Source organism: Schleiferilactobacillus harbinensis DSM 16991, assembly GCF_000425885.1.
Classification (GTDB): Bacteria; Bacillota; Bacilli; order Lactobacillales; family Lactobacillaceae; genus Schleiferilactobacillus; species Schleiferilactobacillus harbinensis.
In genome coordinates this window covers 1-57,671 of the sequence record NZ_AUEH01000016.1, presented here as the reverse complement: position 1 = coordinate 57,671, position 57,671 = coordinate 1, and the positions used below count along the sequence as shown (strand labels likewise).

At 54.8% G+C, this 57,671-nt stretch carries 47 protein-coding genes (1 of these 47 running past the window's edge); 35 read left to right on the top strand and 12 right to left on the bottom strand.

All coding sequences use genetic code 11. The features are described from left to right. The 3 genes in view from H627_RS0106555 to H627_RS0106545 are tightly spaced (each overlapping or abutting the next) and all read left to right on the top strand, a layout consistent with a single transcriptional unit that may run on beyond the window. On the top strand, positions 1-691 hold the 3' portion of the coding sequence (locus H627_RS0106555; protein ID WP_027828299.1) for a 3-phosphoshikimate 1-carboxyvinyltransferase. It extends 590 nt beyond the left edge of the window; only the last 691 of its 1,281 coding nucleotides appear in the window; its start codon lies beyond the left edge, outside the window; its stop codon occupies positions 689-691. Next, positions 688-1,203 (top strand): shikimate kinase, encoded by a 516-nt coding sequence (locus tag H627_RS0106550; RefSeq protein ID WP_027828298.1) that lies wholly within the window; start codon positions 688-690, stop codon positions 1,201-1,203. The genes H627_RS0106555 and H627_RS0106550 overlap by 4 nt, the downstream gene beginning before the upstream one ends. Further along, positions 1,196-1,660: a GNAT family N-acetyltransferase gene (locus H627_RS0106545; RefSeq protein WP_051225238.1), complete on the top strand. Its 465-nt coding sequence runs from the start codon at positions 1,196-1,198 to the stop codon at positions 1,658-1,660. The genes H627_RS0106550 and H627_RS0106545 overlap by 8 nt, the downstream gene beginning before the upstream one ends. A 34-nt stretch (positions 1,661-1,694) precedes the next feature. Here H627_RS0106545 and H627_RS0106540 read toward each other — a convergent pair whose 3' ends face one another. Further along, complete coding sequence (locus H627_RS0106540) at positions 1,695-2,474, bottom strand: PHP domain-containing protein (RefSeq protein ID WP_027828296.1); 780 nt, start codon at positions 2,472-2,474, stop codon at positions 1,695-1,697. A gap of 317 nt (positions 2,475-2,791) precedes the next feature. Here H627_RS0106540 and H627_RS17305 point away from each other — a divergent pair, with 317 nt between their 5' ends. Then, positions 2,792-3,589, top strand: coding sequence for a DUF1003 domain-containing protein (locus tag H627_RS17305; protein WP_051225237.1), 798 nt, complete (start codon positions 2,792-2,794; stop codon positions 3,587-3,589). Between the two features lie 285 nt (positions 3,590-3,874). Here H627_RS17305 and H627_RS0106530 read toward each other — a convergent pair whose 3' ends face one another. After that, on the bottom strand, positions 3,875-5,287 hold the full coding sequence (locus H627_RS0106530) for a C69 family dipeptidase (protein ID WP_027828295.1): 1,413 nt from the start codon (positions 5,285-5,287) through the stop codon (positions 3,875-3,877). Positions 5,288-5,309: 22 nt separating this feature from the next. On the opposite strand from H627_RS0106530, the gene thmT reads away from it, so the two are divergent. Beyond that, positions 5,310-5,552 carry a 2-hydroxymuconate tautomerase gene (gene thmT / locus H627_RS0106525; protein ID WP_146995198.1) on the top strand — a complete coding sequence of 81 codons (243 nt, stop codon included), beginning with the start codon at positions 5,310-5,312 and terminating at the stop codon, positions 5,550-5,552. A 44-nt stretch (positions 5,553-5,596) separates the two neighbouring features. Here the strand turns inward: thmT and H627_RS17300 are convergent, their stop codons facing one another. Beyond that, positions 5,597-6,448: a Cof-type HAD-IIB family hydrolase gene (locus H627_RS17300; protein ID WP_051225236.1), complete on the bottom strand. Its 852-nt coding sequence runs from the start codon at positions 6,446-6,448 to the stop codon at positions 5,597-5,599. 179 nt (positions 6,449-6,627) lie between these two features. On the opposite strand from H627_RS17300, the gene H627_RS0106515 reads away from it, so the two are divergent. From H627_RS0106515 to H627_RS0106495, 5 genes are all read left to right on the top strand, one after another. Then, positions 6,628-7,482: a MurR/RpiR family transcriptional regulator gene (locus H627_RS0106515; protein ID WP_035440112.1), complete on the top strand. Its 855-nt coding sequence runs from the start codon at positions 6,628-6,630 to the stop codon at positions 7,480-7,482. 24 nt (positions 7,483-7,506) lie between these two features. Beyond that, positions 7,507-8,529: a MupG family TIM beta-alpha barrel fold protein gene (locus tag H627_RS0106510; RefSeq protein WP_027828292.1), complete on the top strand. Its 1,023-nt coding sequence runs from the start codon at positions 7,507-7,509 to the stop codon at positions 8,527-8,529. Positions 8,530-8,604: 75 nt separating this feature from the next. Further along, positions 8,605-8,943 carry a metal-sulfur cluster assembly factor gene (locus H627_RS0106505; protein ID WP_027828291.1) on the top strand — a complete coding sequence of 113 codons (339 nt, stop codon included), beginning with the start codon at positions 8,605-8,607 and terminating at the stop codon, positions 8,941-8,943. Positions 8,944-9,169: 226 nt separating this feature from the next. Further along, the gene (locus H627_RS0106500) at positions 9,170-10,801 is read left to right on the top strand and encodes a peptide ABC transporter substrate-binding protein (RefSeq protein ID WP_027828290.1); all 1,632 of its coding nucleotides are present in this window, start codon (positions 9,170-9,172) and stop codon (positions 10,799-10,801) included. Positions 10,802-10,904: 103 nt separating this feature from the next. Beyond that, entirely contained in the window at positions 10,905-11,441 is a 537-nt protein-coding gene (locus H627_RS0106495; protein ID WP_027828289.1) for a hypothetical protein, read from the top strand. A 90-nt stretch (positions 11,442-11,531) separates the two neighbouring features. Here the strand turns inward: H627_RS0106495 and H627_RS0106490 are convergent, their stop codons facing one another. After that, positions 11,532-12,701 carry an aminotransferase class I/II-fold pyridoxal phosphate-dependent enzyme gene (locus H627_RS0106490; protein WP_027828288.1) on the bottom strand — a complete coding sequence of 390 codons (1,170 nt, stop codon included), beginning with the start codon at positions 12,699-12,701 and terminating at the stop codon, positions 11,532-11,534. 174 nt (positions 12,702-12,875) lie between these two features. Between H627_RS0106490 and H627_RS0106485 the strand changes: the two genes are divergently transcribed. Genes H627_RS0106485 through H627_RS0106465 form a run of 5 tightly spaced genes read left to right on the top strand, consistent with a single transcriptional unit; the run spans position 12,876 to position 17,109 of the window. Continuing rightward, entirely contained in the window at positions 12,876-13,205 is a 330-nt protein-coding gene (locus H627_RS0106485) for a PadR family transcriptional regulator (protein ID WP_027828287.1), read from the top strand. Beyond that, the gene (locus tag H627_RS17295; protein WP_051225235.1) at positions 13,202-13,828 is read left to right on the top strand and encodes a DUF1700 domain-containing protein; all 627 of its coding nucleotides are present in this window, start codon (positions 13,202-13,204) and stop codon (positions 13,826-13,828) included. Before H627_RS0106485 ends, H627_RS17295 begins: the two co-directional genes overlap by 4 nt. Positions 13,829-13,830: 2 nt before the next feature. Then, positions 13,831-14,706, top strand: a complete 876-nt coding sequence (locus tag H627_RS0106475) for a DUF4097 family beta strand repeat-containing protein (RefSeq protein WP_027828286.1) — start codon at positions 13,831-13,833, stop codon at positions 14,704-14,706. A gap of 23 nt (positions 14,707-14,729) precedes the next feature. Then, entirely contained in the window at positions 14,730-15,590 is an 861-nt protein-coding gene (locus tag H627_RS0106470; RefSeq protein WP_027828285.1) for an ATP-binding cassette domain-containing protein, read from the top strand. Positions 15,591-15,594: 4 nt separating this feature from the next. Further along, the gene (locus H627_RS0106465) at positions 15,595-17,109 is read left to right on the top strand and encodes a hypothetical protein (protein ID WP_027828284.1); all 1,515 of its coding nucleotides are present in this window, start codon (positions 15,595-15,597) and stop codon (positions 17,107-17,109) included. Here the strand turns inward: H627_RS0106465 and H627_RS0106460 are convergent. Beyond that, entirely contained in the window at positions 17,106-17,987 is an 882-nt protein-coding gene (locus H627_RS0106460; RefSeq protein ID WP_027828283.1) for an AraC family transcriptional regulator, read from the bottom strand. The two genes, H627_RS0106465 and H627_RS0106460, sit on opposite strands and share 4 nt — an antisense overlap. 145 nt (positions 17,988-18,132) lie before the next feature. Here H627_RS0106460 and H627_RS0106455 point away from each other — a divergent pair, with 145 nt between their 5' ends. Further along, positions 18,133-19,695, top strand: a complete 1,563-nt coding sequence (locus H627_RS0106455; protein WP_027828282.1) for a glycoside hydrolase family 31 protein — start codon at positions 18,133-18,135, stop codon at positions 19,693-19,695. A gap of 20 nt (positions 19,696-19,715) precedes the next feature. Continuing rightward, positions 19,716-20,912 carry an MFS transporter gene (locus H627_RS0106450; protein ID WP_027828281.1) on the top strand — a complete coding sequence of 399 codons (1,197 nt, stop codon included), beginning with the start codon at positions 19,716-19,718 and terminating at the stop codon, positions 20,910-20,912. A gap of 73 nt (positions 20,913-20,985) precedes the next feature. Here the strand turns inward: H627_RS0106450 and H627_RS0106445 are convergent, their stop codons facing one another. After that, entirely contained in the window at positions 20,986-21,342 is a 357-nt protein-coding gene (locus H627_RS0106445) for a YisL family protein (RefSeq protein WP_027828280.1), read from the bottom strand. A gap of 127 nt (positions 21,343-21,469) precedes the next feature. Between H627_RS0106445 and H627_RS19185 the strand changes: the two genes are divergently transcribed. Further along, positions 21,470-22,876, top strand: coding sequence for a C39 family peptidase (locus H627_RS19185; protein WP_051225234.1), 1,407 nt, complete (start codon positions 21,470-21,472; stop codon positions 22,874-22,876). Between the two features lie 150 nt (positions 22,877-23,026). Further along, entirely contained in the window at positions 23,027-24,457 is a 1,431-nt protein-coding gene (locus H627_RS0106435; protein ID WP_027828279.1) for a C69 family dipeptidase, read from the top strand. 107 nt (positions 24,458-24,564) lie between these two features. On the opposite strand, the gene H627_RS0106430 is transcribed toward H627_RS0106435, so the two are convergent. Further along, on the bottom strand, positions 24,565-24,747 hold the full coding sequence (locus tag H627_RS0106430; RefSeq protein WP_027828278.1) for an LBP_cg2779 family protein: 183 nt from the start codon (positions 24,745-24,747) through the stop codon (positions 24,565-24,567). Between the two features lie 107 nt (positions 24,748-24,854). Between H627_RS0106430 and H627_RS0106425 the strand changes: the two genes are divergently transcribed. Both H627_RS0106425 and H627_RS0106420 read left to right on the top strand, forming a co-directional pair. Beyond that, entirely contained in the window at positions 24,855-25,196 is a 342-nt protein-coding gene (locus H627_RS0106425; protein WP_027828277.1) for a hypothetical protein, read from the top strand. Next, the gene (locus tag H627_RS0106420) at positions 25,193-26,266 is read left to right on the top strand and encodes a M42 family metallopeptidase (RefSeq protein WP_027828276.1); all 1,074 of its coding nucleotides are present in this window, start codon (positions 25,193-25,195) and stop codon (positions 26,264-26,266) included. The genes H627_RS0106425 and H627_RS0106420 overlap by 4 nt, the downstream gene beginning before the upstream one ends. Positions 26,267-26,558: 292 nt before the next feature. On the opposite strand, the gene lepB is transcribed toward H627_RS0106420, so the two are convergent. Continuing rightward, positions 26,559-27,140 (bottom strand): signal peptidase I, encoded by a 582-nt coding sequence (gene lepB, locus H627_RS0106415; protein ID WP_027828275.1) that lies wholly within the window; start codon positions 27,138-27,140, stop codon positions 26,559-26,561. A gap of 68 nt (positions 27,141-27,208) precedes the next feature. Next, positions 27,209-28,243: a hypothetical protein gene (locus tag H627_RS0106410; protein ID WP_027828274.1), complete on the bottom strand. Its 1,035-nt coding sequence runs from the start codon at positions 28,241-28,243 to the stop codon at positions 27,209-27,211. 104 nt (positions 28,244-28,347) lie between these two features. Here H627_RS0106410 and H627_RS17285 point away from each other — a divergent pair, with 104 nt between their 5' ends. The 3 genes from H627_RS17285 to H627_RS0106395 are packed head-to-tail and all read left to right on the top strand — an operon-like array spanning position 28,348 to position 31,504. Further along, positions 28,348-29,106, top strand: a complete 759-nt coding sequence (locus H627_RS17285; protein ID WP_146994452.1) for a hypothetical protein — start codon at positions 28,348-28,350, stop codon at positions 29,104-29,106. Positions 29,107-29,118: 12 nt separating this feature from the next. After that, positions 29,119-30,141 carry an ABC transporter permease gene (locus H627_RS0106400; RefSeq protein ID WP_027828273.1) on the top strand — a complete coding sequence of 341 codons (1,023 nt, stop codon included), beginning with the start codon at positions 29,119-29,121 and terminating at the stop codon, positions 30,139-30,141. Then, positions 30,134-31,504: an RsmB/NOP family class I SAM-dependent RNA methyltransferase gene (locus tag H627_RS0106395; protein WP_027828272.1), complete on the top strand. Its 1,371-nt coding sequence runs from the start codon at positions 30,134-30,136 to the stop codon at positions 31,502-31,504. Before H627_RS0106400 ends, H627_RS0106395 begins: the two co-directional genes overlap by 8 nt. On the opposite strand, the gene fni is transcribed toward H627_RS0106395, so the two are convergent. Genes fni through mvk form a run of 3 tightly spaced genes read right to left on the bottom strand, consistent with a single transcriptional unit; the run spans position 31,501 to position 34,501 of the window. Continuing rightward, on the bottom strand, positions 31,501-32,553 hold the full coding sequence (fni, locus tag H627_RS0106390) for a type 2 isopentenyl-diphosphate Delta-isomerase (protein ID WP_027828271.1): 1,053 nt from the start codon (positions 32,551-32,553) through the stop codon (positions 31,501-31,503). The genes H627_RS0106395 and fni overlap by 4 nt on opposite strands. After that, positions 32,553-33,560 carry a diphosphomevalonate decarboxylase gene (mvaD, locus tag H627_RS0106385; protein WP_027828270.1) on the bottom strand — a complete coding sequence of 336 codons (1,008 nt, stop codon included), beginning with the start codon at positions 33,558-33,560 and terminating at the stop codon, positions 32,553-32,555. Before mvaD ends, fni begins: the two co-directional genes overlap by 1 nt. Further along, positions 33,557-34,501 (bottom strand): mevalonate kinase, encoded by a 945-nt coding sequence (gene mvk / locus H627_RS0106380; RefSeq protein ID WP_027828269.1) that lies wholly within the window; start codon positions 34,499-34,501, stop codon positions 33,557-33,559. The genes mvaD and mvk overlap by 4 nt, the downstream gene beginning before the upstream one ends. Before the next feature lie 152 nt (positions 34,502-34,653). Between mvk and H627_RS0106375 the strand changes: the two genes are divergently transcribed. The 11 genes from H627_RS0106375 to H627_RS19170 all read left to right on the top strand — a co-directional run bounded on the left by H627_RS0106375 (position 34,654) and on the right by H627_RS19170 (position 57,531). Continuing rightward, a complete protein-coding gene (locus H627_RS0106375) occupies positions 34,654-38,346 on the top strand; it encodes a PD-(D/E)XK nuclease family protein (RefSeq protein WP_027828268.1) in 3,693 nt (1,230 codons plus the stop codon). Continuing rightward, positions 38,339-42,085 carry a helicase-exonuclease AddAB subunit AddA gene (gene addA, locus H627_RS0106370; RefSeq protein ID WP_027828267.1) on the top strand — a complete coding sequence of 1,249 codons (3,747 nt, stop codon included), beginning with the start codon at positions 38,339-38,341 and terminating at the stop codon, positions 42,083-42,085. The genes H627_RS0106375 and addA overlap by 8 nt, the downstream gene beginning before the upstream one ends. Positions 42,086-42,088: 3 nt before the next feature. After that, positions 42,089-44,881: a helicase C-terminal domain-containing protein gene (gene dinG / locus H627_RS0106365; protein ID WP_027828266.1), complete on the top strand. Its 2,793-nt coding sequence runs from the start codon at positions 42,089-42,091 to the stop codon at positions 44,879-44,881. A gap of 71 nt (positions 44,882-44,952) precedes the next feature. Continuing rightward, positions 44,953-45,423, top strand: a complete 471-nt coding sequence (locus tag H627_RS0106360) for a PepSY domain-containing protein (RefSeq protein WP_027828265.1) — start codon at positions 44,953-44,955, stop codon at positions 45,421-45,423. A 33-nt stretch (positions 45,424-45,456) separates the two neighbouring features. Next, positions 45,457-46,761 carry an asparagine--tRNA ligase gene (asnS, locus tag H627_RS0106355; RefSeq protein ID WP_035440108.1) on the top strand — a complete coding sequence of 435 codons (1,305 nt, stop codon included), beginning with the start codon at positions 45,457-45,459 and terminating at the stop codon, positions 46,759-46,761. A 353-nt stretch (positions 46,762-47,114) separates the two neighbouring features. Continuing rightward, positions 47,115-47,756, top strand: a complete 642-nt coding sequence (locus tag H627_RS17280; RefSeq protein ID WP_035440104.1) for a DnaD domain protein — start codon at positions 47,115-47,117, stop codon at positions 47,754-47,756. A gap of 15 nt (positions 47,757-47,771) precedes the next feature. Continuing rightward, positions 47,772-48,425: an endonuclease III gene (nth, locus tag H627_RS0106345; RefSeq protein WP_152319484.1), complete on the top strand. Its 654-nt coding sequence runs from the start codon at positions 47,772-47,774 to the stop codon at positions 48,423-48,425. 444 nt (positions 48,426-48,869) lie between these two features. Continuing rightward, positions 48,870-49,658, top strand: a complete 789-nt coding sequence (locus tag H627_RS0106340; RefSeq protein WP_027828262.1) for a BspA family leucine-rich repeat surface protein — start codon at positions 48,870-48,872, stop codon at positions 49,656-49,658. Then, positions 49,568-52,201, top strand: a complete 2,634-nt coding sequence (locus H627_RS19180) for a BspA family leucine-rich repeat surface protein (RefSeq protein ID WP_081674731.1) — start codon at positions 49,568-49,570, stop codon at positions 52,199-52,201. The genes H627_RS0106340 and H627_RS19180 overlap by 91 nt, the downstream gene beginning before the upstream one ends. Before the next feature lie 519 nt (positions 52,202-52,720). Beyond that, positions 52,721-55,705: a BspA family leucine-rich repeat surface protein gene (locus H627_RS19175; protein WP_051225230.1), complete on the top strand. Its 2,985-nt coding sequence runs from the start codon at positions 52,721-52,723 to the stop codon at positions 55,703-55,705. A 587-nt stretch (positions 55,706-56,292) separates the two neighbouring features. Continuing rightward, a complete protein-coding gene (locus tag H627_RS19170) occupies positions 56,293-57,531 on the top strand; it encodes a BspA family leucine-rich repeat surface protein (RefSeq protein WP_051225229.1) in 1,239 nt (412 codons plus the stop codon). Positions 57,532-57,671: the final 140 nt, after the last annotated feature.

Here is a 57,671-nt window from a genome sequence, read left to right as displayed (position 1 = left end):
CGCCGACATTTCACGGACAGGCCTCACGGTACACATCAAACCGTTGCAGGCCCCCTTGCAGCCATTGCAGATTGATCTGGCCAGTGATTTCTCCACGGCGGCGTTCTGGATCGTCTTGGCGACACTGCTGTCAGATAGTCAACTGCAATTGCCCGGGCTCTCCCTGAATCCCACTCGAACGACGCTGCTCGATATTTTGGCGCGCATGAATGGCGACTTTCAAGTGGTTGATTTTCCCCAAGCCGCTGCGGCTGAACCAATGGGGACATTGCAGGTCAACAGTGCCAAGCTGACCAGCACCACCGTTGATGCGGCAGAAAGTGCCCGGGCCATTGATGAATTGCCTTTATTGGCCCTGGCCGCGACCCAAGCAGCGGGCCGCACGGTGATCCATCATATTGACGAATTGGCCGTGAAAGAATCAGACCGGCGGGCGGCCACCGAAAGCATTTTGCGCTCATGCGGCGCGACCATTGACCGTCAGGGGGACAGTTGGGTCGTCCCGGGTCCGGTGGTCCTGCACGCACCCGACCAATGGCCGGATTTGCCGGCGGATCACCGGATGGCGATGCTGCAAATTGCCGCTGCTCTGGTGGCAGGCGCACCGGTGCCAACCACCGTGCCGCCTGTTGTCGCCGTCTCCTATCCTGAATTGACCTATGACCTGACGAAGCTGGTGACCTCGAGATGATGCAGCAGCTGGTTCTGATCGGCTTCATGGGCGCGGGAAAAACAACGCTCAGTCAAGCGCTGGGGGCGGCCACCGGATGGCCGGTGTATGACACCGATGACTTGGTTGTGACCGCCGCCCACCGCTCAATCAATACGATTTTTGCCCAAGAAGGGGAGACTGGTTTCCGCCAACGGGAACATGCTGCCCTGGAAACCGCTTTGACCCATACCCCGGGCATCATTGCCACCGGCGGCGGAATCATTACCCAAGCCGCTAATCGGGCCTTGCTGGCCGCATTAGACATTCCCGTCGTGTTGCTCACCGTGACCCCGGCAGAAATTAATCGCCGCCTAGCCGGCACGACCGACCGGCCGCTATTCAAAAAAGATTGGCCGGACCTATTGCAGGACCGTCAGCCATGGTATGAAACCAGTGCCAACCGCATTCTGCCGACAACCGGTCGACAAGTTGCCGATTTGGTCAATGAGCTTCAACACTTGTTAGTTGAGGAGGGCGCGGCGAATGACTGAGCAGCCCCAATTTCGAATCACCCCCGTAGACGGCCATAATCTGTGGCCGGTCCTCAAATTGAAAGTCGCCCCGGAACAAACTCAGTTTATTGAGACCAACGCGCAATCCTTAGCGGAAGCTGGATTTGATAAACGCTTCGATTGGCACCCCTATGCATTGATGGTGGCTGACACCGTCGTCGGCTTCGCCATGATTGGCGCGCTCAATACTGAGGAGCGATACATTTGGCTGGATCGGCTCATGCTTGATGCACAGTATCAGCATCACGGGTGGGGCGGAACGTTTTTAGAACTGTTGAAGGCCTTTATTATGACCAACTGGCCTGTCGATACAATTGTTTTGAGTTACGAACGTGAGAATACGGAGGCCGAACGATTCTATTTTCAGCATGGCTTCCGCGATCTGCACCGAGTGGACGATAATAACGGGGAGAAAATGGCGGTTTTTGGCAAATAAATAGAGCTTCCAATTGGGAGGCTCTATTTCTCTCTTAAATGGCAACCATGGTCGGCTGATGCTGAGTATACGTCGCGATCTGGTCCACATGGTGGTCCTGCAGCAATGCCACCGCCTCCGCAAAATGGTTGCGGTAGCTTTCTTTTTCATGGGCATCGCTGCCGATTGTGAATAACCGGCCCCCGGCGGCCTGATACCAGGGAATGACCAGATCATAGAGAGCCGCATTGTGCCATTTGAACATTGATTTGGTGTTCACTTCAAAGGCCAGACCGTTTTGCAGGATCAGCGCAAAGATCTGATCCAGCACTGGCTTCGCCCAGGCTGTCAGTTGCGCCGGCGTTACATCCACGATCCGCAGCCCATAGTCAAAGTGGGCGAATACATCGGCGTCGTGGAAATCCTGCAGCCCGGCCAGCATCCGCTGGTAATACGTGAGTACGTGGGCGTGTAAAGGAATCGTTTGAAAATACGCGTCCTGAAAATCATGCTGGCCGTCATGGTGAAAACTCAGCAAGGTCAGATCGAAGGGGTGGGCAGCCAAATACGCCCGCAACTGATTGACGGCGGGCGCGTAATATCCCGCCTCGATGCCGAGTAACAAGCGGTTGGGGAATTTCCGGCTTAGTTTCTGCTGCGTTGCCCGCATGGCCGCATAGTCCGGGATATCATCCCGGCCGTCGTCGTCCGGATTGGCGAATTCTAAGTGTTCCGTCGTAATGACCGGCCCCGCAGTTTGCGCCAAATAGTCCCTCAACTGGGCCTCAGAATCAAAAGAATACTGGGTATGCATGTGCTGATCGTAAAGCGGCATGGGAAAAACTCCTTTGCATTAATCGTCTCTTTCGCTACTATAGCACAGCGGAAGACCGTTTGGTGGCGGTTTCGTCACAAAATCGTCGCACTTTTGTAACCCAACGCCAGCCCCCATGCGTTGACAATCCTGCGAGCAGGGCCTAGTATAAATGGCGGTAAGTTGTTAACTAAGGATCTTAGGAAAGGCAGGTGGGTTAAATGTCTGAGTCACACAAATCATCAGCGAGTGGCGATGACCCTGCAAGTAGGCAGGGCTCAAAGAGCCAGTCTAGATACGCATTAGCCCACCTTATGTTCAACTGAGGAGTTGTTTGTTTGACTGAACAAAAAGTTGAACGTGCCGTTCGCTGTCTGGTAGATCAAAAACCTTTTGACTTAGCAGACGGTGTGTTCCTAGGAGACTTGGAAGGTCCTCTCAGGGCGTTGATTCGTCGGGACTTCCCAAAGGCGACAAACCAAGACTTTATTTGTAGTGAGCATTTGGTCCATTATCGGTTACTGAAAATGGATCAGATGATTGCGAAGGACTATGATCAAAACCACAAGCTGAATAAGAAGTTGACCCGGGTTATGCAACGGGATACTTACAATGTGGTGGATGTCCGTGAGCAATTGGAAAACTCGCTTACATTTGGTCAGCGTGTTGCGGATGCTGTTGCGCACTTCGGGGGCAGTTGGCCGTTTATCATCACCTTCGTGTCCATCATGGTCGTGTGGATTCTTGTGAACGGATTGCATCTGTTCGGTGTCCATTTTGATTCGTTTCCGTTCATCCTGCTCAACCTGTTCTTGAGTATGGTGGCCGCGATTCAAGCACCATTGATCATGATGAGCCAGAATCGGTCCGGTGAATATGACCGCATGGAATCACGCAACGATTACCATGTGAATCTGAAGTCAGAAGAAGAAATTCGGATGCTTCACTCCAAGATCGATCACATTATTCAAGAAGATACACCCAATCAAATGCAAATTGCGAAAATTCAAATGCAGATGCTGGGTTCCATCGAGTCCCAAGTCGCTGAACTGCGCCGGTTGCAAACCGAGCTGGAAGCGACTGCGCGGGCGGATATGCCGGTGGATCCAGAATCTGGAAACCAAGGACATAAGTAAGCTAATGCGGGCATTCAGTGTCATGCACTATTGATCGAGGACTTGACCGAGCAGGTTGAGGCCTCGTTTTTTGTGAGAGGGCGCAGGCCGACGGTTAGCGGCTAGAGCATAAGGACCAGGATGCAGAAAACCCGCACTTAGGTTTTATGCATCCTGGTCCTTATGCCCTAGCCGCTGTCGGCCGGAACCCGTTTAGGGGAGGCTGCCAATTCGCACACTAATCAGTGCAAGATCATTTTTGTGCACAAAAATACCAGGCCAATCACTCAGCCTGGTCCTATTTTTTTACAAATTCGGATCAACTTGAAACCGCAGCGGCGATACCTTGGTCGCCTCAGTAATCAGCTCGGCAATCAATTGATCCGTTGCCTCCCGGGCAATCTGGGCAGCTTCATTGCTTGCTGTCGTCACCAGAGCCCGGACGTCGGCAGCTTCTGCAAGCTGTTGATCCGTCGCGGCAATCAGCCCAAGGTGCTTGGCCAGCAGTGCGTCCTGCAAGTCGCCAAGAGCTTTCTTATGGCGGCCAAAATCGCGGTCGGCGAGGATGCCCAGCAGCTTGTAGCGCCAGTACGCTGAATCAGCACTGTAGGGCAGGGCGCCCTTTTGATAGTCGGCCGGTGTGTCGGTAATGCCAGCATAGAAGGGGACATAGATACTTTCAGCAGCGACACCCATCGCCAACCAATGAATTCCGGCAATGCTGTTGTCTACGTTGGGCCGCAACTGCAGCAGATGCGACTCTTGGGTGTTGGCCAGGCTGATGGGCCGGTACTTGTGGGCATCCGAACTCTTTGTGGCCGGGTCATAAGGCGTCTGCTCGTAGTGGTTGGCCAGGACGCGCATCGCATCGTCGATTTGGATTGGCCGATCCGGTCGGCGCAGGAAAGGCAAATTGGTTTGACCGAATTGGGCGCCAGCACTTGGTGTCAGCAATTGCTGGCCGGCAACGACCCGGGGCCAGTTATAAACGGCATCAGCCGCATTATTGGTGCCGAAAATGTCCCGGAAGATGAAGGGGGTGTTTTCACGCCACAAGTGATGGTCAGCGGCAAATTGAGCGATGCCATCAGACACAATGAAGTTATCCGTATCGGCAAAGTCAATGGCTTCAATACTGAGTTCATTAGCGACCACCGCATACGCATCGTCGGGAATGCGCTGGGCGACCCAATGATGACCAGAGCCGGTTTCCAAATACCAAGCTTCCTGCTGATCAGCGAAGAGAATCCCGTTGCTTTCACTGGTACCGTATTGGCTGACGATTTGGCCCAGGCGCGTGACACCTTCCCGGGCGGAATGAATGTAGGGCAGAACCACGGTGATCATGGCTTCCTCACCAATACCCTTGGGGTTCAGCGGGTCATACGCCAGCACCCGGGGATTGGCATAGGCACTTTCGGTCGCACTCATGGCGACTCCGTAACCGTTGATCCCATCTTCGGCAAAGACGCCGTATTCCGCTGTCCATTCCGGCGTTGCCGTGTAGCGGACCCCGGGTTCGGTTAATTTGATGGTGAAGCCGGTATCCTTGGACGTGAAGGTGTAGGGCATGGGCGCCGCCATTTGCCGAAAATGCTTGGGCCAGGCCGGTTTGCTGTCTTCGTTGCGGCCGATGATTACGGACCCGTCGGCGCTGGCATTTTTACCCACCAGAATACTGGTGCAGGCTCGCCATAATTGATTTTCTTTTGTTGTCATTATATTCAATCACTCCTTGTGCTTGACGTATACGCGCCATTATAATTGTCCCATCCCAAAGAAAGAAGGAGAGACCATGCCCTTAGTGCATATCGACCTGCTTGCTGGCCGGTCAGAAGACCAGCTGCATCAACTGGTCAAAGACGTGACCGCCGCCATCGTGAAGAACACCGGCGCACCGGCTGAACATGTCCACATCGTCCTGAACGAAATGGCGAATAATCGTTATTCCGTCGGCGGCGTGATGAAAGACGAAGACCAGTAACTGGCACTGAAAGAAAATGCCCAGCCCGGGCAGTAATTCCTGGGTTAGGCATTTTTTTGAGCCAGCAAAGCATCCACATGCAGGTGCAGGTAGTCGGCTAAATAATTCGCCATGCCGTCTTCCTCATTGGTCAATGGGGTCACATCGTTGGCCACGGCTTTGACCGCATCGGTGCCATTCGCCATGGCGACACCCCAGCCGGCATGGCGCAGCATGTCCAGGTCATTAAACTGATCGCCAAAGGCCATGATATCTTCATGGGGAATGTGGTACCGTTCTGCTAAATAGTTGATGCCTGTGGTCTTTTCCACACCAGCATGGATAATTTCCAGTACGCTGAGATCCCGATTCTCCGGCCCGCCCCAGGTATTGACGTTCACACTGGGAAAATCGGCCATGATCTCGGCGGCCATATCAACCCCCGCCTGCGTGGGAATGACGACCATCAATGAGGTGGGTGCAGCCGGCAGGGAAGCCGCCGACAATGGCCGGCTTTCGGCCACCGAGATCGGCATACTGTCCAGCAAGGAGGGATCATCCGTATCCACCAGCATCATGTTCTTGCCTTCAGCCGCGACCAATCCGATGTGATACCGGTCGCGCATGGCGAGAATTTCTCCCACCGCCTGTTGGGGCAGGCGCCGCTCGTATTCGCCCGCCCAGTGCTGATGGGGAATATGGACCAAGGCACCATTGAAGTTGATCATCGGGGTACTGAGACCCAACGCATCGTAATATTGGACACTCACGGCGTTAGGCCGGCCGGTGGCAATGGTCACGATATGGCCGGCCGCATCCGCCGCTTGCAGCACTTGCCGCGTGCGCTCACTAATCTGGGACGCTTCGTTCAGGGTAGTTCCATCCAGGTCTAGCGCAATCAATTTTCTTGACAACATCAACCACCGCTTTCTTTTTGGTATATTTAGCTAAACATTTTACCAGTCCGTGAGACCGTTGTCACGTTATCGGCTTATGAAATTTGGTTTCAGAAATTTTCAATAATTGTTTCAAAAGGATTGAGAACGGTTGCATCCCCTGGCATAATAGAGGTATCAACCTAAGGGGGGAATGGCGGATGGCGGCGAATATGTTGCTGGCGATCCAAGAACGGCTGCCCGATTTCAGCGGGGCCGAACGTGCAGTGGGGAAGTATGTGCTGGCCCATCCAGAAAAGGTATTGCAAATGAACACCAAGGCCCTGGCCCAAGCGGCCGGGGCCAGTCCGGCCACCGTGGTCCGTTTTGCCCGGCGGATGGGGACCGCAGGATATGCTGATTTTAAAATTCAATTATCCGCCGAACAGCACACCGATCCGTTGCTGCTGCAAGAGATCACGCCCCATGAGGATCTGGCTATGATGAAGGATAAGCTGTCATTACGGATTCGCCAGACGCTCACGGATACCAACCAATCGCTGGCCAATGACCAAGTGGACGCGGCTGTCGCCCAATTGGCCGCTAGTCAAAGCATGAGTGTTTACGGAATTGGGGCATCGCTGTTGGCAGCGACAGACTTTGTGCAGAAATTTTCCCGGCTGGGCCTGGCCCCTTTTCTGGGGCGGGATATTGATGAAGTGATCGCCCATCTCGTGAACCAACCGGCGCCGGGCGTCGTTGTGCTGATTTCCAACAGTGGGGAAAATCCCAACGTGGTGACGATTGCTAAAAGTGTGCCGGCAGGGCTGACCACGATCGTCTTGACTAAAGCCCCCAAGAGTACGCTGGCGAAAATGGCAGACATCGTGCTGGTCACACAGCCCACGTCGATTACCGGACAAATGCGCACCGCCGCCACCACCAGTTTAATGGCCCAGCTCTACGCCATTGATTTAGTGTATTACCGGTATTTCCAGCGGCGCTACAAAGACCACGTCCAGCGCATTCAAACCTCGTTTGAGACGCTGCACCGGGTCCAACCTCGCCGGCATTGACTTGAATGAGAAAGGAAGACCTTAATGCTTGGTATTTCTGCGTATCCGAAAGATATTGATCCTGATTATTTAAAGCAGGCGGCGGCCGCGGGGGTCCGTGAGGTATTCACCTCGCTGCAAATCCCTGAAGACACCCCGACGGAATTCACCCAGGGACTGCGCACGTTGCAGCAGGCCGTCCATGCCCTGGACCTCAACGTCATCGTGGATATTTCCCCGGCCACGTTCAAAAAGCTGGGGCTGGCTGACAATGATTTCAATGGCATTTATGCTCAGGGTTTCCATTCCTTGCGGCTGGATTACGGCTTTGATGACCCGGCCTTGATCCGCAAATTGCAAAAGCACTTCACAGTCGTGCTCAACGCCTCCACCGTGCAAGTTGATTTTCTCAACGCCTTGCAAGTTGAGGGGGTAGATTTGCGCAAGCTGGTTGTCGCCCATAATTTCTATCCAAAACCGGACACAGGGCTGACAGCGGCATATTTTGCGGAAAAGAACAAGCTGTTCCAAGAGTGGGAAATTCCATTGCTGGCCTTCATCCCCGGCGATGGTTTGAAGCGGTATCCGGTCTATGCTGGGGTACCCACATTGGAACATCAGCGGGGCTTCAACTCTTACGCGGCATACTTAGAAATGGCCCTGCGTTATGGCGTCGAGTGGATCTATGTGGGGGACAGCCAGTTAACCGCTCAAAGCCTGGCATGGATCCAACGGTTCAGCCAAGACGGCGTGATCACCTTGCCGGTGGCGGGGACGACCCAGCTGCCCAGCGACCCGCTGAAGGTTCGGCGGGAAGTGAGTCCGGGAATGGTCCGGATCCAAACGCCGCGCCAGGCGACCCCGGTTGGCCCAGTGTTAGATCGGCCAGCGGGGACCGTCACGATTGAGAACGATCTGGCAGGCCGATACCACGGCGAAATTGATATTGCCAAAACAGACCTGCCGTTTTCACCCACCAGCAATTATTTGGGGACGATCCCGGCACCTTTCTTACCGTTACTGCCGCTGCTTGACGGGCAGCACCCGGTGCAATTTACCGCTTTGTGATTGGTCGTACACAATACTAGGCAAATCCGGCCGAAGCGGCTATACTGACAATAGTTAAGAACGGAGGGATGCACGATGGCAGAAGAGAAACCGAACAAGGAAACGGAAGCATTAGACGACCGAATCCTCACTGCACTGGAGGACGTCATCGATCCGGAATTGGGGATCGATATCGTCAATCTGGGATTGATCTACCACGTGGACGTGGACGACGACAACAACTGCGAAATTCAGATGACCCTGACGACCATGGGCTGTCCGTTGTCGGACATGCTCTACGACGCAATCGTGGACACGGTGGAGAAGAAGGTGCCGGAAGTGAAGGACGTGGACGTGCAATTAGTTTGGTATCCGCAATGGACTCCGGAACTCATGAGCCGTTACGCCCGAATCGCTTTGGGGATTAGTCAGTAATTCTTGAATACCAAAGGCATCGCAAAAATGCGGTGCCTTTTTTGTAGAGAGCGTAGGCCGACGGTCAGAAGCTCGTTTAGGTTGGCCGTCAATCGGAGCACGCGTTAGTGTTGGCCATTTAAATATTATTCATTATTTTATGTATATTACTCCGTTTATAAATTGTTAAACCGCAACATCTGCGTTAAAGTGCATATATTAACATTTAACGCGGAGGTTAGTTATGATGAGTTTGAAGAAATGGGTTGTCCTGAGTGCGGCGGGGAGTGCGCTGCTCTTGGCTGGGTGCCAGAATGCCAAAGCCGATAACACCAATGCCGCCGGGGCAACGTGGTCCCGGATGGAAAAGGACAATATCACGAGTATGGATCCATCCAAGGCAGTGGATGGGATTTCGGCCCAGGCGATTACGGATACGATGGAGGGATTGTATCGCTACGGCGGGACGGATCTGCAACCGGGCCTGGCCAAAAGTATTGTCAAGCCGACGCATCAGGGCACCGTTTATACCTTCAAACTGCGTTCCGCAAAGTGGAGCAACGGTGATCCAGTGACCGCCCAGGACTTCGTTTACGGCTGGCGGCGAACGATCGATCCGAAAACGAAGTCTCAATACACTTATTTGTACACGGGAATCAAGAACGCGGATGCCATTATGGCCGGCAAGAAAAAGCCGGCGACGCTGGGTGTGAAGGCCCTGGATCAGCACACTTTTCAAGTGACATTGGACCATCCGATTCCGTATTTCAATACCATGCTGGCCAGTTTCTTCTTCTATCCAGAAAACGCGAAAGTAATCGCCAAATATGGCAAACAGTATGGGACAAAAGCCAGCACTCTGGTCAGCAACGGCCCCTACATTCTGAAGAACTGGAACGGCTCCAGTACCAGCTGGCAGGAAGTTAAGAATCCAACTTACTGGAACGCTAAAAAAGTGCACATCAAACAGATCAATGTAACGGCGATCAAGGATGCATCCACGGCGATGAATCTCTTCCAATCCGGCAAACTGGATGACGCCATTATTTCCGGCGATCAAGCCGCCCAGGCAAAGGCAATGCCGGATTACAAAGGGCTGAAACAGACCGCGACCACGTATCTCCAACTGAACGAAAAGACCGAACCGGCCTTCAAGAACACCAAGATCCGCCAAGCCATTTCCCATGCCCTGGACCGAGACGAATTTATTAAGAAAGTCCTGCAAAACGGTTCAGTTGCCGCCACCGGCTTTACACCAATCGGTTTGGCCAAGGACCCGACTACCGGCAAGGACTTCAATCAAGAAGCTGCGGCCACCACAAAACAGTACTCGACCCACGATACAGCGTTGGCGAAGAAATTGTGGACTGACGGGTTAGCCGAAACCGGCAAAAAGAGTATTACCACCACATTACTGGTGGGAGACGGCACCAGTGACAAAAAGACGGCCGAGTATATCCAAAATGCGCTGGAAACAGCGCTGCCCGGGATGCATGTCAACGTCAGCGCAGTGCCCGCCAAGACCAAGCAGGACCGGGAATTTTCCGGCGATTTCGGTATGGATCTAAGCGGCTGGATCGCAGATTTCCCGGATCCCATCACTTTTTTGGATTGTATGACCAGCGACAACACGTATAACCAGGGGAAATGGAGCAATGCGCAATACGACAAACTGATCAAAGAAAGCAAGACCACGTATGCAACCCAACCGGCGAAGCGGTGGCAGGTCTTGCTCCAAGCGCAGAAGCTGTTGACTCAGGAACAGGGGATGATTCCGTTGTATCAGACGGTGGAGGCCCATCTGGTGAACAAGAAGATTTCTGGGATGACCTATGGACCGACGAATTACTATAATTTTGTCGGGGCGAAGATCAAATAGTCCTCGAGTCATTTCACATCGAAAGAATTCGTTTTCATGATACACTCTTTGTGAGAAGCAGCCTTTGCGTGGAGTTGAGTAAGCAGTATGCGGGGGTGGCAACATGAAAATGAAAAAATTGCTGCTGACAGTGGCGGCGGTAGTGTTCTCTGGATTAGTCGCAACCGCCTGCCAACCGGGCAATCCAGACACATCTTCGGCCAATATCAGTGCCACCGTTTTTAGCGGGGTGCTGACCACAATCGCCGGCCAGAATGGCCATGGCACTGCCGGCATTGACGAGCAGCGTCTGTATCGCAACATTGCTGAATTATCGGCGAAGAAGCAAGGCTTAGCAAAAACCGTGTTGACCGACGTGATCAACCACAGCGGGTCAGTCATTCGCGGCGGATTAAAAATCGCAAACTATCGGCCAACTAAATCACTCACCAAGGCGCAACGCGACGCCTTATCCAGAGTAAACCGAGAAATCAAAAGTATCCGGATAATCGAAAGTTTGACGACAAAGGCGGGCAAGCGGGTTAAAAACGGCGCCCTGCACAATGGCGACAAATATGTCGTGACGGTCAAGAATACCTATTCGCAGGGAGCGTTTAAAGAAGCGGCGCAACATGTTGTCGTGAGTCGTTTAACCCGTTAGACTGGCGCTATTAAAAAAACTGGAACTGAAGCCATTCGACTTCCGTTCCAGTTTTTTTATTGATCTAATCCCTCTCAGTACAGGTTACGTTTACTGGTGTGCCGCCACGAAGGCCGCCATCCGCTTCACGGCTTCTTTGATCAAGTCGAGGCTGGTGGCGTAAGAAATCCGCACATAACCTTCACCGCCGGGACCAAAAGTAGCCCCAGGAATCACCGCCACTTTGGCCTCATGCGCCAGCGCCCGGGCAAAGTCCCAGCTGCTGGTGCCGAACTGCTTGGGCAGTTTCGCGAAGACATAGAATGCGCCGTCCGGTTTGGCGACGGAGAAGCCCATTTTCTCCAACGCCGGCACGAGGTAATCCCGCCGTTCAATATAGGCTTGGCGCATCGGTTCCGCGTCGTCTTGGCCATTCTTGAAGGCCTCCTCTGCGGCCACTTGCGCGTTGGTGGTCGCCGACGTGATCATGAACTGGTGGACCTTACCGATTTGGGCCATGATGTCCGCGGGACCGGCAATCAAACCAATCCGCCAGCCGGTCATCGCGTGGGACTTGGAAACCCCGTTGAGGACAATGGTTTGCTCAGGCAGGATCTCGCCCATGGACACGTGCTGGCCGGAATAAGTCAGTTCAGAATAGATTTCGTCGCTGATCACAAAGATATCTTTGCCCCGCACGACGTCAGCAATTTTCTCCAAGTCTTCGCGACTGTATGTCACGCCAGTGGGATTAGTCGGGAAGTTGAGCACGATGGCCTTGACGCTGTCCGCATGGGCGTCAATGGCGGCGGCTAACTTTTCTGGATGCAGAATAAAGCCGTCTTCGGCGGTATTGACGAAAACCGGTTCGCCGCCGTTGAGCATCGTGATGGGGATGTACAGCGGGAAAATCGGAGTCGGGATGATCACGCTGTCCCCAGGATTCAAGATCGACGTTAACGTCGCAAACACGCCCTCGGTGACGCCAGCAGTAATTTGCAGCTGGGTCGCCGGGTCGTAGCGGGTGTGATATTTATTGTAGAGAAAATCACTCGCTGCTTGGCGCAAACCGGGCAGGCCGGCAGAGGCGGTGTAGTGGCTGTCATTTTGTTGAATGGCGCCAATGGCTGCCAATTTGACGTGGTCTGGGGTATTGAAGTCCGGTTCGCCCAGAGTCAATTTAATGATATCGGGAATTTGGCTGATATCGTGGTTGAAAGCCAAAATATCACTGGGCTTCAGTGCGCCCAGCTCTTTTTTCATATGGTCGATTAATGCCATGCGGGTCACTCCATTCTTGTTACTCCCCATTTTGGCCTACGAACCGTGACGGGTCAAGGACAACAGGTGCTTTACTGGGCCTTCGTGTTTATAGTCTGCAATATTGTCTTGCACTTAATACTGTGTGTCGTATAATATAGTCAAGTCAACAGTAAGAAAAAGGAGGACTCGCCGATGGGGATGCAGATCAGTGCGGAATTACTGGACGGTATCGTTCTCGCCGTGGTACAGCAGGCCGATACTTACGGCTATGCCTTGACCCAGCAGATTCAAGAGACGATTGATATCTCGCCGTCCACGCTTTATCCCGTCCTGCGCCGTTTGAAGGCCCAAGGAGCGCTGAGCACCTATGATAAGCCGTTTGGCGGTCGGAACCGGCGGTATTACCAGCTAACCCCTTTGGGTGCCCAAATCCTGCGGGATACAGAAAAAAATTGGCGGACACATAAAGCGCAAATTGATTATTTCTTAACTAAATTGGAGCCAAAGGAGGGTGCCCAATGACCATTGCAGACTATTTCGCCGAATTGACCCGGCTGCTGGCCCCATTGACAGCGGATGAGCGGACGGAAGCCATCGAGTATTTTCAAGATTATGTCGCGGATGCACAGTTTTCCGATGGTGCAGCTGTGACAGCTGAACTGGGCAGTCCCCGGCAGCTGGCGCTCAAGATTTTAGCCGACTATTCCATTAAAAGCAGTGCCGCCACGTCAGCGGATGGTGAAAAAGTATCTCCTCGGGCTAACGCCCGGCAAATTTGGACGATCGTCCTCGCCATTCTTTCGGCACCGATGTCGATTCCCGTCGCGATCATGATTTTTGCCCTGATGATCGCGCTGCTGCTCATCGTCAGCGCCCTGTCCGCCGCTTTGCTCATCGTCCTGGCCGGACTCTGCCTGACTGGTCTGTTTGTCAGCGGGTTTGCCCTGTGGAGCGGTATTTGGTTAGTGTTCAGCGATCCGATGATCGGTATTTCTTATCTCGGTTTGGGGCTGGCCGCCGGCGGGGCCGGAGTCATCTTGATCCCGGTATTGAAATGGGCGGCCCAAGGCCTGGCCAGCGTCTGGGCGGCGTTCTTCCGCTGGCTGTATCGTAAGGTGCGCAGACAACGTCAGGAGGCGATTTAGTGATGTGGAAAAGGCTTTTGCAAATAGGCACCGGCATGCTGTTTATTGGTTTAGCATTATTGGCCATTGGCGGCTTAAACCACGGGTTTCAACCAGTGGCTATCGTATCTGGGCGGCCAATGGTGTCCCGAGTGACGACTAAAACGACCAATTTGGCACCATTCACCACGATCACTGCCAAAACTGATGATCTGGATGTTGTCGTTAAAAGCGGTTCGCACTACCAAGTTAAAGTCACAATGCTGACGGGAACGGGTATCACCAGCCGGGTACGCGCTGGCGTGCTCACGCTAGCCCAAACCGGCGGGGCAGATCTGGGCATGCTGTTGGGACATACCCCCACACCGCGAATCACCATCACCGTACCAAAAAATAAAAAGATACAAACCGCTAAGATCCGCACCGAGGATGGGGCATTACGGTATACCGTCCCGCAAACTGGCCGCTTGCGATTGGCATCTGCCAGCGGCGATATCACTGTTAGCAGCGCCCAGGCGGACCAGACCGAGATTCGGACAGTGTCCGGCGATATTCGGCTGACCAAAACTCAGCTGCACCAACCGCAAGTCACCGCCCAAGACGGGACCATTACCGTCACGCAGGGAACAATTCGCGACGGTCGGTTCCAACTCAGCAGCGATGATTTCATCCTGCGCAACAGTAAGCTCCTCGGTACGACCCGCGTGCGCAATGCATCTGGTGAAAATCGCGTGATCGGCACCGATACCGCCCAAGGGTACCGCCTGCAGACCCGCTATGGTGAGAATACGCTATTTACCCGGACCACCGAGAAGCAAATCGTCACGCACAATTGGTCCGCCGCCAACCGGATTGAATTGATCACGCAAAGCGGCGACAACCGGGTCACGGCGCGCTAAAAAATGGAAAGCAGGTAACTATCATGGAATTAACGATTGATCACGTCACCATGCAATTCAAAAATAAGCTGGCCCTGAATGACGTCAGCTGTACCCTGACCAGCGGCCAGTTAGTCGGTTTGATCGGCCCCAACGGCGCTGGTAAATCGACGCTGATGAAAATTCTCGCGACCTTGCAGCATCCCACCAGCGGGAGCGTCCGCTTGGACGGAGTGGATATTCGTAAACACCCCCGGGCGATGAAACGGGTGCTGGTCTATATGCCCCAGCAAGTGCCCATCATTCCCCAGCTCAGTGCAGTGGAATATCTGCGCTATATCGCGGCGATTAAGGGTTTGCCTCGCGTGCAGGCCAACGACCAGATCAAATCCTTGCTAGTGCGGATGCATCTGGCGGATGCTGCCGGCCGCTGGTTAGGTGATTTTTCCGGCGGGATGCAACAGCGGGTCGGCCTGGCTGCGGCTTTACTGGGCGACCCCCAGGTAATCATCGTTGATGAACCGTCGGCAGGACTGGACCCCATCGAACGGATCATGATGCGCAATTTACTAAGTGAACTGGCCGAAAGCCGCATCGTTCTGCTGTCAACGCATATCGTTTCCGATATTGAAGCCGTGGCTAGCCGCCTGCTGCTGCTTAAAGCCGGCCAGCTGCTGTTCCAAGGCTCCGCGCCGCAGCTGATCAAAGCCGCAACCGGCCATGTCTGGGAGTATGTCCTGCCCCAAGGCGAACATCCCCAGGCCAGTCAAGCAGTGAGCGAAATGCGCCAAGCCGCCGACGGGATCCATATCCGCTTGGTGGCGCCCAGCGCCCCGACCAAGACCGCCGTCACCGTGACGCCGACCCTGGAAGACGCCACGCTGAGCGCACTAGAAGGGCGGTGAGACCATGTTGACGATGATGGTCACTTCCTTTAAAGAACGGGCCCGGCGGTCGTCATTCTGGCTGTTGATGGGCGTTGTCGTTGTCCTGGCCGTGTTAGCCACGCCGCGCTCTGACACCGCCATGAAAGTAATGGTCTTGGCGCCCAAGATCTATCGGCAAGCTGATAATCCAACTTGGCTGCCGGTGTGTGCCGCCTCGATCTTTGGTACTTTCCTGCCGCTCTTTGGTTTTGGGGTAGTCGCTAATGCCCTGCAAACGGATCGGGAGCAGGGGCTGTGGCCGTGGGTTGAAACCACTCGGTTTGCTCGCTTGCGCTATGGTTTTGCCCATTTTGGAGCGAATTGCCTGATCCTGCTCACGATGCTGCTGCTCACGATCTTGGCGACCGGCGCGATGATGGTTTTGCGTTTTCCGGGGCAGGGCATTCCCGCCGCCACGTTCATCTCACCGTTTTTGGTGCTGATTCCCAGCATTATTCTGCTGGCTGCATTGGCGCTGCTGGGCGAAAGTGTCACCGCCAAACGGCACAATGGGTTGATTGCGATCTATATGTTCGGCTTGTTTTATGTCTTTGCTCTGCAATTGACCGACCCCACCAATTTTTGGAGTCTCCTATTGAATCTGAGCGGTAATAATTACGTCCAAGACGTGATCGATCAATCCAGCATCCAAGCGACCGGCCGTCCGATCACCAGTATGCAGCTGCTGAGCAACTATGGCGGCACGCAGGGAACCCATACGTTGATCATGACGGGCGTGCACTGGACCCGCGGCATGCTGCTGATGATGTTGGGCGAAATTATGGTCGCGCTGGCGATTGCTGGTGTTGCGGCCCTCTTGATGCATCGGGCGCGCCGTTGGCGCAAAGTGCGCCCAGAGCCGACCGCAGCCACTACGCCAAAAACCGCGCCAGTGCCGTATTCGCCAGTGTCCGAGACACATTTTTCTTGGCTGGCGGTGCTCCGCGGCGAAGCCCGCTGTCAGTGGCAGGATCGCTCGCGGCTCTATCGCTGGGCCTTGCTCGCCGGCTGGCTGGTGATCTGGGTCATGCCGGAAACTGCCCGCCAGCAAGCCGGTCTGCCGATTTTATGGCTCTTCAGCCTGCCTTGGCTCAGTGATCTGGGCACGGCGCCGAAACGCTGGACCGCCTGGCTGCCCACCATGCCCCACGCACCCCAGCGGCAAAAGGTCGCCGAACTGATTGTTGGGGCGGCGACGGCGGTGCTGTTAATGCTGCCGTTCCTGGTCCACGCCGGCGCCGCCGTACCGCAGCTCCTGCTGTTCGCCCTGGCCAATGCCGTCTTCGCCCAAGGCTTGGCCAGTCTATTGAACAATGGCCGCCTGTTCACCATGCTCCTGGCCATGTTCTGGTTCCTTTATCTCAATGGCATCCCGGGTATGATCAGCTTCAACCGCTTCTCCCTGGCCGAATCCGCCGTCTATCTGCTGGTGATCGCGGGCAGCCTCGGCTTGACGTTTGCTGCCGAGTACCGGCGCCAACTCAGTGCCGCCAATTAAGTCCCAATGTGGCTGGTTGGCTGACTTAACCGGCTTTGCCGGTAGACCGACGGGGCGAACCCCGTCTGGGCCTTGAATACCCGAGAAAAATAAGCTGTCGTGCGGAAGCCGCTGACCCGGGCCACTTCGGCAATCGGCCAGTCAGTCGTAAATAGGATTTCCTCACTGCGGGAAATACGGAACGTCGTGATGTAATCGGTGATGGTCAACCCAGTGAACTGTTTGAAAATCGTCGAGAGATACGATCGATTGACGTTCAGCTGGCGGGCGAGGGCGGCAGCACTCAGCCGCTCGGCGTAATTGCGTTCGATCAGGGCAACGGCCTTGGTCACATGCGCCCAAGCAGTGGATGAAAAACCGGTTACTCCCGGATCATACTCTGCGGGTTGGCCAGGGTGGTGCACTTGCGCCAACAGAGCGAATATGGTCAGTACCGTGCTCAAGCCGCGCAGATTTTGGACCGTCGTCGGGCGGTAAGTCGTCCGCAGGGTCTGAAGCCGTTTCAAAATTTGGTGCATCGCTGGTGCGGGAATCGTCATCACCGGAAACGGGAAACGAAATCCCAGCTCTTGGACAATTTTGGCACCAAAAGACCCCGTAAACGCCAGCCAATCGTAAGTCCAGGGATCGTGATGGTCGGCTTGGTAAGTGACTAATTCATCCGGCCGCACCAAAAATGCCTGGCCAGCATGAAGATAAAATGTACGGCCGCGGATGGTCAACTGTCCGCGGCCTTTTTCGATAAAATGCAATAGAAAATGGGGCCGCGCGCCGGGTCCGTACCTGTGGTCCGGGTAACAAAGCGCCCGACCGGTGAATAACAAATCAAGATCCTGGTCATGAAGACCAGTCATCCGAATCAAAGTTTCTTGCTGCATCGGTTATCCTTTCGTGATATGTCAGTAATCCAACCATAGTACAAATTTCCCCAAATTGCGACCATTTTCAATCACCCGCGGCACTGCTACCATAGAGAGTGAAAGCGGTACGAATACCGCAGTTAAGGCAGAGGAGGAATACGCAATGGCAACCGTTCAACAATTGCACAGTACGTTGCAGCAGCATTTAACAATTCCAATTCATCAAGGTGAATATTGGTATGGCGGGTGCGTCATGGATGGACCGGTTTATCCGTTCACCCAGGGGAGCGACTACCAGTTAGACATGATTCACCTGAATACGCCGAACCAAGTGGCGCCAGCATTCATTTCTACGGCAGGCCGCGCGCTTTGGAGCGCGCAGCCATTTAATCTTCAGGTCAAGGGCAATGATCTGGAAATCGCCGGGCGCTCAACGCTCTATCTTGATGAATCCGGCCATAATTTAAAGGACGCGCAGCAGACCTTGGCCCGGCAGACCTTTACCCTAGGTAAAATGCCGCCGGCTGAGTTCTTCAAGCTGGCCCAATGGAACGACTGGATTGAATTGATGTACAAGCAAAACCAAGCCGATGTGCTGAAGTACGCCCACGGTATTGTGGATCACGGTTTTGCCCCGGGCATCATTATGATCGACGACCTCTGGGCGGAATATTACGGCCGTTGGGAATTTTCCATCCGCAAGTTCCCGGATGCCAAGGGCATGGTCCAAGAGCTCCACGACATGGGCTTCAAAGTCATGGTCTGGACTTGCCCGTTCGTGACGCCAGACACGCCGGAATACCACGACTTACGGGATCAGCACATGCTGATTGAAAAGGCTGATGGGACCCCGGTCATCCGCGAATGGTGGAACGGCTACGGTGCACTGCTGGATCTATCGAATCCTAAGACGTATGCCTGGTACAAACATGCCCTGACCAAATTACAGACCGAGACCGGGGTCGACGGCTTCAAGTTCGATGCCGGCGATGCCAAATTCTACGACGATGACGACCGGTCCGTCATGCAACTGAGCAAGACCGAGCAGACCCAGCTCTGGGGCGAATTCGGCCTGGAATTCCCGTATAACGAATACCGGGTCAACTTCAAGAACCAAGGCGCGCCGCTGGTCAACCGCTTGCAAGACAAGTCCTTTGAGTGGGGCGTCAACGGATTATCGGAATTGATCCCGGATACGCTCACCCAGGGGCTGCTGGGGTATTACTATAACTGTCCCGACATGATTGGCGGGGGTGAATACACCAGTTTCTTGGGTAAGAAGGGGCATCTGGACCAAGAATTGATCGTTCGTTCAGCCCAATGTGCCGCCTTAATGGCCATGATGCAGTTCTCCGTTGCTCCATGGCGGGTGCTGGACAAGGAACACTTGGATCTCTGCATCCAAGCCGCCAAGTTGCACCACGACTATGCCGATTATATTATTGCGTTGGCGCAAAACGCCGCCAAGACCGGGGAACCGATCACCCGGCCGATGGCTTATGAGTATCCTGAAACACCGTTGGCCTTTGCCAAGACCCAGTTCATGCTGGGGGCTAAGCTGTTGGTAGCGCCAGTGCTGGAGAAGGGGGCCGCCCACAAGACGATTTACTTCCCCGCCGGCAAGTGGCAATCCATTCATGATACTCACGATGTCGTCACTGGCGGCGGCGAAAAAGATGTGCCTGTTGATTTGAGCACGCTGCCTGCTTATCAGAAAATTGATTAATTAAGAAAGAAGAGACACTTATGGCTGCACAAACACAACCGAAAAAGAATGGACTATTGCTCCAATCCGCACTCCTGTCCATTTCGCTGGTTTTGACGAGTGCGTATGCCATTTCGGCCACCTTGCCGGCAATGCAAAAGGCAATGCCCGGACAATCCCTGGCCTCATTGGAATCGTTGGCCACGGTGCCGACGTTCTCTGTCACGGTGATGGTCCTGCTCAGCAGCTGGATCGCCCGCAAACTCGGAGCGAAGAACACGGTGGCGTTAGGTCTGCTGCTGGTGGGGGTCGCTGGGATCGTCCCGGCATTCACCACCAATTATCCAACAATCTTAGTTTCCCGGATCTTGCTGGGCGCCGGTTTCGGGGTGTTCAACTCCCTGGCCGTGTCCTTGCTCTCTGTGTTCTTTAGCGGGGAGAAAAAGGCCCAGTCCATTGGTTTTCAAAGCGCGTTTCAATCCATTGGGAACGCAGCGATGACCTTTGTTGCCGGGTGGCTGCTGACGATCAATTGGCACCTGTCTTATCTGGTGTACTTGATTGCCTTCCCGATTTTGATCCTATTCTGGTTCTTCGTACCGCAGGTCAAATCGATGGAAAGTACCGATCAGACCGGTCACAAAGTTCAGCAGCATATTAATCTGAAAGTCGTTGGTTTGGCCTTAACGATGTTAGCCTTTATCTGTATTCAGGCTGGCTTCAATGTGCGTATTCCGACCATTGTCGTGGATGCCGGCTACGGTACCGCCACCGGCGTCAGCACTTGGCTGAGTGTGACGACCCTGATGGGCATGCTGGTTGGCTTCAGCTTCGGTATGCTGCACAAGGCAATCCACCAATACGTCTTCATGATCGGCGCCGCCTGCATGGCCTTAGGCAATCTGCTGGCCGCGTATTCCAGCAACTTGTGGCTGACCGGGATCGGCACGGTGCTCGTCGTCGGTATCGGCCCGACACTGCTGGGTTCCTACGCCTTCAACCGCGGCACTGAAGTCGTGGAAGCCGGTTCAGCAACATTGGCGACCTCGATCCTGCTGGTCGGCTGCAACGTCGGCGGCTTCTGTGCGCCGTACGTGATGTCCGCCATTGAAGGGCTGGTCCACAGCAGTACCAATGTGCTGATCGTTTTTGGTCTGTTTTCCTTGGCCATGACCGTCATCTTAGGCGTCGCGGGCATGCGGCTGCACAGTGCTGCCCACGCCGCGCCAGCGCAGTGACCAGCATCTGGCAATAACAAATGAGGCTGCCGACATGTTCTGCCATGTCAGCGGCCTTTTTAGTATCCCATTGTTAACCGACGAACGGCCGCCCTTGGGCCAGCCACAAACCAAATATCCCAACAACCAAGCAGCAGCCGAAGACGACCCACAGCAGCGTGTTGTTCAGTTTGTGCTGCTGCTTCCGCGCAAAAGCAATTTCGATAAACGCGATAAAGCCCAGCGCCAGCAGCACTTTGATCACGCTGCCCACAGGATTATATTGCCAGACCCGCAGCAGCAGAACGATGCCGCTGATAATTGAAATCAAATAAAGCACCCGGGCAGTCATGGCCCAGGTTGTCACGTTAGCTGACCGGCGCAATAAGCCGATGGCCACCACCACCGCTAAGACGATCCAAGCAATTAAGTGAACCCATAACCATACCATATGTAAACCACTCCTTTTACGGTTAGTATACGCTTTTTACAAATATTCCAACATTCTTATTTCTTCCCACGACCCAAAGCGGTATGATAAATGTATCTTGCGTATTTCCTGGGGAGGAAAAGAACATATGACAATGAAAAAAATCACGACTGTTGCTGCCTTGGCACTCAGTCTTTGCTTAAGTACCAGTGTCCTGACACCCATCGCGGCGGTTAACGCAGCCGACGCGCCGACCAGTCAACAGGTCGTGCCGAAAAACGGCGTCGCTACCATTCACAACGCGGGCACAGAGGGCGCGCCGGTGATGGCCCTGAGCAACAGCAGCATGAATCCCGCCGGCCATAGTTTGGCCAACAACACCCAGTGGCAGATCTTCGGTACCATTGATCTGAATGGGACGAGCTACACCAACGTCGGCGGCAACCAGTGGGTCAACAGCATGTATGTGGCCGATGCCGCGGATACCCCGGCAATGACGCCGGCATCCTTCGTTGGCCGAATCAATTACGTGCCGGGTTACGGCGTCCGGTTGTTCCAGATTAACGGCAGCACGGTGACCAACACTGGCCGTTATTTGCAGCACGGGACCACGTGGAAAGTCTCGGGGACCATCACCATCAATGGCCGCGGTTACACTAATCTGGGCGGCAACCAATGGGTCGAATCCCAATACATCGTGAATGCGGCAGACAGCAGCGCAACCGATGACAGCACCCTGCCCAATGGTACTTTTGCGGTTATTTCCTATGCAAAAGGCTACGGGATCGCCGTATGGCAGCAGAACAGCAACGGTACATTTTCTGTCGCCAACCACGCGCCGCTGACCAACGGCACGCGCTGGGCTGTACATAAAAAGACCACGGCCAACGGCAGAACCTATTACAACCTTGGCGGCAATCAGTGGATTCAAGCTGACTACGCGGTCGTCGGCCGGGCCACCGGCGATGCCTTGACCTTGGATGTTCCGTACGTCAGCCAATATAATCCTGTCTTCGCGCCGTGGGGCTGTGCAGCCACCGCCATGAGCATGCTGCTGGGTTACGACGGCGTCACGATCGACAAGAGCTTCCTGACATACGCCCAAGATCATCTGCCCATGTATCCTGGCAATCCCGGCGGCCAGAAGGGGAATGTATACACCGGCGCAGGCTTCGGCTGGGTCATCGGACCCAATGCGCTGACCGACTATGCCCACAATTGGGATAAGAAAGTCGTCAACGTTTCCGGCGCATCCACCGAAACCATCAAACAGCTGGTCCTCACCGGCCACCCCGTTTTGTATTACGGCTGGTCTTCCTACCAAAACCTCAAGGCCGACACCAACCGCAACCACTGCAAGGTGATCTTAGGTTACAAGGATGGCCAATTCCTCGTCCACGACCCGCTGTACAGCAACAGCAGCAAAACAGCCGGTCAAGGCGGCACCAAGGAACTCGGCTACAACAACGGCTACGACCAGGGCGCCATCTACTGGTCCACAATGAGCAAGTTTAACGCCGAATACAACGGCCAGGCGCTGTCTGTGAATCGATAATTCTTTGCACTAACCAGAAGTTGAGACAAGGGTACTTTCAGACCTGTCGTCTCAACTTCTTTTTTGCGCTCAGTTGACCCAACATTGACAACCCTTTCTCCCGCCTGTATCGTGTAATTGTTATCAAATAGATAGAAAAGGGTGCCCATTTTGAAAAATCTGAAAGCATGTACCTCCATCCTCGTGGGTAAAAAAGCCTCCCTCGACGGGTCAACGATGATTGCCCGCAACGACGATACTTTCTTGCCCCTGACCCCGCAACGGTTCTACATGGAACCGGCTGTCCATGACCAGCCAGGCCGCGTCTTGAAGTCCTGGCTCAACGACTTCCAAGCCGAACTGCCCGCTGACAGTTACCGCTACAACGCCGTACCCAATGTTGACTACAAGCATAAGGGCTACTACGACGAAAGCGGCATCAATGAGAAGAACGTTGCCATGAGCTGTACTGAGAGTACCTATGGCAACGAACGCAGCTTGGCCTACGATCCGTTGAACACGAAGGACGGGTTGGACGAAGACTGCATGCAGACTATGGTCCTGCCGTACATCGACTCTGCCCGTCACGGGGTTAAGTACCTCGGCCAGCTGATTGCCAAGTTCGGCTCCGCTGCCGGCAACTCCGTACTGTTCTCCGACCACGATGAAGTCTGGTACATGGAAATCGTCACCGGCCACCACTGGGTCGCGCAGCGCATTCCCGATGACTGCTACGCTGTCGCTGCCAACGAAGTCGCGATCCAAGATGTGGACTTCAGCAAGACCGACGACTTCATGTGGTCCGACGGGATTCAGGACTTTGTTGAAAAGTACCACCTGAATCCAGATTTCAACCGTTGGAATTTCCGCCACATCTTCGGGACCTTCGACGAAAAAGATCGTCATTATAACACCCCGCGGGTATGGTACATCGAGAGCCGGTTGAATCCGGAATTGGAACAGGATCCCGAAAGTGGGGAACTGCCCTTTATTCTGAAGCCGGCGAAGAAAATCTCCACCGACGATATCGAATATCTGCTGGGTTCCCATTATAATGAGACCCCGTTTGATCCGTTTGGTCACGGCAGTGAAGCCGACCGCCTGCGTTACCGGCCAGTGGGCTTGAACCGTACCCAGAATTCCCACATTTTGCAGCTGCGCAACGACGTGCCGGAAGCGTACAGCGCGATCATGCACATTTGCGAAGGCTATCCGACGTTCGCGCCGTACGTGCCGTTTTACACCAACGCCAACGATACCAATCCCAGCTGGTCCCACACCCCGATGACCCACGACTACGAGAGCGCTTATTGGCTCTACAAGTCGTTGTCCTTCCTGGTGGAGAGTGAATACAGCAAGTTCGTCCAAAAGGACCGGGATTACTTGAAAGAGGGCCGCCGCCACAAGCGCGAGCTGATCGTCGAAATCGACGCCCAAGCCGCGGACATCAAAGATCCGGCCGATCTGACCGAATTCTTGACCCGCCAGAACTACAAGATCGTGGCCGATTACCGGGACAAGGCCAAGGACCTGATGAGCGATTTGATCATGGACGGCATCAATTTGTCCAAGCTGACGTTCAATATGGATAAGAATCTTTAATTTCTAGGACAAAAAAAGAAGGACCGCAACGCTCTTGGCGTTGTGATCCTTCTTTTTCGCTGCGTCCAACCGTGTCCATAAGGGACAGGCGGGCGTGAGGGGAGCAATTAGTTGCTGTTCATGAATTCCCGTAATTTCTTTTCTTCATCCGCTGTGGGCGTTGCTTCACCGGACTTGAACTCGTGGATCTTTTCAACGGAAAAGTGGCTGGAAAACGCCATTTCCCCGTCTGTCATATCATGCGTTTTCTGGAAACGGATGATTTGTTCTGCAAATTTTGATAACGCCATGTTTGTGGGCCCTCCTCAACATTTCATAATTTAAGCATAGCGAATTGACCGCGATTCGTCAAAGTTTTCAACGCCTGCTATACTGTTGTATGAGAGGAGTGTTGGCCATGGCAGATAACACTTTAGCCGCGTTTCCGCAAGGAGAATTTGCCGCTTTTTCCACCGCGAAGATGTCCCATTTCTTACCGTATCGCCAGGGAATGGACCAGAAGACGATTGAACAGTTCTTCGGTCCGGACTTGGGCACGAAGGCAGATTATGACTCCACCCATCTGGTCGTCTTCGACCACGGGCGGATGCTCAAGGTGGATCCCGGCGAAATCGTTGCCAAGTTTCCAAATGGTAAATACAAAGTGATCACGATTGATTATTACAATAAAAATTTTAACGAGCCCATCGTCGTTGACGACGATCCCGGGGTCGACAGAAAGCAGGATGTTACCCAGTGAGTAAAGAAGAATCCATCGCGCTGATTCGCGATCTCAGCAACGCCAATGGTGTCTCCGGTTTTGAAGACGATGTCGTCCAAATTGCCAAGGACTATATCGATCCCTTTGCCCAGGTCACTGAAGACCATATGCGCAATTTGCGCATTGCCCGCAACGGCAATACGCAGATCAAGCCCCAATTGCAATTGGATGCCCACAGCGATGAAGTGGGGTATATGATCCAAGCCATCAAGCCCAACGGTACGATGCGCTTCGTCACTGTCGGGGGCCAGGCGGCCGTCACTCTGCCGGCGCACAAAGTCCGCATTCGCAATAACGCCGGCGATTGGCTGCCTGGGATCATTACCAGCACGCCGCCGCACTTCATGACTGCGGCAGAGCGCCAGACTTTACCGCCGGTAAGCGCCTTGACCATTGATGTCGGCGCCACCAGTGCCGCTGAAGTCCGGGAAAAATTCGGCATTGATGTCGGTGCACCGGCTGTACCGGCGGTCAACTGCGAATATATTCCCCAATCTGACGTCTTATTAGGTAAGGCCTTCGATAATCGGATCGGCACCGCGCTTCTGCTGGAAACGATTAAGGAATTGGCTGACCAGGACTTGGCGGTTGATGTTGTTGGGTCGCTTTCCAGTCAAGAAGAAGTCGGCGAACGCGGCGCGACCGTCATGGTCCGCAAGATCAAGCCGGATCTGGCCATCGTCTTTGAAGGCGCACCGGCCGATGACACGGTCATGCCGGATTATATGATCCAATCCGGCCTCCACCGCGGTCCGATGCTGCGGGATTTCGACTCATCGATCATCGCCAACCCCCGCTTCCAGCAGCTGGCCATCGATACCGCTAAAGAAAACCACATTAAATACCAGCGCTCCGTTCGTTCCGGCGGCGGCAACGACGGCGCCGTGATCAACCTCTACGGTGGCGCAGCCACCATCGTGATCAGCGTCCCAGTCCGCTTCGCCCACACAGCGTATTGCTACATCGCCTATGACGACTTCGCAGCGGCGAAGGAATTGGCGGTTACATTGATCAAGAAGCTGACACCGACAGTTATCGATCAGTTCTAATTTACAGGTTTTTACAGATTTTGTGTTTCCAACCGGACTGAGTGCCAAGTGCGTAGCAAGCGGAGGCAAAATGGGCTCAGCTGTGGAAACAACACGGCGGCTTTGCCGCCGATGTTGTTAGGCGACTTTGAGCCCGCTGCGCGATCTCAAAGCGCCGTCACAGCGTTCCAGCCCATTTTGCCGCAGCTTGCGGAGCACTTGGCACGGCGTATCAAAGAGGACCTTTTTTTCCAAATTCACATTAAAAGCGGCTCATCATCACGATGGGCCGCTTTGTTGTCGCTATTCGTATTTAAAATACCTTCATCTGGTTCAACGGCCAGTACCGTAACTTGACGACCCCGACGATCGCGGATTTTTTAATATACCCGATCCGTCGACTGTCTTTCGACACATTCCGGTGATCCCCCATGACGAAGTAACTGTCCTTCGGGACCTTGCTGCCCATACCCAGAGATTGCAGCGTGAAATCTTCCGTATACAACGTCCCGCTGGGCAGCTCCGACTCATATTCCTTCAAGAAAGGCTGAGCGTATTTCTTGCCATTGATGTACATCACATCATTCTTTGATTGCAGCGTATCACCCGGCATCCCGATGACCCGTTTGATGTATAACGCCCCCGGTTCATCCGGTGCCTTCAAAATCACGATGTCGCCCCGATCGATCTTGTCGTGCCGCAGCGCAATGATTCGGTCATTCGACTCAAAGGTGGGCTGCATGGACGGTCCGGATACTTGATCGTTGGCTAATACAAAGGTGAAAAGCAGCACCACAATACCAACGAATACTACAGTCAGACCAATCGTTTGCACCAGCCAGTGGCCAAAACTTTCTTCCTCTTCCTGATGCTCTGTCTGCTTCGAATCCTTCAACCTGTCCACATCCTATTTTCGTAAAGTCTTTATCATTCTAACGCATTCAGCCCGTCTTGGCGAGGGAATTATGCGTCGGCCTGGGCCGCGGCCCGCCATTGCTGCCATTGGTCTGCGTCTAAAGCCGGCAATGTTAACGGTTGAGTCCGGCGTAATTTACGAAATACTTTAGGCAGCGGCAGGGCGATGATGGTGCTGAGAATCTGACTCGCCGTCAGGGCATCGTGGGGATGTTCCCGATTTGTCACGGCGGACAGCAGCACATCGGCCGTCAGATACGGTTGGAAATTCGCCAGCACGACGGCCTGCGCCATTTTTTCGGCCGTTGCCAGCGAAAGCGCCGCATCGGCCCCTAGGGTATAGTTCTGGGTCACTTGTACGTGGCGGATCCACTGTTCAACGACCGCCGGATCGATCCGCGGATCGGCTAACTGTGTATGCCACGGATAACCATTGATACGGCCCCATTCAAGGGCTTGGGACAAGGCCGGGCTGCCCTTCGTGGTGACAAAGGTCAAAGCATTGGGGCGGCCCTGAGCCTGCCAGATATAGGCCAGCAGGGTATAAATACCCAGGGCCGTCAGCGAGTCGCTGGCGGGGTCGGCGATTCCAGTGGCATCCACGTCCGCCCCCGGTGCCCAAACTTGGTGCTGGGCGTCTTGCTGGATGGCCAGTAAGCGCTGGGCCAAAGCGTCCCCCGTCCGCAGAGTCCGTACTGCCGCCGGCGTCTTTAACCGCTGGGCAACATTCAGAATTGCGGCAGCTTCCCACCAATCAGTGCCTTCAGTGAACCAGGGGCCCTCTGTGGTTGGATACCAAAGGGTACTGAAATCTGCTCCGTTCAAGGTGTCCCCATTAAATAATTCCCATACTGGGATTTCCCCCACTGTGGTCCCAACGCGCAGGGGCGGGGGAGCGATCAAGTCGCCCGTCCCTGGGAACCAGGCCGCTTGGCAGGTCTTAACGAAATCCGCCCAACTGATGTCCGCGGCCATGGCCGGCAGCAAAATTGAACCAGGGACGATGGACTGCGTGGCGACGGCTTTTTCTGGATTCGCACCATCATGGGTGACGGTGTTTTCCTGCTTCCATTCGATTGACATGTAGATCCTTCTTTCTTCCTTATAACGCTTACTCTACCAGTTTAACGCACTTGCCTTTAGCTGGCGACTTTGCGCGGGCGGTTGCTTCGCTTATAATGGAGGACATGATGATTGGAGAAACGTATTGGTACCGGCTGGCGGCCCTGGTGGATCGCTTTAGCGCGGCCGCACCCGGCTTGCGCGGGCGCTGCCAGCGCATGCAGCAATTTGCGGCGGCCCTCGCCCAGCGGCAGCTGCCGCCTCAGGGATTGCCCGATTTGACTTTAAGCGCAGGCGAAATTGCGGCATTACTCGTTGCTTTTCCTAATGAGACCGGGGCGATCCGCACTCTGGACCGGTTGTTTAATGAATTTCGCCACGTGATCCAGCGCCAGTTCGGCGTTTGGGCGATGCTTACTGCGCCCTTTGCGGACACTCTGGCGGCCGCTTGGCAGGGGCGGCGGGTCGTGGAACTCATGGCAGGCAACGGTATGCTGTCGGCGGGTTTGGCCCAGCGGGGCGTGACGATGACCGCCACTGACGACCGCTCCTGGGTAGCGGCGAACGGCACCGGGCAAGATCCCTGGTATCCGATTCAGGACCTGCCGGCTACCCAAGCCGTGGCGGCGACGCTGGCCCAGACGGACGCTTATGTGTGGGCCTGGAGCCCGGACGGGGTGCCGGTGGACTGGGCTGTACTGCAGCAATTACGGGCCGCTCAGTTTGCCGGCGATCTGCTGGTCATCGGCGAATTTCGCGGGGTCACTGATTCCCAGGAATTTTGGGATCACGCCCACCTGCACACTACCCCATTGACGCGGGCGCTCAACCGCCAGCTGCATCAATTTGATTTAATCAACGAACGGGCTTTTTTAATCAGTTAACGAAATGAGGTCTTGAAGATCAAACAGAAACTCGTGCTCCTGCTGGGCAATTTCTTGGCGTTCTTTCTGATCGTCTGGGCGTTCAGCATCGGCGACCAGCAAACTTATCAGGATCGGCTGAACCGCAACGGACTGTCCGCCGCGTCGCTGCGCGTGCACACAAAAAGCCGGGAGACAGTGCCGACCTTGCTGACGAAGTTAAGTCAGAGCGGCCTGACCAATTATCAAGTCCAGATTGCTGACCCGCTGCGCAAAAACGTCACCTACGTTTATGGGGCCGGGGACTATACCCAGCTGCCCATCAGTTCCGGCCGCATGCTGACCGATTCAGACTTCACCGCGCCTGTGCCTTTCGTGGTGGTGGGCGATACCGTGACCCAGCGCTTGTATCAACCGGCGACCCAGAAATATTATTATAATGGCCATCAGTACTTAAGCGTCGTGGGCACCGTGGGGGCCGCCCAGAAGGCGGACATCAATGACCATGTTTTCATCTCGCTGTCCACCGCCCAATCGGCGTTAAAGAAAGCCCTGCGCCACTACACGATCTACATCGACGGTACTTTGGCCACGACGAAGCAGAAAACCGCGAAAAAACTGTTTGCCGCGACCCGGTTGACGAAAGCGAAGTATGCCCTGGTCTCGACCGCCCAGGGTGACGTTAATCCGCTGGTCTGGACCATCTTGATTCTCGCCAGTGCGCTGCTGCTCGTACTCTTGCTGGCGCGGTATTATATCCAGCTGCAGCGCCAGCAATTGAACGGCAGCCGATTGGATCATCTGCTTTACCGCCACCTGCAATACGGCTACATTCGCCAATATTTCCTGTATGCGCTGGTGGGGATCGGCGGCGGCTATTTTCTGGGCTCGTCGCTGCTGTATTTACTGAGTTATCAGCAAATATTTTTGACCGTCGCTCTGTACGGCCTGCTCCAAGCCGTACTGGTCGTTGCGGGCATCATGCGTACCAAACAGCGCCATGTGTTGACTGAAGTAGAAGAAGATGATGAAGAAGAGGCAGAAGATAATGAGTAACCTACCGGCCGGTTTTGCAGAGAAATACCGCCGCTTGCTGGGACCGGAAGCAGACGCCTTTTTAGCCAGCTTTGACCAGCCGGCGGAGAAAGGCTTCCGCCTAAACCCGTTGCACGGCAGTGATTTGCCGACGCCAGCGGCAACGGATCAAGTACCGTGGAATCCGCTGGGCTATTACGGCAGTGTAGGCGGCAGCGACCGCGCCTTTTGGACAGGCGCCGTCTATTCCCAGGAACCCAGCGCCATGGCGGTGGCCCCGCAGCTTCAAGCCAAGCCCGGCGAACGGGTCTTGGACCTGGCCGCTGCCCCAGGGGGAAAAACCACCGACCTGATTGGGCAGATGCAGGATACCGGCTTGCTCGTCAGCAACGATATCGACCGCAGCCGGGCCAAGATTCTGAGTGAAAATGTGGAACGCTGGGGCGCCGCCCACACCGTGGTGACCAGTGCGCCGCCGGCAAAATTGATGGCGGCCTTTCCCCATTTCTTCGACCGGATCCTCCTCGACGCCCCTTGTTCTGGGGAAGGGATGTTCCGTAAAGACCCGGCGGCCATGGGTTATTGGCATCCGGACTACCCCGCTGAATGTGCGGCCCGGCAGCAGGATATATTAAAAAACACCATCCCCATGCTGGCGGATGATGCTGAATTGGTTTATTCCACGTGTACGTTCAGTCCGGAAGAAGACGAAGAGATCATTGCTTGGCTGCTCGCCACCTATCCTGGACTCAGTGTGGTGCCGATCCCGCTGGTGGGCGGGATGACTGGCGGCCGGCCGGATTGGGCCGACGGCAATCCCAGTTTGCAGGGCTGCGCACGGCTGTTTCCGCAACTGGTCCGCGGCGAAGGGCATTTTGTGGCCCATCTCCATTACCATAACCCCGCGGCAGCACCAGTCGTGACGGCTGCGCATAAGAAACGCCGGACCGCGGCCACCGGGATCCGACCGCTGACCCGAGCGGAAAACGACTTATTTACCACGTTTTGGCGGGCCACCATGGTGGCCGCCGTGCCTGCCGGCGTGGCGATGTTCGGTCAGCAGATCGTGGCCCTGCCCCCAGCCTTCCCAGATCGGGCAGCGGGGCTGACCATTCTTCGACCGGGCTTGATCATCGCCGATGTGAAACGCGACCGGCTGGTACCCAACCACGCATTGGCAATGGCCTTGCCGGCGAGTGCCTGGCGCTATCAGGAAGCTTTGACTGACGCCGCCGCGGCCCGCTATCGTCACGGCGAAACCGTACCGACAGAAACGCCGGGCCGGCAGTGGGGCGTATTGACCACCCATGGCGTCGGTTTCGCCGTCGGTCATTTTGTGAACGGCACGGTGAAAAATTTCTATCCGAAAGGGTTGCGAATTTAAGGCAGCGATAAGCGACGCTGCTGGGCGTAACTGAGCAGCGGCTCATCATACCAGATGGGCTGCTTTTTTAATGCTGATAAATTGGCCGCGTTGACTAAAGCCATCAGTTGCGGAAGCTGGGCGAGCCAAGTCCGCAGCTGTTCCTCCGCTGCTTCCGGCCCTTGGTCCAGCAGCCTCCGCAGCAGCCAGCCGGCCACACCGACCCCGCTGGCGCCTAAGCGCAGGGCCGTTAATACCTGTAAGGGATCCGAGATACCGCCAGACGCCAACACCGTCCCGGGGAAGTCTTGGCTTTCCAGCAAACTCTGGGCAGTGGTTAACCCCCAATTGGCTAAATAGGCGAAATCGCGACCGGGGCGGCGGGCATTTTCAATCTCGGCAAAATTGGTCCCGCCGCGGCCGCTGATATCCGCCGTGGTGATACCGATTCTGGGCAATGCGGTTAACGTATCTCGGCTCATACCAAAACCGACTTCCTTGACCACAATGGGGACAGAAACCGCCGCCGCGATGGCTTGGATATGGGCGCGCCAATTCGGCACCACCTGACCCTCAGGCATGATCGTTTCCTGCACCGTGTTCAGATGGATCTGCAGCGCGTCGGCGCCGATGAGCGCAATGGCTTGCTCAGCATCGGCAACGGTCTTATCCGCGCCAATATTAGCCATGAGAAAACCGTCCGGATTGTTTTCCCGAGCAATCGTGAAGGTCTCCGCCAGCGCCGGGACTTTCAGCGCCGCCGATAACGACCCCACCGCCATGGGCAGGTGCAGTCGGGCGGCAATCGTGGCCAACTGGCCGTTGACCACTTTTGCCCGGGCTGAGCCGCCGGTCATGGCGTTGATGTACAGCGGGGTGGGGAAGTGCTGACCGAGAAAGGACGTGCTCAAATCGACCTGATCAGCGGCCACCGTCGGCAGACTTTGATGGACAAAATGGATTTGATCCAGCTCGTTGCCCGTCCCTGTATAGCGTGTGGCCAGCGCCATGTGTTCATCCTTACGGCGGGAATAGGGGTTATTCGGATAGGGATGTTTATTCGTCGGCATTACGCATCGACCTCCTTGCCCGCAGGATAATAACTGATTCCCGGCCCGGCCTGGGTCACGACGACCTGGGCAGTGGGAAAGTGAGCCGCCAGCCAGTGCTGCACCGCCGCGACGTGGGGCGCGCGGGTCAAGAGCTTCACATTCGGCCCGGCATCCACGGTGGCATAGACTGGCACTCCCTGGCTTTGCCGCCAGACTTGAATCCCCTGGACCAACGCCAGTGTAGCGGGCAGAAAATAGGTGAAGGGCGGATCCGCCGCCCAAGTTGCCGCATGCATCGCCAAGGCGTTACCCTCCGCGATTTGACCAACTTGGGCGAAATCGCCCGCGGTCAGCGCGGGCAGCAGCCGGTGCAGATCCGCCGCCGCCCGCTGAGTCCATGCCGGAAAATAACTCGATGTCGCGGCGGTGCGGGCCATGCCGGCGGTACTGCCGATTGCTTTGGGCTGATCAGAAAACACAACGGCCACGACCCGGATATCGGCCAGCAGGGCCGGGGCCGCCGGTACCGGTGCGGCGTAAGACGTCGCATCGTTATGCCCGGCAAACCAGCGGACGAAGCCCCCGTCAATGGAGCGGGTCGCTGAACCGGACCCGAGGCGGGCCAGCCGGCTCAATGCCGGATGATCCAGGGTCAACCCAGCAGCCTGAGCCGCGGCGGCGGCCAGTGCTGCCATCCCGGAAGCAGAACTGGCCAACCCGGCGGCGGTGGGCACATGATTGCGGCTGGTCACCACGGCCGGGGCAGTGATGCCGGCTAATTGCCGTACCTGATCCAACACGCGGGTCACTTTTGCCAGCGGCTGGCCGGTGATGGGCTGCTGGTCCAGTGCGAATTGATCGGTGGCGATACTGTCCGTAAAGCGCACCAGAGTGTCCGTATAAAAATCAGCCAGCGTTAACGAGAGCGAGTCGTTAGCCGGCAGCATCAGCTGCGCGTCTTTTTTGCCCCAGTATTTAATCAAGGCAATATTGGTATGGGCGCGGGCCCATTGCGGTGCGGTCATGACTGCACCTCCGAATCCAGCGGATCGATCCAGGTCGCCGGCGCCCCCGCCTGCTGCAAAGCAGCGGCGACGTGGTCAGCGTGGGGCAAATCCGAGCACAGGGCAATGAGACAGCCGCCCCGACCGCCGCCGGTGAGCTTAGCGCCCAAGGCGCCGGCCTGGCGGGCAGCAGCAATCAGTTGGTCCAAGAGCGGGTCGCTGACCGTCAAGCCCTGCAGTAAGGCTTGGTCCCGATCCAGCAGCCGGCCCAGCGCGGCCAGGTTGTTTTGGTGAATTGCCGCCCGGCCTTGGGCGGCAATCTGGCCTAACTCAGCGATTGCTGCGTTGGTCTGGCTGGGCCGCGTTTGGCGCAATTTTCTCACTGCTGCCACCGCTGGGCCGGTTTCACCCAGCTTGCCGGAATCTGCAATCACCAGGACGCCGCGCAGCGGGTCGGGCAAAGCAATCACCGGCTGGTCTTTGATAAACCAGATAGGAACAGCACTGGCCACCGTAGCGGCATCGATACCGCTGGGGGTGCCGTGGATAATATCCTCCGAAACGGCGGCCCACTTTTGCAAATCCGCGTCCGTCAGTGGTTGCTGGGCATAATCAAAGAAGGCCCGCACTAAAGCAACCGCGGTGGCGGCACTGGAGCCCATGCCCCGGGCGGTCGGCACCTGGGAGTCGATCGTTACCCGCAGCGGCTCGGCAATCCGCAAATGCTCGGCCAGCGTCCGCCAAAGCGCCAAGGGCCCATGTAAATTGCTTGGGGCCGAGGGCAGCGGTCCAGTGAAAAAGGACGTGGTCAGCCAATCCGGTTCGCCAGTGGGCTGAGCGGCCACCGTAATCCGGCAGGGGACCGCCTTCAAAGGCAAACAAATCGCCGGCTCGCCGTAAACCACGGAATGATCACCGATCAAAATAATTTTGGCATGGCTGGTGCCAATTCCCGTATGCATAGAAACACCTCATTCATCTATCGAAAAATCGTCCTTCCTATTGTGCTATGGATATCCAGGGAACGCAACTGAACATGCACAAACATATATTTGCCCCCGCCTCTGGGCTGTGCGAAAATATAGAAGAGAAAACACTCGGAGGTGCACGCACGATGCAGAAACCAACGAATTCCCCGCGGGTCACACTGCTGCTAGGGACGGCGACCCAAGACAGCCAGCATGAGCTGGTGACCGATATGGCCCGCCATGCCGCAGATTGGGCGGCCACCGGCCAGGCGGGCCAAATTTTTTATCTCGTGCCCAATCATATCGCCTATGAAATGGAGCGGGTCACTTATCAGGCCTTGAGCCGGGAACCGCCCTTCAATGGGGAGCACGTTCACGCCTTTCAAAACATTCAAGTACTGACCGTGAATCGGCTGATCTGGTATTTTTTGCAGACGGATCCGCAGTTCTCTCGGCTGACGGCCACCGATACAGCGCAGACGATGATTTTGACCAAAGTCTTGCTGCAATGCGGCGATGATCTGCAGCTTTTCCGGGGCGAAACGCGCAATCCGGGCTTTCTGGAACAGCTGCGCGTCCAGTTGGGCGAGCTAGCTGATGCCGGGATCGATGCGACCATTCTCGACTCATTGACCGGCAGCGGCGGCAGCCAGGAATTTCAAGCGAAGATGCACGACTTAACGATTATTTTGCGCGCCTACCAAGAGGAGCTGGGGCGCTATTTTGTCACGTCTGACGAGATGACCCAGTACGCCATGACTCAATTCGCCGCGCACCCGGAATGGCTGGCCAATACGCAACTGTATATCAATGGGTTTGACCATCTAGACGGGCAAACCTTGGCGTTGCTCGGCACATTGATTCCGCAATGCCAGCACACCACGATTGCCCTGGTGGGGGATCAATATGACGGCGACACGGAAGAAATGCCCGCCGGACCGGGGAGCACGCCATTTTTCACGCCGAGTACCCAGCTGCGCCATCAGGTGCAGCATTTGACCCAAAGCGTGACGGGAATCCCTGCTCAAGTGCGGTATACCCGCACGCCCAGCGCCCATCAACCCGCCTTGGTCACGCTGGCCCATTACTGGATCAGCAATGCTCGGGGACAAACGGCGCCAACGCCGCCAACAGCCACCGCTGCGGTCCGGCTATGGCAGGCCGCCAACCGGCAAGACGAACTCACCGCGGTCGCGGCGGAGATCCATCGCCTCGTGGCCAGTGGCGATTACCGGTACGGCGATATCCGGATCTTGACACCAGACTTGGAGAAATACGAAACCATCATTGCGCCGACTTTCCACCAAGCGGCTGTACCGTATTTCTACGACCGGGCATTGGCGATGACCAATCATCCGCTGGTCCAGCTAATCAGTGCGCTGGGGGAGCTGCTCAACGATAATGTGACCTATGCCAATCTATTCAGCCTATTGCGGACCGAACTGCTTCTGCCCGCGGCTTTGGCCGCTGAGGCCCAGCATGAAAACGCGGCGGGGCAAACCACGCCAGCGTATTTACGGGTGTTCCGGGACCAAGTAGACGCGGCCGAAAACTATTGTCTGGCCCATGGCTTGCGCGGCTCGCAGTTCAGTGCCGAGGCGCCCTGGCAAGAGCTGACCCATACGCCGACGGACGAGGATGACGCCGCTGATGTGCAGACCCAATTATCCGCTGGTGAACCGATCCATGTCTTCTTGCGGCAAGAATTGCTGCCATTTATTGCGGCCCTGAAAGAAGCGCCAGACGGTCAGCACGCGATGACCGCGTTGTATCAATTTCTGACTGCCCACGGCCTGATCACCCAACTCGCGTTCTTCCGCAACACCACGTTGGCGGCAGGGGATCCGGTGGGCGCCAGCCGGCCGCGGCAGGCGTTTGCCCAATTCACCCGGTTGCTGGATGAATACGTGGAAATCTTGGGCAGCGAGCCCTTTGTCCCGGATACCTTTGTGGCCATTTTTACTGCCGGCTTCACGGCCGCCAGTTATGCCCAGATCCCCGCGGTGCTGGACACGGTCCAGATTGCCGATACTGGGATCACTGTGCCGGCGCCGGCGAAAATCACCTTCGTTATCGGCGGCACAGCGAATGCGCTGCCGGCCCCGGTAGAATCCACCACGCTGCTGAACGACAGTGACCGCGCGGCCATCATCGCCGGCCAGCAGGCCTTGATTGCTGCTCAGCCGGATAGCGGAGCAGTTTATCCGACGTTATCCCGCGGAACCGACGATGTATTGGCCGCGGCGGAATATATGGCCTACAAATCGTTCTTCAGCGCCACCGACCGGCTGTATCTAACGTATCCGCAGCTGCAATCGGAGACCAGTCAGCGGATATCGCCTTATTTTGCACGCATTCAAAACTATCTCGGCTTAACGCCGCGCACCGTTGATTTCTCTGGGACTGCCTTAGCCGCCTCAGCTGCCCAGCCGCAAATCACCGCCTGGCTGGCAACGCCGGCGCTGGCTGGCAGCTGGACCGTGAAGGGGCTGCGGGAAAAGCAGAGCGACCCTTATTGGCAAGTCGTCGCCCAGCATCTGCGCCGGCAGGGGACACCAGCCGTTCAACAGCACTACCAGTTTATTTTATCCGCTCTGCATTACCAAAACACCGTCGGCCAGCTGGATCCGGCGATCGTTCGGGATCTTTACGGCAAACGGCTGAACGTGTCTGTATCCCGGCTGGAACAGTATTATCAAAACCCGTACGAGTATTTTCTCCATTACGGCCTTGGCGTGACGGAGCGGCCGACCTATGACCTGACCCCCGCCGAAACCGGCAGCTACTATCATTGGGTCCTGGACCATCTGGTCAAGCGGCTCCAAACCCAAGCCCAGGACATCACGGATTTGAGTCAGCAGGAGCTGCACAGCATTGTGGATGACATTGCCGGCAAAGCAGTGCATGAGCCGCTCTTCGCTATCTTGAACGGCTCCGGGCGCATGAAGTTCCTGCGCCAGCTGCTGGAACGCACCTTGACGTATATGGCCTGGCTGCTGCAGCAGCAGGCTGCCCGGTCGGCTCTGCGGCCCTTAGCGACCGAAGTCCAATTCGGTCAAGTCGGGCAGCCGGACAGTTTGCCAGCGCTGACCTATCCTTTAGGGGCTGATCAATCGGTGCGGATTCGGGGCAAGATCGACCGCATTGACGGATTCCGCGGCCCCAACGGCGAAGATTTCTTGACCGTGGTTGATTATAAATCCTCCGAGCATCAATTCGACTACGGCCAAGCCTTGACCGGTCTTTCATTGCAACTGCAAACCTACCTCCAAGCACTGCTCAATGCCCTGGGTCAGGTCCCGAATTTAGCGCTGCCCAGTACCGCCACCGTGGCCGGCGGCTTCTATCTGCATATTAACGAACCGCTGCTGCCGATGAAGGATGCCTTGAAGTGGCAGGACAGCGATCCGGCGCTATTCACTCAGCAAATGCTGAAGCAGAACCAATTCAAAGGAATCGTCCTGGCTGATGATACATTCCTAGAAAAGGCAGACACCAGTCCGGACCGCAACGTAGTCCTGGCCGGCAGCCGGGTGACCAAGAAGAATGGCTATACCAACAGCAACGCATTAAGTGCCGATCAGCTGGCCACGATTCTGGCCTACAATGCGGCGATGATCCAGGCGGCCGCCAAAAATATTTTAGGCGGAAAAATCGATCTGCAGCCCGCACGATTCCCCAACGGTGAATCTGTGCTGCGTTTTTCTCCCTATACCAATATTATGTACTTCGACCATATGCTGCCGGAAAATAAGTATCGGGAAATTATTACGCAGGATAAACAAGATGCGCTGCAACGGATGAGCGAGTTGTTAAGAAAGGAGCGGGATCATGAGTAAGACACAGTTCACAGCCAGCCAGCGGGCAGCGATCGACCACGCCGGCCACAACATTCTTGTCTCGGCCAGCGCTGGGTCAGGAAAGACCACCGTGTTGGTGGAACGGGTGATTCAAAAACTTTTGCGGGGCGGAGATATTGACCATTTGCTGATCGTCACCTTTACCCAGGCCGCGGCGGCCGAAATGCGCGATCGGATTCGAGCAGCACTGACCAAAGCGGTGGGCAACGACGCTTATGCTGCGCAGCGCAAGCATCTCCGGCATCAGCTGGCGGTCTTGGGGTCCGCGGATATCGCCACCTTGGATGCCTTTTGTGCCCGGGTCGTGCGCCGCTTTTATTACGTGATCGATTTTGACCCGGCTGTGCGCACCCTGGGGGACGATAATGAACGGCTGCTGCTGTGGCAGCAAGTTTGGGAACGGGTGCGGGACCGCTATTACGACGCCGGGGACGCAGACTTTCTGCGCTTAGTGGGAAACTTTACCACCGGCCGCTCAGACGACGGCCTCACCGACTTGGTCATGCGGTTGTACACCAAAGCCATGGCCAGCCCGGACCCCGCCGGCTGGATCCACCGCTTAGCCCGGCTTTATGATTTTCCGCTGACCACCGCCGGCTTCAACCAGTCATTACTGCTGGCCGAAGACCAGCCGGATAATTTGCGCGCCCACGTGACGCAGCTCTACAGCGATTTGCTGACCGCTTACCGTCAACAATTAGCGGCCATTGCCGATATACCAGATCTGGCCAAACTGCGTACCTATGGGGCTAAGCAAATCACACCGTTAACCGCCCAATTAACCGTCCTGCAGCATGGCGATTGGGACGCCATGCGCCATGCCCTGCAAGCGGCCAGTGACGCCATCGGTGCCCGGTTCCCCGCGATTTCAAAAAAAACCGCGGAGGAATCGAGTCTGGCACTCAAAGATCAAGTCAGTGCGGCCCGGGATGATTTGAAGAAGGCGATTGCGGAACTGCAAGCCGGGCCATTCCTCTTGAGTGCTGCCGATTGGCTGCCGATCATGGGTCAGGCGCAGGCGATGGCCCGGAAGCTGACCGACGTGCTGCTGGCCTTCGGTGAAGAATTAACCAAAACCAAAAAGCGGCGGGGGATCGCTGAATTTGCGGATATTGAATTGGCGGCGCTGCAGATTCTCCAGACCACCACCCAAACCGATATCCAGCCCAAACTGTTTTATACCGAAAAATACACCGAGATCATGGTGGACGAATACCAGGATACCAACCCGCTGCAGGAAGCCATTTTAACCACCATTGCCGCCCCCGACCCGGGCAATATGTTCATGGTCGGCGACATCAAGCAATCGATTTATGGCTTCCGCCAAGCGGACCCGTCGCTGTTTGCCCATAAATACACGGCCTACGGCGATGATACCAATGACAGTGAACGAATCGTGCTGGCAGAGAACTTCCGCTCCACCGAAGCCGTGGATAACATGGTCAACTACCTCTTCCAGCAATTGATGGACCCGGCGGTGGGCGACGTCGCGTACGACGCCAATGCCCGGCTGCAATACGGCGCGACGTATTATCCAGCCGCGGCGGCCCAGACCACACAGGTCCTGCTGGTCACCGATCAGCCCGTCACCGACGATGATCCAGACGCAATTCCGCTTACCGGTATCACTGCCCAGGCCGCGGTGGTGGGGGACAAGATCAACGCCCTCATTGCCGCTGGCACACCGGTGTTCGATAAGACCACCCAGGGTACCCGACCGCTGCGTTATGCCGATATTGCTTTGATCGTGCCCACCCGAGGGGACAATCTGGATATTTTGGACACCCTCAGTGATCGCGGTGTGCCCGTCGTCATGAGCGATGCCAAGGAATACTTCCAAACCACGGAAATCACCGTGATGCTCAATTATCTGAGCCTCATTGATAATCCTCGGCAGGATATCCCGCTGGTCGGTTTACTGCGCTCGCCCATTGTGGGGCTGACCAGTAATGAACTGGCCCGAATCCGTATCCACCACCCCCAAGGGCCGTATTATGCCGCGTGGCAGGCCTATGTCGCCGATCAGGCGCTGACCACACCGCTTCACGACCAGATGACGGCCCTCGCGGCCCAACTGGACCGGTACCGCACCCTGAGCAAGCAGGTGCGCATTGCCGATTTGATTTGGCAGATCTACGCTGATACCGGCTTCCTTGATTATGCCGGGGGAATGCCCTCAGGGAAACAGCGTCAAGCCAATCTGCACGCGCTGTATGAACGCGCCAATGATTACGAAAATAACGGCTTCAAAGGAATTTTCAACTTCATTCGATTCATTCACCAAGTGCAGGAAAACGACCAGGATCTGGCTATTTCCCCAGTTACCAGCAGTGACGATAATGCCGTCACCGTGATGACCATCCACGGCAGCAAGGGCTTGGAATATCCCGTAGTGTTTCTGCTCAATGCGCAGCACAATTTCAACCGGATGGATGAACGGGCCCCAGCCATTGCTCTGAACCAGGGCGGGGTAGGGCTGAAGGTCAACGACTTTGCGGCCCATATTGCCTATACCACCCCGCAGCATTACTACGCCAAGCAAATGATCCACGGAGTCGGCCAATCCGAAGAATTGCGCAAACTTTACGTTGCCCTGACCCGGGCGCGTCAGGCCCTGTACGTGGTGGGGTCAATCAAAGAGGACCCGGCAGCGCTGGTGAAGAAATGGGGCGCGGCGGTACAGCCGGAAACGACGCTGCTGTCCACGACCAAGAGAACCGGCGCGGCCAGCTTTCTCGATCTGATGATGCCTGCTTTGCTGCGGCTGCCCGCGGTCAATGACACCTTGGCTGCTGACGGAGCCATTACCCCTGATCCGCAGTTGGGCACCCCGGCGATCACCGTTGCGCTCGCTGCCCCCCAAGCGGCTGGCCAACGGGTGCAGGCGGCCCCGCAGCAACTCATCGTGCGGCCGGAAGATTACCCAGAATTGCAGCAGCAAGCTGCTCGCTGGCAGCAGCCCTACCGCTTTGCTCAGGCCACCCGCACGGCGGCATTCCAGACGGTCACGGAAATCAAGCGGGCCCAAGACGACCCGGTGCTCACTGACACCCGCTTGACCACCACCGAAGCCAGCGGTTATACCCAGTCGCCAGCCTTCCGGTACGTGAAAGACGACGAGTTCACGCCGCCGGCCTTTCTCACCGATCAGGAGGCGCCCTTAGCCACAGCGGTGGGGACGGCCACCCACTTGGTGTTCCAAGAACTGGACCTCAGTCAAGGCCAAGTGACCGTTGCCGCCGTCAGCCAATTGATCGCCGACCTCACCACGGCCAAGCAAATCGACCCGCGGGCGGCGAAACAAATCAGCGCCGCCGGGGTGGCCGCTTTCTACGCGACGGAACTAGGCGCGCTGCTCCTCGCTCATCCCCAGGCGGTTCACCGGGAGATGCCGTTTGCGCTCTTGCTGCCGCCCAGCGAGGTCTTCCAAGCGGCCGGCCCGGCTCAGGCTTTCCCAGCCGATGCCAACATTCTGATCCATGGTATTATAGACGGGTATATCGCATTGCCTGACCAGGTCATCCTGTTCGACTACAAGACGGATCACGTCCAAGGCCGGCAGGATCCAGTGGGGTATTTGCAAGATCAATATCGGTTGCAGCTGCAGTACTACGGAGCGGCCCTGGGGTCGATCCTGCACCAGCCTGTAACTGCCCAGTACCTGTATTCAGTTGCCTTGCAGCAATTGATCCCGGTACCGGTAAGAAAGGAAGAATGACCCATGCGGCAAGGCCAACTCTATGCCGTGGTGGATCTGGAAACCACGGGCACAGATTACGCCAGCGGGGACCGGATCATCCAATTCGGCTGTGCGCTGGTGAAAAACGGGAAGATCGTGGATACGATCGCCCAAAATATCAATCCCCATCAGGCCTTGCTGCCGGCGATTCGGAATCTGACCGGGATTCGCGACAAAGAACTGGCCAGTGCGCCAGATTTCCAAGAGATCGGTCCGACGCTCCATGGCTTGCTGGACGGGGCTGTCTTTGTGGCCCACAACGTCAATTTTGATTTGCCCTTTATCAACGCGGAATTTGCCGGTCTGGACTTGCCGCCCATTGGTGAAAAAGCATTGGATACAGTGCAGCTCGCCCAAATCCTGCTGCCTTTTGCCCCGAGTTATAAATTGTCCGATCTGACTAAGCTGTTAAGCATTGAGCACGACGATCCCCACCAGGCCGACAGTGACGCCATCGCCACGGCCCACCTGTTTTTGCTGCTGGATGAACGGCTGCGGGCCCTGCCGGCAGTGACTCGCCAGCGCTTGGCGGCGATGGGCCAGGGGCTGCTGCGGCAAACCGGGGATTATTTGGCCCTGATGGCGAAGGCCGGTGATACGGCGGCGCACGCGGCTGGTTACACGATTACCAATGGGTTGGCACTGCGCCGCGAGCAGGAAGCTGCGCCGGCGGCCCCGACCCATGTCGCGTATCCCAGCGGCAAAGCGGCCATGACCCAGCTGCTCAAACCGCGCTTTACCGTCCGGGCCCGGCAGGTCAAAATGATGGATGCCGTCTATCGTCATGCTCAGCACGGCCAGACGCCGCTGCTCATTGAGGCCGCGACCGGCAGCGGCAAGTCGCTGGGTTATTTGCTGCCGCTGCTGATCCACCAGCAGGACAGTCAGCAGCAGATCATCGTCACCACTTCCACGCTGGCCCTCCAGGATCAGCTGGCGCAGCAGACCCTCCCGGCGATTGCCGCCATCATGCACACCCAGTTGCGGGTCGAGATCGTCAAGTCGGATACCCATTATATTGACCTTGGCCAATACTACGGACTGCTGGGTCGGCGAGATTTGAATACCGGCGAGCAGCTGTTGATGATGAAAATCCTCGTCTGGCTGACCCAAACCACCACTGGCGATTTGCAGGAACTGCAGCTGACGACCTATCGCTCACCACTGTTCACCGCCATCGTCAGCGGTCAAGAAAGCCCGGCCGATTCCCCCTGGGTCAGGGTCGACTTTCTGCGCCGGGCCCACGCCCGCCAGGATGCGGCCCAGGTGCTGATCACCAATCATGCCTACTTCACCCGGCACTACGATGAAACGCCCTTTGCGCGCAATGCGTTAGTGGTGGTCGATGAAGCCCAGCACGTCGCCGACAGCGCCGTAGACGCCTTGATGGCCAAGGGTAATTTGCCCCGCATGCTGCGGTCGCTGCACCAGATCAAAGGGGCGATCGATGGCGTGATTCGCCAGGAACAGTGGAGTAACGGCGAATTATTCCGCTATCAGGTCGTCTCCGTGGGCAACGCTGTTGACTTGCTCACCAGCCGCTTCAATGAACTCCAGGATTTTCTATATGCCCAGGTCATTCAGGGCAATATCGTGCGCAGTGAACGCAATCAGCCGATTCAGCGGCTCTGGCAGCCGGATGCGGTGGCCTGGCAGACACTGACCCGGTATCTGACGCAGATCGACGATACGCTGCTCCAACTCTTCACGGCGCTGACCCAGCTGCAGCGTTATATCACCAATCAGGCGGAACACTGGTCCCAACGGGTCACCGCCATGACGGCCACCATCAGCGCCGCGGCAGAAGACCTGCGGCCCTTAACCGATGACCTGGATCAGCTTAGCCGGATCCAGATGGCCAGCCATCCCAGTGCCGGGTTTGTGATCCAAATGCGTAATTACGGCGATCTGCGCTCTGTCTCGCTCCATTGGGCACAAGTCGATATCCGGCCGTTATGGGCGGCCGTCACCCGTCGTTTTGCGCCGTTTATTTACGTTGGCGCCACGCTGCGGGTCATGGACAACTGGCAGCCGTTTTGCCAACCGTTGGGCATCACCGACGCCATTAAGATGGTGCTCCCTAACGGCTTCGCCTACAAACGGCTGGGCCGGGTCTTCATTACCCCGGATGCACCGGACATCAAAGAGACGCCGCCCGCCGAGTACGCCCATTATGTGGCCGGCATGATCGAGCAATTGAGCCGGGCAAACCATCAGCGCATCCTCGTCCTATTCAATTCCCTGAGTCTGATCCAACAGGTTTTCGATGAGATGTCCGAACTCAGTCTGATCGGTCAGCGGGAATTGCTGGCCCAGGGCGTAACCGGTTCGGTGGAAAAAGTGATGAAACGGTTCAAACTGGCCGACGGCGCGATCTTGCTGGGTGCCGCTACCTTCTGGGAGGGCATTGATCTGCCTAACGACACCCTCCAAATTTTGGTCGTTACCCGGCTGCCCTTTGAGCCGCCGACCCGGCCGCTGACTCAGTTGCGGGCTAATTTCATCACGGCCCAGGGGGGCAACCCGTTCTATCAGGACGCCTTGCCCCGAGCCACCCAGCGGCTCACCCAAGCCTTTGGCCGGCTGTTTCGCTCCCGCCAAGACCATGGGGTGCTGATCATCTTGGACCGGCGCATCATGGCCGAATCCTGGGGGCACCAGATGCTCCACGATTTACCCCGGACAGTGCCTAAGGTGCAGCTGCCCAGTGCCGAAATTGCCCAAGCCACCGCGGACTTTCTCGCCGGCATTCCCGTAAAAAAGGTAAAGACGTAATTCCGCGCCCCACGCCCGGGCAATAATTGTTATAATGGACGCCAGATGCAATTTAAAGAAGGGGGATTCCCGTGCGTTCCAGTTGGCAAAAATGGGCCTATTGGGGCACGATGCTGATCATCGTCGCCACCATTCTCAGTATCTATTTCGTCGCCACCGCGCCCCGGCGCAATGCTGAAAATCAGGCTCGGGCCGTCGCTGAGCGGGTGGCCGGGGTCACTGAGCCGCAAGTGTTTTACTTATTCAACCGCAATGAAACGGACTACACCATTGGCGGCAAACAAAAGTCCGGCCGGCGGGTGTTTGTGATCATCAACGCCAAGTCCGGCAAGACCCGCACCCTCGCCGCCAGCGGCGGGCTGAGTGCCAGTGCGGCCACAGCCCAGGCCCGGGCGGCTAATAACCAAGCGCCGGCCACCAAGGTCGCTCTGGGGCTCTACAAAGGGACCCCCGCCTGGGAGGTCACATTGCGCCAACGAAACGGCAGTTATCGGTATGTCCTGCTGAACTTCAAGACCGGGGAGACGGTCAAGGCATCATGAATTTATTGTTAATTATTTTTGGGAGGTTACCAAATGTCTGAACCAGAACACATCAGTATTATCGATTCGCCGGACCACGTCGGCGAAACCGTCCGCATCGGCGCATGGCTGACCGATAAACGTTCCAGCGGGAAGATTTCTTTCCTGCAGCTCCGGGATGGCACCGCCTTTTTCCAAGGCGTCGTCGTGAAGAACGCCGTGTCCGAAGAAGTCTGGAACTTGGCCAAGGAAATGCACCAGGAGGCCAGCTTCTGGGTCACCGGTGAAATCCACGAAGACAAGCGATCCCACTTCGGCTACGAAATCGAGATCAGCAACATCGAAATGGTCGGCGAATCGGAAGGCTATCCGATCACCCCTAAGGAACACGGAATCGAATTCCTGCTGGATCACCGCCATCTGTGGCTGCGCTCCCGCCGGCCGTTTGCCATCATGCATATCCGGAACGAAATGATCCGGGCCACCTATGAATTCTTCAATAAAGAGGGCTTCATCAAGATGGACCCGCCGGAAATCACTGATGCCGCACCGGAAGGCACGACGGAACTGTTCCACATCGATTATTTCGATAATGATGCCTATCTGTCCCAGTCCGGCCAGCTGTATATGGAAGCCGGGGCAATGGCTTACGATAAGGTCTTCTCCTTTGGCCCGACGTTCCGGGCTGAAAAATCCAAGACCCGCCGCCATCTGACTGAATTCTGGATGATCGAACCAGAAATGGCTTTTATGCATCAGGAAGAAAGCCTGGCCATTCAGGAACGCTACATTGCTTTCCTCGTGCAAGGGGTGCTGGACAAATGTCAGTACGACTTGAAGCTCCTGGACCGGGATCCGAAGATTCTGGAACGCTACACGAAGACACCGTACCCGCGGATCACCTACGATAAGGCGATTGAAATGCTGCAAGCGGGCGGCTTCAAAACGCAATGGGGGGATGACTTCGGTTCGCCGGAAGAGACCTACCTGTCCGATCAATTCGAGCAACCGGTCTTTGTGTTGAACTATCCCAAGAGCATCAAGCCCTTCTACATGAAGAGCCACCCGACGCGGGATGATGTTTATATCTGTGCCGACTTGCTGGCGCCGGAAGGCTATGGCGAGATCATCGGCGGCAGTGAACGGGAGACCGATTATGAGACGCTGAAGCAGAGCATCATCAAAGCAGGGCTGAGCGTGGATGAGTATGAATGGTACTTGGATCTGCGCAAGTTCGGCAGTGTGCCGCACAGCGGATTTGGTTTGGGCTTGGAACGGGCGATTACTTGGATCTGTCATTTGGACCACTTGCGGGAGGCAATTCCGTTCCCGCGGATGATCAACCGGTTGAAGCCGTAATCAGGGTGTTGAGAAAGGGTTGGTCGTTGCGGCCGGCCTTTTTTCTCGCGCTGGGAGCGTGCTCTTTGCCTGCCGTGCCAAGTGCTTCGCAGGCTTCGGCAAAATGGGCTGGCGACGCACAGCTAGTGCGAAGCCGAAGGCGTAGCTAGTGGTGACGGCGCTTGGAGCCCGCTGCGCGGTCTCCAAGTCGCCTAACCACATCGGCGGCAGAGCCGCCGTGTGGTTTCCACCACTGAGCCCATTTTGCCTACGCCTGCTACGCACTTGGCACTCGGTACGTTGGAGACTAAGACATGTATCACACAGACAGAAAACCGGTAACCCATTCTCACTCTTAGAAAGGATAATCTATCGTGGATTTTTGGCAAGATTTGGTGCAAGCGCCGTTGATTACGGTTTCTGATCTGGTATTGCAGCATTATCGGGCGGTCGGGATGTCGAATCGGCAGCTGATCGTGTATTTGCAAATGCTGAGTTTTGCGGCCCATGGGGAACAGTTTCCGCCGGTGGCGGAGATCGCGCAGCGGACGGGGCTGGCAGAAGATGCGATCTATACTGCGCTCCACGAGATGCTGGATGCGGGCTTCATTGATTTGCGGTCACAGGAAAATGCCGCGCGTAAGCGGGTAGACTGGTACGATTTGACGCCGCTCTATGCCCGCTTGCAGGAAAAGCTCGCCCAGCCGGTCGCGGGGGCCGTGCCGGAGGACGCCGGTGCGCCGGCACAGACCCCGCTCACCCGCCAGCGGTTATTTGACGAAATCGAAGTGGAGTTTGGCCGGCCGTTATCGCCGATCGAACAGGAAACCATCAGCGCCTGGCTGGATCAGGATCATTACGCCCCCGAGCTGGTTTCTCTGGCGCTGCGGGAAGCGGTGCTCAATCAAGCCTATTCGCTGAAATACATGGACCGGATCCTGTTGAACTGGGAGAAGCGCAACATTCGCACCAAAGCGGATGTGGAGCGGGAACGAGCCAACCGGAACCGGTTTTAGAAAGGAACAAGCCAAATGACAGAGTTATGGTCAGATGATCGTTTGCGCTGGGGCATGCACGAACTATTCAAACTGATTCCCAATGCCCTGGGTGCGCTGCACGCTGAATCGCCATACCAATTATTGATTGCGGTGATCTTGAGTGCCCAAACCACCGACGCGGCGGTCAATAAGGTAACGCCGGCATTGTTCGCGGCCTATCCGACACCAGCCGCCCTGGCCGCCGCCAAACCTGCTGATATTGAGCAGTTCATTCATACGATCGGCCTGTTTCACACGAAGGCTAAACACATTCAGGAAACCGCTCAGCAGTTGGTGACAAATTTCGACAGTACCGTTCCGCACACCCATCCAGAGTTGGAAAGTCTGCCCGGGGTCGGGCGCAAGACCGCCAACGTGGCCTTGGGCGATGCCTTCGGAGTACCCAGCTTTGCCGTGGACACCCACGTTACCCGGATCTCCAAGCGGCTGCCTGCGGTGTCAGATAAGGCCAGCGTACGCGACATCGAGCGGCGCTGGACAACGGCCTTGCCTGAAACAGAGTGGGTACAAGGGCACCACACGCTGATTCTTTTCGGCCGGCAATACTGCATGGCCCGAAACCCGCGGTGTACTGAGTGTCCTTTAGCGCCATATTGTGCCACAGGGAAGCAGCGACTGAGCCAATAAAGCGCCGGTATTAGTCACAAAGAATATTGTCAACAAGTAAATCGCACTCCCGTTATTCTTCGTTATTTATCAGACTTTAGCAAGGCCGCAAATCCCACATATGGATTTGCGGCCTTGCTATATTTGTGGGATCTTCAGCCGGATGGTACATTCTTATTTCAAGTGGTCAGTGCATTGCCGACATAGATTTGCTGTTATTCAAAGCAAAATGACGTGCACGTCATTTCTGCTGAACAGTTGAAAGCAGCCGGCGAGTGTTGTACGCTAATTGTGTGAAGTTCCTGTTATACAATTTCCTGACAGAAACAGTCAAGATAGTACGCGGAAACAGTTATACATATACCAAAGCTGTGATATATCAGCGAAACAAGCACGGATATTGACGTGTTTGACATATGATGCTCGGCAACGTCCATTGGCAGGCCGAGTAGGGGGTTGGGGATAATGAAATTTACGACACTTATTAAGACGTCGATATGGGGTATCCTTGTCTTTTTTTTATTTCTTTTGAATGCACCGACCGCAACTGCCGCCAGCAGTCTCAGCAGTGGTGGCGCTCCGGCGTTAAGTCAGGGCTTATTACCCGTACAATCGACCAAGACGCCGTCAATTACAAATACCATCTCGTCGTTAATTACAACCACAGCAGCGCAAGTAACCACTAAGATTGCCCCCCCGGAAAACGCTTCCACTACTAATTGGTGGGATATTTCAACAGACGGGACGCTCACCATTCACAGCGGCCACACACTGAGCTTTACCGATACACAAGGTGGGCAATGGCAGACTTGGCCATGGACTGACCAAGCCAGTACAATCAAAAAAGCAGTGATTGAACCCGGGGTGTCGGCAGAACAGACACTGGGGTTCTTGTTTGCCGGGTGCACTAACCTGACCGACGTCGAGGGATTAAGTAACATTAAAGTTAATACCGTTACCACACCCGGGCATCCTGCTGTTAATACATTGGCGATGATGTTTCAAAACTGCAAGTCATTAACCACGATTAATTTAGATGGATTGGATACTAGCTCAGTGACGAGCATGGATTCCATGTTTTCGGGTTGCAGCGCTTTAACCAACTTAAACCTCACCAAGCTCGATACCAGCAGTGCGACTTATATGGGAAATATGTTTGATGGTTGCAGCGCTTTAACCAACTTAAACGTCAGCAACTTCGATACCAGCAGTGTGACTTATATGGGGTACTGTTTTCTGGATGTGGTGCATTAACCAGTCTGGATCTGGGTTCATTCAATACGAGTCATGTGACCAACATGTTTCATATGTTCGATAGCTGCAGTAAGTTAACCAGTTTGGACCTTAGTACATTCGATGCTCATCAGGTGACGAACACAGATGAAATGTTTAGGTATTGTTCAGCGTTGAAGCAGCTGACGTTCGGAAAAGAGTTTGTGACGAGTCGGGTGACCAACATGTTTTGTATGTTTCTCGGTTGCAGCTCGCTTCCGTCCCTTGATTTGAGCACTTTTAACACGAGTCAAGTCATTAATATGGAGCAAATGTTTAATAGCTGTAATTCACTTGTTCAGCTTGATTTAAGCAGTTTCGATACGCATAATGTAACCAGTATGGCTTTTATGTTCAATGGCTGTAGTAAATTGTCCAAGCTCAATGTGACAAGCTTTGATACCAGTAAAGTAACTGATATGCAATTCATGTTTTACGTATGTAATAGTTTACCCAATCTGGATCTTAGAAACTTTAATACGAGCAACGTCACTAATATGCAGTATATGTTTTCTTTTGATTCTAATCTAAGCGCACTTGATCTGACTAGCTTCAACACTAGCAAAGTCACGAACATGTATTGGCTGTGTAACGGAGATAGCAAACTCAAAACCCTGAGCCTTACCCCGAGCAAATTTGATACGGGTCAGGTTACGTCAATGAACTCCATGTTTGGGTCCTGCAACAGTTTAACAGCATTGGACGTCAGTCAGTTTGATACCAGGAACGTCACTAATATGTCCAATATGTTTGCCGGTTGCAATCAAGTACCCGTCCTAGATGTGAGTCAGTTCAACACCAGCAAAGTCACCACTATGGCTGCTATGTTTAACGGGTGCAATACTGTGTCTGTTCTGGACGTGAGTCAGTTCAACACCAGTCAAGTCACTGACATGAGTCAGATGTTCCTCAACTGTTCTGCTGTGACGCAACTTGATATGCACAACTTCGATACCAGCAAAGTCACTAATATGTACGATATGATGAACGGATGCACCTCATTAGTCCAGGCAAACGTTAGCAGCTTTAATACGAGTGCCGTCACCAGAATCAGCGGCTTTTTCAAGAATGACAGCAAGCTTCTGACAGCCGATCTGAGCAACTTTGATGTCCGGACCCTCAGCAACCATGATGTGGGTGATATGTTTGCCAATTGTACGAGTTTATGGAAAGTATCAGTCGGCGATAAGGCCCAGTTAGGTCAAGGAAATAATGGCAATCTGCCGCCGCATAGTGCTGGGGCAATCGCTCAGAACAGCCCGGATCCATATACCGCAGGCGCCGGCTGGCAGGAACTCGGGACAGCCGCTAATCCGCTAGAGGCCAATGGACCTCAGTTCAGTGCATCGGGTAATTCGGTTACTCCTGGCACCTTAATGTACCTGTTAAGCCAGCCCAGAGCGGGAACAGTTAATCCGGCCACGGGTAAAGCTGTGTGGACCTATGTTTGGCAGCCCCAGCGCTGGTGGAACATCACTGGCGACACCTTGAATATTGGGACGCAGCCCCATGCGCTGAATCTCACCAATGATAAGTATTCGACCAACAATAGCTGGCCCTGGTCCAGCCAAGCGGATGCCACCGGTGTGAAGCACATTAATCTGGCGGCTACTGGTTTAAGCGCCGAAGGATCGATCAGCGGGTTGTTTAAAGGACTGAGCAATGTCACTGACATTGCCAATTTGCCTGATTTGGATGCCAGTAAAGCGACTGATACCAGTGATATGTTCAATGGGTGTGCCGCATTGACCAGTTTGGATTTAAGTACTCTGGATACTCGGCAGGTCACCACCGAAACTGGGATGTTTACCGGGACAACGCACCTTTGGCAATTGAAACTGGGGCCCAATTTCAAGACTACGACCGATAATCTTGGTTTAGGCGGACCAGTCGCCGGCACTGTGATCAGCAGTACCGATGCGGCTGGCCAGGCCCATTCGTACACGATCCAGGCCACGGACACCGCGTGGCAGGAGCTGGGCTCACTTGGGACTTTGCTATCGCCGGCAGGTGACACATACACGCCAACTGATCTGATGAAATTGTACAATGACGGCACGCGCCCGACGACGGTCCAGACTTATGTTTGGCAGCAGACCGGCGCCGGGACGATCGGGTTATCCATGACGGGCAGTTTCGATTACGGTAAACATTTCCAGCCGATATTCGGTGCGTTGGACTTGCATAATCTGCAGCCGTTCGCATTAACTGTGACGGATACTCGGGCAGACCGCGCCCAGATGCAGTGGCACGTGGATGCCACCGGGTCCGACTTTGTCAGTGATGACGATCCTAGTGTCAAGGTGTCGCCCAATCCCTGGCGCTTCAACGCGGGCAATGGGGTACTGCAACCAATGTCAACGCCAATTACGATTTGGCAAAACACCAGTACCAGTACCGATACGACCTATCCTAAAAGTTGGGACACCAATCCTTTTGAGCTGGACTTCCCGGTGGGGAGTGTCCCACAGATCGGCAAGTACCACGCTACGATTACCTTTACTTTGGCTAACGGCTTATCCTAATTGCAGTCGCTGGCTAAAGGCGGCCAGACCGACCGCTAGCGGTGACCGACGAGGCCAATACCTTGGCCACTAGGACGGAGGTATTAACTGCAAAGAATATTGTCAACAAGCAAATTGTATGCCTGTGACATTATGTTATTTATTGTGCTCCAGTAAAACCGCCAATTCCAAATTTGGAATTGACGGTTTTACTTTACTTGTGGGATTTTTAAAGATTGATACATACGCATTGCTTCGATTATACACGCTGTATTAACGTAGGCTATTTGTTATTTAAAGAGGAATGACGTGTACGTCATTTTCGCATACTGGTTGAAAGCAATCTGCTGGTGTTGTACGCTAACTGTGTGAAGCTTTTGTTATGTAATTAGCGTAGCAGAAACAGTTAAACCGATTGATGGTGCCTACTATAGGTATACCAAATCGTGATATATCAGTAAATAACTAGTGTAATTGAAACACTAGACATATTTGGCCTAGCGATATCCACGGGGGAACTGGGCAAGGGAGTCTGGGATAATGAAGCTTTTAACAAACATACAGACATTGATTTGGGGTATCTTTGTCTTTTTTTTAATTCTTGTAGCCAATGCGCCGATCGTGTCTGCCAGCAGCAGTATCAGTAGCAGCACTCCGCCGTTACTGGATCAGGGCGTATTGCCCACGCAATCCACCCAGACACCGTCAATCGCCGACACCATTTCGAAAATAATTGCCACTACACCAACGCCGGCAACAATCAGGGCAGCGAACGCAAACAGCGATGACAGCAGCGATGATAACAGTTGGTGGAATATTTCAGCTGACGGAACGTTGACTATTGGCGGCAACCATAATCTGAACGAAGGTAACACGGGAACCAACTGGTGGTCGAATTGGCCATGGTACAATCAACGCGCTTCAATCAAAAAAGTTGTCATTGAACCCGGCGTAACCGCCACCCAAACTCTTGGGTACTTATTTCAAGATTGTACTCAGCTGACAGAGGTTGATGGATTAGGCAACATCAAGGTCAAAACGGATAATATTACCACCGCCGCGGTCAACACCATGTATGGTATGTTTCTCAATTGCAGTTCACTAAAAACCGTTGATTTTACAGGGCTGGCGACAAGCAGTGTGGCAAATTTTGGAAGCATGTTTTCTGGTTGCAGTTCACTAACTAGTCTGGACCTTAGCTCATTGAACACAAGCAGCGCCACGAATATGGCCTCCATGTTTTCTGGTTGCACCGCACTATCTACCCTAGACCTCAGTTCATTCAACACCAGTAACGTTACCTCTATGGCCGCCATGTTTTCCGGTTGCACTGCACTATCTACCCTAAACATCAGTTCATTCGACACCAGTAACGTTACCTCTATGGACGGTATGTTTCACAGTTGCAAAAATCTGCCAACGATTGATGTCACCAAGTTTGATACCAGCAAGGTAACCCTTATGGGCGGTATGTTTTACGAATGCGGTAGTTTGACTGACTTGAACGTTACCAGTTTCAACACGGCGAAGGTCACCTCTATGTCGGCCATGTTTAGTGGATGTAACAAACTGTCGAAACTTGACGTCAGCAAATTTAATACCAGTAACGTCACCGATATGGGTGCCATGTTTAGTGGATGCAACAATCTGCTAGCAATTGATGTCAGTAAGTTTGATACCAGTAATGCCACCACTATGAGCGGCATGTTTAGTGGATGTAGAAGTGTGACTATCTTAGATGTCACTGATTTTAATACGGCTAACGTCACCTCTATGGCCAGCATGTTTTACGGGTGTAATAAGCTGCTAGCAATTGATGTCAGCAAGTTTAATACCAGTAATGTAACCAATATGGCCTCCATGTTTTTTGGATGTAACAATCTGACGGGGCTTGCTGTTGGCGGGTTTGACACCCGTAAGGTTCAAAGTATAGACAGCATGTTTTACAATTGCAACAATCTGTCAGAACTTGACGTCAGCAAGTTTGATACCAGTAAGGTCACCTCTATGGCAAACACGTTTTACAATTGCAACAATCTGAAAACGCTCGATGTCAGCAACTTCAATACCAGTAATGTTGTCTCAATGGTTGGAACGTTTTCCGGGTGCAGCAAGCTAACAACACTAGACCTGAGCAATTTTGATACAAGTAAGTCTTCTGGTAGCAACAAGGGCAACAGTGCGCTTTTCGGCTGTAACAGCTTATGGCGCCTGTCGGTGGGCGACAAAACAACGCTAGTTAATTCGAACGGTTTGCCGAATCACGCTGCCGGAGCAATCGCGCAAAACGATCCGACCTATAAAGCAAACGCGAGCTGGCAAGAGCTGGGTGTCGCCACGAATCCGCTTGAAGCAGCGGGTGCCCAGTTCAGCAATTCCACTGCCTTATCGGCTGAATTGGCGACGCCGCGGGCTGGCACGGTCAACCCCACCACGGGTAAGCCGGTTTGGACTTATGTTTGGCAGCCGCAGCGCTGGTGGAACATCACTGGCGATACTCTGAATATCGGTACCGAGCCCCACACGCTGAACTTCGCGGCCGATAAATATTCGACGGATACTTGGCCGTGGTATAGCCAGCGCAGTGCGATCAAGCATGTAGTGCTCGCCACCAGCGGGTTGAGTGCATCGGCTTCACTCCCCGGACTGTTCAGCGGACTGAGCAACGCCGTTGATATCACGAACCTGAAACAGCTCGATATGAGCCAGACGACTGACATCAGCAATCTGTTCAATGGGTGTGCGGCCTTGACTCGGTTGGATTTAAGCGCCATTGATACCCGGCAGGCCACGACTGAAACTGGGATGTTTAGCGGGACGACGCACCTGTGGCAGCTGGTTTTGGGACCGAATTTCAAGACGACCAGCGACGATCTTGGATTAGGCGGACCAGTCGCCGGCACTGTGATCAGCAGCACCGATGCGGATGGCAAAGCCCAGTCGTACACGGTCCAATCCACGGATACCGCTTGGCAGGAATTGGGTCCTTTGGGGACTTTGCTGTCGCCGACCGGGACCACCTATACACCGGCCGATCTGATGAAGCTGTACAATGACGGCACGCGCCCGACGACGACTCAGACCTATGTCTGGCAGCAGACCGGCGCCGGGACCATTGGTCTGTCCATGACGGGCAGTTTCGATTACGGCAAGCATTTCCAGCCGATATTTGGTGCACTTAATCTGCAAAATTTGCAGCCGTTCGCACTCACCGTGACGGATACTCGGGCAGACCGCGCCCAGATGCCGTGGCACGTAGATGTCACCGGGTCCGACTTTGTCAGCGATGACGATGCCAGTGTGAAGGTGTCGCCCAATCCTTGGCGGTTCAATGCGGGCAGCGGGACACTGCAAACCATGTCGGCACCAATTACGATTTGGCAGAACACCAGCACCGGTACCGATACGACCTATCCTAAAAGTTGGGACACCAATCCTTTTGAGCTGGACTTCCCGGCAGGCAGTGTGCCGCAGATCGGCAAGTACCATGCAACGATTACGTTCACGCTGGGCGATGGCTTGTAGACCGGGGCCGGCTTAGAAAATCATGGCCCCGAGAGAGCGTTCTTGCTCATGACAGCGGGAACGCTTTTTTGGTGCGTGTGATTGCGATACGAATCATAGCGGCATCGTCATTTTCAATGCTGCGATCAAGGGCGCCAGCTGGTACTAAACGGCAGAATAGTATCATCGGGTGAACCAGAACCAATTTATGAGTTCACCGTCAATAGGTTATTAAAATACAGGACTGTAATTAAATAGCCGACTCATTCAATGGGTTGGCTATTTAATATACCAATCATTGTGATAAATGTTTCTTTTGAATCTTAGATCCTTATGTTTGATTATTCTCACGCCACATGCAATAATCGGCGCTACAGTATGAATGACACTTTTTGTGACAATGCAATAGCCATAGAACATAACAAACCGATGAATTTTTCGGAATTTTATGAATGCGCATACAACGCCATGGATATTGCGTCTTGCCGCCATTTGACCTGAAGCGTCAATCATACGAAACCATGCACCAAAGCCGCGGAATATCGGTTATTAAATATAGTTTGCCTAAAACGGTCCAGGGGGACCCTGGCAAGGGGAGTTGGGGAATATTGCATTTCGGAACAAGATTTATCGGCCTATTAAGTTGGAATCTCCTCGTCTTTCTATCGGTCATTTTTTTAAAAGCGGCGGTCGTTTATGCCGATAATGATTTTGGTAAAACGGCTGCGCCGCTGCTTAATCAAGGCCCAGCCGTATTGCCGGCACCGCGTACACTGCCGCTCGGGATGACGATCTCGCAGCAGATTGCTGCAACGCCGATGCAGCCAGCCGTCAGACCAGTACTGCTGGCTGATGCCGCCGATACGAGCTGGTGGAATATCTCGGCGGACGGGACATTGACGATTGGCGGCAGCCATAATTTGAGCGAACTGGATACCCAAACGCCCAATTGGCAGCAATGGCCTTGGTACAGTCAACGGACAGCGATTAAGAAGGTCGTTATTGAACCGGGCGTGACCGCTACCCAAACCCTTGGCTTCTTGTTTGAAGGCTGTACTCAGCTGACTGATGTTCAAGGATTAGGCAATATTAAAGTCAAAACCGACAATTGGAACACTGCGGCAGTCAACACCATGTATGGTATGTTTCTCAATTGCAGCGCCTTGAAGTCGATTGATTTAACCGGTCTGGTGACGACCAGTGTGACTAATTTTGGGCATATGTTTGCTGGGTGCAGTGCGTTAACTAGTTTAGATCTCAGCACTTTCAACACCAGCAGTGCAATTGATATGTCGTCCATGTTTTCAGAATGCAGCGCGTTAACCAAGCTCAACGTAGGATCTTTCGATACGGGCCAAGTGAGGAACATGGATTCAATGTTTAATCAGTGCACCGTGTTAACCAATCTAGACCTCAGCGCCTTCGATGTTCGTCAGGTGACCACAATGGCGACGATGTTTAGATATTGCAAGGCCTTGAAGCAGCTGACATTGAGCGGCAAGTTCGTAACCAGCAATGTGACCACCATGTTTGGTATGTTCCTCGGTTGCCAAGCACTGACGCAGCTGGATTTAAGCAGTTTCGATACGAGCAAAGTCACCAGCATGCAGCAAATGTTCAATACCTGTTCCAGTCTGACTGCACTTGATCTCAGCAGCTTCAATACGAGCAATGTCACGGACATGGCCTATATGTTCAATGCCTGCAACGGACTAACCAAGCTCAACATCAGCAGTTTCCGTACCGGCAAAGTGAAATATATGCAGTTCATGTTTTACGTTTGCAGCAGCTTGCCCAACCTAGATGTTGTCAACGCCGACGATAAAATGACATTTTTTGCCGATTAGAAAATGTTGTTTTTTGCCGGTTTAGTTGAGCTGCGTTTCTCCTTTCCAATTAGTGGTGATGCTTCAGTTAGGCCAGAGGCCTAACCAGTATCATTCGGTGCTTTGTCCGCTTTGGGCTCTGTGATATGGCCCTTCATGCG

Bases quoted from the DNA above. Each gene is read 5' to 3' on its own strand.
- H627_RS0106510 (WP_027828292.1), top strand. From the start codon at position 7,507: ATGCTTGGTATTTCTGCGTATCCGAAAGATATTGATCCTGATTATTTA.
- H627_RS0106425 (WP_027828277.1), top strand. From the start codon at position 24,855: ATGGCAGATAACACTTTAGCCGCGTTTCCGCAAGGAGAATTTGCCGCT.
- H627_RS0106485 (WP_027828287.1), top strand. From the start codon at position 12,876: ATGGGGATGCAGATCAGTGCGGAATTACTGGACGGTATCGTTCTCGCC.
- addA (WP_027828267.1), top strand. From the start codon at position 38,339: ATGAGTAAGACACAGTTCACAGCCAGCCAGCGGGCAGCGATCGACCAC.
- H627_RS19185 (WP_051225234.1), top strand. From the start codon at position 21,470: ATGACAATGAAAAAAATCACGACTGTTGCTGCCTTGGCACTCAGTCTT.
- fni (WP_027828271.1), bottom strand. From the start codon at position 32,553: ATGCCGACGAATAAACATCCCTATCCGAATAACCCCTATTCCCGCCGT.
- H627_RS0106475 (WP_027828286.1), top strand. From the start codon at position 13,831: ATGTGGAAAAGGCTTTTGCAAATAGGCACCGGCATGCTGTTTATTGGT.
- H627_RS0106450 (WP_027828281.1), top strand. From the start codon at position 19,716: ATGGCTGCACAAACACAACCGAAAAAGAATGGACTATTGCTCCAATCC.
- H627_RS0106340 (WP_027828262.1), top strand. From the start codon at position 48,870: ATGAAATTTACGACACTTATTAAGACGTCGATATGGGGTATCCTTGTC.
- H627_RS0106395 (WP_027828272.1), top strand. From the start codon at position 30,134: ATGAGTAACCTACCGGCCGGTTTTGCAGAGAAATACCGCCGCTTGCTG.
- H627_RS0106375 (WP_027828268.1), top strand. From the start codon at position 34,654: ATGCAGAAACCAACGAATTCCCCGCGGGTCACACTGCTGCTAGGGACG.
- H627_RS0106545 (WP_051225238.1), top strand. From the start codon at position 1,196: ATGACTGAGCAGCCCCAATTTCGAATCACCCCCGTAGACGGCCATAAT.
- H627_RS0106540 (WP_027828296.1), bottom strand. From the start codon at position 2,474: ATGCCGCTTTACGATCAGCACATGCATACCCAGTATTCTTTTGATTCT.
- H627_RS19175 (WP_051225230.1), top strand. From the start codon at position 52,721: ATGAAGCTTTTAACAAACATACAGACATTGATTTGGGGTATCTTTGTC.
- nth (WP_152319484.1), top strand. From the start codon at position 47,772: ATGACAGAGTTATGGTCAGATGATCGTTTGCGCTGGGGCATGCACGAA.
- H627_RS0106470 (WP_027828285.1), top strand. From the start codon at position 14,730: ATGGAATTAACGATTGATCACGTCACCATGCAATTCAAAAATAAGCTG.
- H627_RS17295 (WP_051225235.1), top strand. From the start codon at position 13,202: ATGACCATTGCAGACTATTTCGCCGAATTGACCCGGCTGCTGGCCCCA.
- H627_RS0106505 (WP_027828291.1), top strand. From the start codon at position 8,605: ATGGCAGAAGAGAAACCGAACAAGGAAACGGAAGCATTAGACGACCGA.
- dinG (WP_027828266.1), top strand. From the start codon at position 42,089: ATGCGGCAAGGCCAACTCTATGCCGTGGTGGATCTGGAAACCACGGGC.
- H627_RS0106550 (WP_027828298.1), top strand. From the start codon at position 688: ATGATGCAGCAGCTGGTTCTGATCGGCTTCATGGGCGCGGGAAAAACA.
- H627_RS0106430 (WP_027828278.1), bottom strand. From the start codon at position 24,747: ATGGCGTTATCAAAATTTGCAGAACAAATCATCCGTTTCCAGAAAACG.
- H627_RS0106460 (WP_027828283.1), bottom strand. From the start codon at position 17,987: ATGCAGCAAGAAACTTTGATTCGGATGACTGGTCTTCATGACCAGGAT.
- H627_RS0106530 (WP_027828295.1), bottom strand. From the start codon at position 5,287: ATGACAACAAAAGAAAATCAATTATGGCGAGCCTGCACCAGTATTCTG.
- H627_RS17285 (WP_146994452.1), top strand. From the start codon at position 28,348: ATGATGATTGGAGAAACGTATTGGTACCGGCTGGCGGCCCTGGTGGAT.
- H627_RS0106490 (WP_027828288.1), bottom strand. From the start codon at position 12,701: ATGGCATTAATCGACCATATGAAAAAAGAGCTGGGCGCACTGAAGCCC.
- H627_RS0106465 (WP_027828284.1), top strand. From the start codon at position 15,595: ATGTTGACGATGATGGTCACTTCCTTTAAAGAACGGGCCCGGCGGTCG.
- H627_RS0106495 (WP_027828289.1), top strand. From the start codon at position 10,905: ATGAAAATGAAAAAATTGCTGCTGACAGTGGCGGCGGTAGTGTTCTCT.
- H627_RS0106500 (WP_027828290.1), top strand. From the start codon at position 9,170: ATGAGTTTGAAGAAATGGGTTGTCCTGAGTGCGGCGGGGAGTGCGCTG.
- mvk (WP_027828269.1), bottom strand. From the start codon at position 34,501: ATGCATACGGGAATTGGCACCAGCCATGCCAAAATTATTTTGATCGGT.
- H627_RS0106455 (WP_027828282.1), top strand. From the start codon at position 18,133: ATGGCAACCGTTCAACAATTGCACAGTACGTTGCAGCAGCATTTAACA.
- H627_RS17300 (WP_051225236.1), bottom strand. From the start codon at position 6,448: ATGTTGTCAAGAAAATTGATTGCGCTAGACCTGGATGGAACTACCCTG.
- H627_RS0106515 (WP_035440112.1), top strand. From the start codon at position 6,628: ATGGCGGCGAATATGTTGCTGGCGATCCAAGAACGGCTGCCCGATTTC.
- mvaD (WP_027828270.1), bottom strand. From the start codon at position 33,560: ATGACCGCACCGCAATGGGCCCGCGCCCATACCAATATTGCCTTGATT.
- H627_RS0106410 (WP_027828274.1), bottom strand. From the start codon at position 28,243: ATGTCAATCGAATGGAAGCAGGAAAACACCGTCACCCATGATGGTGCG.
- asnS (WP_035440108.1), top strand. From the start codon at position 45,457: ATGTCTGAACCAGAACACATCAGTATTATCGATTCGCCGGACCACGTC.
- H627_RS0106445 (WP_027828280.1), bottom strand. From the start codon at position 21,342: ATGGTATGGTTATGGGTTCACTTAATTGCTTGGATCGTCTTAGCGGTG.